45 protein-coding genes and 7 pseudogenes are annotated in these 41,749 nt (G+C 40.3%); 30 read left to right on the top strand and 22 right to left on the bottom strand.

The window, feature by feature from the left end; genetic code table 11:
* Positions 1-59 precede the first annotated feature (59 nt).
* The 4 genes and pseudogenes from PGQ38_RS20850 to PGQ38_RS15285 all read left to right on the top strand — a co-directional run.
* Positions 60-248: pseudogene (locus PGQ38_RS20850) on the top strand (hypothetical protein); the annotation flags it as partial.
* Positions 249-260: 12 nt separating this feature from the next.
* Positions 261-641 (top strand): hypothetical protein, encoded by a 381-nt coding sequence (locus PGQ38_RS15275; RefSeq protein ID WP_243243719.1) that lies wholly within the window; start codon positions 261-263, stop codon positions 639-641.
* Positions 631-1,332 carry a transglutaminase-like domain-containing protein gene (locus PGQ38_RS15280; RefSeq protein ID WP_148462463.1) on the top strand — a complete coding sequence of 234 codons (702 nt, stop codon included), beginning with the start codon at positions 631-633 and terminating at the stop codon, positions 1,330-1,332. The genes PGQ38_RS15275 and PGQ38_RS15280 overlap by 11 nt, the downstream gene beginning before the upstream one ends.
* A 40-nt stretch (positions 1,333-1,372) precedes the next feature.
* Positions 1,373-1,729: a class I SAM-dependent methyltransferase gene (locus tag PGQ38_RS15285; RefSeq protein WP_270432520.1), complete on the top strand. Its 357-nt coding sequence runs from the start codon at positions 1,373-1,375 to the stop codon at positions 1,727-1,729.
* Positions 1,730-2,309: 580 nt separating this feature from the next.
* Here PGQ38_RS15285 and PGQ38_RS15290 read toward each other — a convergent pair.
* Genes PGQ38_RS15290 through PGQ38_RS15315 form a run of 6 tightly spaced genes read right to left on the bottom strand, consistent with a single transcriptional unit; the run spans position 2,310 to position 6,933 of the window.
* A complete protein-coding gene (locus PGQ38_RS15290) occupies positions 2,310-3,674 on the bottom strand; it encodes a sensor histidine kinase (RefSeq protein ID WP_270432522.1) in 1,365 nt (454 codons plus the stop codon).
* Positions 3,665-4,327, bottom strand: coding sequence for a response regulator transcription factor (locus PGQ38_RS15295; RefSeq protein WP_270432524.1), 663 nt, complete (start codon positions 4,325-4,327; stop codon positions 3,665-3,667). The genes PGQ38_RS15290 and PGQ38_RS15295 overlap by 10 nt, the downstream gene beginning before the upstream one ends.
* Before the next feature lie 38 nt (positions 4,328-4,365).
* Positions 4,366-4,743 (bottom strand): NisI/SpaI family lantibiotic immunity lipoprotein, encoded by a 378-nt coding sequence (locus PGQ38_RS15300; RefSeq protein WP_025580194.1) that lies wholly within the window; start codon positions 4,741-4,743, stop codon positions 4,366-4,368.
* Positions 4,736-5,479 carry a lantibiotic immunity ABC transporter MutG family permease subunit gene (locus PGQ38_RS15305; RefSeq protein ID WP_025580193.1) on the bottom strand — a complete coding sequence of 248 codons (744 nt, stop codon included), beginning with the start codon at positions 5,477-5,479 and terminating at the stop codon, positions 4,736-4,738. Before PGQ38_RS15305 ends, PGQ38_RS15300 begins: the two co-directional genes overlap by 8 nt.
* Before the next feature lie 2 nt (positions 5,480-5,481).
* The gene (locus tag PGQ38_RS15310; protein WP_117753809.1) at positions 5,482-6,228 is read right to left on the bottom strand and encodes a lantibiotic immunity ABC transporter MutE/EpiE family permease subunit; all 747 of its coding nucleotides are present in this window, start codon (positions 6,226-6,228) and stop codon (positions 5,482-5,484) included.
* Entirely contained in the window at positions 6,229-6,933 is a 705-nt protein-coding gene (locus PGQ38_RS15315) for a lantibiotic protection ABC transporter ATP-binding protein (protein WP_025580190.1), read from the bottom strand.
* A 331-nt stretch (positions 6,934-7,264) separates the two neighbouring features.
* Here PGQ38_RS15315 and PGQ38_RS15320 point away from each other — a divergent pair, with 331 nt between their 5' ends.
* Positions 7,265-7,501, top strand: a complete 237-nt coding sequence (locus tag PGQ38_RS15320; RefSeq protein WP_118064609.1) for a helix-turn-helix domain-containing protein — start codon at positions 7,265-7,267, stop codon at positions 7,499-7,501.
* Between the two features lie 215 nt (positions 7,502-7,716).
* Here the strand turns inward: PGQ38_RS15320 and PGQ38_RS15325 are convergent, their stop codons facing one another.
* Positions 7,717-7,881 carry a transposon-transfer assisting family protein gene (locus PGQ38_RS15325; protein WP_118582575.1) on the bottom strand — a complete coding sequence of 55 codons (165 nt, stop codon included), beginning with the start codon at positions 7,879-7,881 and terminating at the stop codon, positions 7,717-7,719.
* Positions 7,882-7,884: 3 nt separating this feature from the next.
* Positions 7,885-8,025, bottom strand: a complete 141-nt coding sequence (locus PGQ38_RS15330; RefSeq protein ID WP_021651320.1) for a hypothetical protein — start codon at positions 8,023-8,025, stop codon at positions 7,885-7,887.
* Positions 8,026-8,232: 207 nt separating this feature from the next.
* On the opposite strand from PGQ38_RS15330, the pseudogene PGQ38_RS15335 reads away from it, so the two are divergent.
* The 7 genes and pseudogenes from PGQ38_RS15335 to PGQ38_RS15370 all read left to right on the top strand — a co-directional run.
* Positions 8,233-8,858: pseudogene (locus PGQ38_RS15335) on the top strand (carboxymuconolactone decarboxylase family protein); the annotation flags it as partial.
* 16 nt (positions 8,859-8,874) lie between these two features.
* Positions 8,875-9,054 carry an aldo/keto reductase gene (locus PGQ38_RS15340; protein ID WP_330382701.1) on the top strand — a complete coding sequence of 60 codons (180 nt, stop codon included), beginning with the start codon at positions 8,875-8,877 and terminating at the stop codon, positions 9,052-9,054.
* Between the two features lie 492 nt (positions 9,055-9,546).
* Positions 9,547-10,437: a Fic family protein gene (locus PGQ38_RS15350; protein WP_204453880.1), complete on the top strand. Its 891-nt coding sequence runs from the start codon at positions 9,547-9,549 to the stop codon at positions 10,435-10,437.
* Positions 10,438-10,501: 64 nt separating this feature from the next.
* Positions 10,502-10,924 carry a DUF262 domain-containing protein gene (locus tag PGQ38_RS15355; protein ID WP_243243717.1) on the top strand — a complete coding sequence of 141 codons (423 nt, stop codon included), beginning with the start codon at positions 10,502-10,504 and terminating at the stop codon, positions 10,922-10,924.
* Positions 10,925-11,245: 321 nt separating this feature from the next.
* The gene (locus PGQ38_RS15360) at positions 11,246-13,348 is read left to right on the top strand and encodes a penicillin-binding transpeptidase domain-containing protein (RefSeq protein ID WP_062807811.1); all 2,103 of its coding nucleotides are present in this window, start codon (positions 11,246-11,248) and stop codon (positions 13,346-13,348) included.
* 40 nt (positions 13,349-13,388) lie between these two features.
* Positions 13,389-14,546 (top strand): DUF6070 family protein, encoded by a 1,158-nt coding sequence (locus PGQ38_RS15365; RefSeq protein ID WP_062807810.1) that lies wholly within the window; start codon positions 13,389-13,391, stop codon positions 14,544-14,546.
* On the top strand, positions 14,533-15,780 hold the full coding sequence (locus PGQ38_RS15370; RefSeq protein WP_204453879.1) for a DUF6070 family protein: 1,248 nt from the start codon (positions 14,533-14,535) through the stop codon (positions 15,778-15,780). The genes PGQ38_RS15365 and PGQ38_RS15370 overlap by 14 nt, the downstream gene beginning before the upstream one ends.
* Positions 15,781-15,807: 27 nt before the next feature.
* On the opposite strand, the gene PGQ38_RS15375 is transcribed toward PGQ38_RS15370, so the two are convergent.
* Together PGQ38_RS15375 and PGQ38_RS15380 are read right to left on the bottom strand one after the other, a co-directional pair.
* Positions 15,808-17,604, bottom strand: coding sequence for a BlaR1 family beta-lactam sensor/signal transducer (locus tag PGQ38_RS15375; RefSeq protein WP_117628248.1), 1,797 nt, complete (start codon positions 17,602-17,604; stop codon positions 15,808-15,810).
* A 10-nt stretch (positions 17,605-17,614) separates the two neighbouring features.
* The gene (locus PGQ38_RS15380; RefSeq protein ID WP_204453956.1) at positions 17,615-17,989 is read right to left on the bottom strand and encodes a BlaI/MecI/CopY family transcriptional regulator; all 375 of its coding nucleotides are present in this window, start codon (positions 17,987-17,989) and stop codon (positions 17,615-17,617) included.
* Between the two features lie 118 nt (positions 17,990-18,107).
* Here PGQ38_RS15380 and PGQ38_RS15385 point away from each other — a divergent pair, with 118 nt between their 5' ends.
* On the top strand, positions 18,108-18,521 hold the full coding sequence (locus PGQ38_RS15385) for a winged helix-turn-helix domain-containing protein (protein ID WP_005426519.1): 414 nt from the start codon (positions 18,108-18,110) through the stop codon (positions 18,519-18,521).
* Between the two features lie 23 nt (positions 18,522-18,544).
* Here the strand turns inward: PGQ38_RS15385 and PGQ38_RS15390 are convergent, their stop codons facing one another.
* Both PGQ38_RS15390 and PGQ38_RS15395 read right to left on the bottom strand, forming a co-directional pair.
* Positions 18,545-19,924: a relaxase/mobilization nuclease domain-containing protein gene (locus PGQ38_RS15390; RefSeq protein ID WP_204453877.1), complete on the bottom strand. Its 1,380-nt coding sequence runs from the start codon at positions 19,922-19,924 to the stop codon at positions 18,545-18,547.
* On the bottom strand, positions 19,873-20,214 hold the full coding sequence (locus PGQ38_RS15395; RefSeq protein WP_005426517.1) for a plasmid mobilization protein: 342 nt from the start codon (positions 20,212-20,214) through the stop codon (positions 19,873-19,875). The genes PGQ38_RS15390 and PGQ38_RS15395 overlap by 52 nt, the downstream gene beginning before the upstream one ends.
* 399 nt (positions 20,215-20,613) lie before the next feature.
* Here PGQ38_RS15395 and PGQ38_RS15400 point away from each other — a divergent pair, with 399 nt between their 5' ends.
* Positions 20,614-20,973, top strand: a complete 360-nt coding sequence (locus tag PGQ38_RS15400; RefSeq protein ID WP_118576224.1) for an MmcQ/YjbR family DNA-binding protein — start codon at positions 20,614-20,616, stop codon at positions 20,971-20,973.
* Positions 20,974-21,020: 47 nt separating this feature from the next.
* On the opposite strand, the gene PGQ38_RS15405 is transcribed toward PGQ38_RS15400, so the two are convergent.
* The 3 genes from PGQ38_RS15405 to PGQ38_RS15415 all read right to left on the bottom strand — a co-directional run bounded on the left by PGQ38_RS15405 (position 21,021) and on the right by PGQ38_RS15415 (position 21,877).
* Complete coding sequence (locus tag PGQ38_RS15405; RefSeq protein ID WP_019162149.1) at positions 21,021-21,359, bottom strand: type II toxin-antitoxin system RelE/ParE family toxin; 339 nt, start codon at positions 21,357-21,359, stop codon at positions 21,021-21,023.
* Positions 21,346-21,519 carry a hypothetical protein gene (locus tag PGQ38_RS15410; protein ID WP_005426514.1) on the bottom strand — a complete coding sequence of 58 codons (174 nt, stop codon included), beginning with the start codon at positions 21,517-21,519 and terminating at the stop codon, positions 21,346-21,348. The genes PGQ38_RS15405 and PGQ38_RS15410 overlap by 14 nt, the downstream gene beginning before the upstream one ends.
* 94 nt (positions 21,520-21,613) lie before the next feature.
* Positions 21,614-21,877, bottom strand: a complete 264-nt coding sequence (locus tag PGQ38_RS15415; RefSeq protein ID WP_015541275.1) for a helix-turn-helix domain-containing protein — start codon at positions 21,875-21,877, stop codon at positions 21,614-21,616.
* A 171-nt stretch (positions 21,878-22,048) separates the two neighbouring features.
* Here PGQ38_RS15415 and PGQ38_RS15420 point away from each other — a divergent pair, with 171 nt between their 5' ends.
* The 3 genes from PGQ38_RS15420 to PGQ38_RS15430 all read left to right on the top strand — a co-directional run bounded on the left by PGQ38_RS15420 (position 22,049) and on the right by PGQ38_RS15430 (position 23,400).
* Positions 22,049-22,384, top strand: a complete 336-nt coding sequence (locus PGQ38_RS15420; RefSeq protein WP_005426510.1) for a hypothetical protein — start codon at positions 22,049-22,051, stop codon at positions 22,382-22,384.
* A gap of 97 nt (positions 22,385-22,481) precedes the next feature.
* The gene (locus PGQ38_RS15425; protein ID WP_015541278.1) at positions 22,482-22,754 is read left to right on the top strand and encodes a helix-turn-helix domain-containing protein; all 273 of its coding nucleotides are present in this window, start codon (positions 22,482-22,484) and stop codon (positions 22,752-22,754) included.
* Positions 22,755-23,178: 424 nt separating this feature from the next.
* Positions 23,179-23,400 (top strand): excisionase, encoded by a 222-nt coding sequence (locus PGQ38_RS15430; RefSeq protein ID WP_021650362.1) that lies wholly within the window; start codon positions 23,179-23,181, stop codon positions 23,398-23,400.
* 61 nt (positions 23,401-23,461) lie between these two features.
* Here the strand turns inward: PGQ38_RS15430 and PGQ38_RS20130 are convergent.
* Positions 23,462-23,566 (bottom strand): annotated as a pseudogene (locus PGQ38_RS20130) (DUF6783 domain-containing protein); the annotation flags it as partial.
* Between PGQ38_RS20130 and PGQ38_RS20135 the strand changes: the two are divergent.
* From PGQ38_RS20135 to PGQ38_RS15445, 4 genes and pseudogenes are all read left to right on the top strand, one after another.
* Positions 23,543-23,647: pseudogene (locus tag PGQ38_RS20135) on the top strand (DUF6783 domain-containing protein); the annotation flags it as partial. The pseudogenes PGQ38_RS20130 and PGQ38_RS20135 sit on opposite strands and share 24 nt — an antisense overlap.
* Positions 23,648-23,883: 236 nt before the next feature.
* Complete coding sequence (locus PGQ38_RS15435) at positions 23,884-24,360, top strand: low molecular weight protein-tyrosine-phosphatase (RefSeq protein WP_118578492.1); 477 nt, start codon at positions 23,884-23,886, stop codon at positions 24,358-24,360.
* A gap of 475 nt (positions 24,361-24,835) precedes the next feature.
* Positions 24,836-26,440, top strand: a complete 1,605-nt coding sequence (gene pckA, locus PGQ38_RS15440; protein ID WP_148461930.1) for a phosphoenolpyruvate carboxykinase (ATP) — start codon at positions 24,836-24,838, stop codon at positions 26,438-26,440.
* Between the two features lie 473 nt (positions 26,441-26,913).
* The gene (locus PGQ38_RS15445; RefSeq protein WP_204453873.1) at positions 26,914-27,900 is read left to right on the top strand and encodes a DUF5688 family protein; all 987 of its coding nucleotides are present in this window, start codon (positions 26,914-26,916) and stop codon (positions 27,898-27,900) included.
* A gap of 143 nt (positions 27,901-28,043) precedes the next feature.
* Here the strand turns inward: PGQ38_RS15445 and PGQ38_RS15450 are convergent, their stop codons facing one another.
* The 3 genes and pseudogenes from PGQ38_RS15450 to PGQ38_RS20140 form a co-directional block, all read right to left on the bottom strand.
* On the bottom strand, positions 28,044-28,838 hold the full coding sequence (locus tag PGQ38_RS15450) for an ABC transporter ATP-binding protein (RefSeq protein WP_118578495.1): 795 nt from the start codon (positions 28,836-28,838) through the stop codon (positions 28,044-28,046).
* Entirely contained in the window at positions 28,831-29,757 is a 927-nt protein-coding gene (locus PGQ38_RS15455) for an ABC transporter permease (protein WP_118578496.1), read from the bottom strand. Before PGQ38_RS15455 ends, PGQ38_RS15450 begins: the two co-directional genes overlap by 8 nt.
* Before the next feature lie 4 nt (positions 29,758-29,761).
* Positions 29,762-29,926 (bottom strand): annotated as a pseudogene (locus PGQ38_RS20140) (DUF6783 domain-containing protein); the annotation flags it as partial.
* Here PGQ38_RS20140 and PGQ38_RS20145 point away from each other — a divergent pair.
* A complete protein-coding gene (locus PGQ38_RS20145) occupies positions 29,852-30,199 on the top strand; it encodes a DUF6783 domain-containing protein (RefSeq protein ID WP_334304078.1) in 348 nt (115 codons plus the stop codon). The pseudogene PGQ38_RS20140 and the gene PGQ38_RS20145 overlap by 75 nt on opposite strands.
* A 112-nt stretch (positions 30,200-30,311) precedes the next feature.
* On the opposite strand, the gene PGQ38_RS15460 is transcribed toward PGQ38_RS20145, so the two are convergent.
* Positions 30,312-31,289: an ABC transporter substrate-binding protein gene (locus PGQ38_RS15460; RefSeq protein WP_173715881.1), complete on the bottom strand. Its 978-nt coding sequence runs from the start codon at positions 31,287-31,289 to the stop codon at positions 30,312-30,314.
* A 166-nt stretch (positions 31,290-31,455) separates the two neighbouring features.
* Between PGQ38_RS15460 and PGQ38_RS15465 the strand changes: the two genes are divergently transcribed.
* Positions 31,456-32,220, top strand: coding sequence for an N-acetylmuramoyl-L-alanine amidase (locus tag PGQ38_RS15465; protein ID WP_270432536.1), 765 nt, complete (start codon positions 31,456-31,458; stop codon positions 32,218-32,220).
* A 90-nt stretch (positions 32,221-32,310) separates the two neighbouring features.
* Complete coding sequence (locus PGQ38_RS15470) at positions 32,311-32,907, top strand: YdcF family protein (RefSeq protein WP_330386275.1); 597 nt, start codon at positions 32,311-32,313, stop codon at positions 32,905-32,907.
* A gap of 123 nt (positions 32,908-33,030) precedes the next feature.
* Here the strand turns inward: PGQ38_RS15470 and PGQ38_RS15475 are convergent, their stop codons facing one another.
* Positions 33,031-34,317 carry an HlyC/CorC family transporter gene (locus PGQ38_RS15475; protein WP_173715882.1) on the bottom strand — a complete coding sequence of 429 codons (1,287 nt, stop codon included), beginning with the start codon at positions 34,315-34,317 and terminating at the stop codon, positions 33,031-33,033.
* Between the two features lie 218 nt (positions 34,318-34,535).
* A pseudogene (locus tag PGQ38_RS20150) lies at positions 34,536-34,757 on the bottom strand (DUF6783 domain-containing protein); the annotation flags it as partial.
* Here PGQ38_RS20150 and PGQ38_RS20155 point away from each other — a divergent pair.
* The 6 genes and pseudogenes from PGQ38_RS20155 (at position 34,695) to secD (ending at position 41,657) form a co-directional block, all read left to right on the top strand.
* Positions 34,695-34,850, top strand: a pseudogene (locus PGQ38_RS20155) (DUF6783 domain-containing protein). The pseudogenes PGQ38_RS20150 and PGQ38_RS20155 sit on opposite strands and share 63 nt — an antisense overlap.
* A gap of 27 nt (positions 34,851-34,877) precedes the next feature.
* Positions 34,878-36,995 (top strand): prolipoprotein diacylglyceryl transferase, encoded by a 2,118-nt coding sequence (locus PGQ38_RS15480; RefSeq protein WP_270432538.1) that lies wholly within the window; start codon positions 34,878-34,880, stop codon positions 36,993-36,995.
* An 88-nt stretch (positions 36,996-37,083) separates the two neighbouring features.
* On the top strand, positions 37,084-37,434 hold the full coding sequence (locus PGQ38_RS15485; RefSeq protein ID WP_118584282.1) for a TIGR04086 family membrane protein: 351 nt from the start codon (positions 37,084-37,086) through the stop codon (positions 37,432-37,434).
* A 128-nt stretch (positions 37,435-37,562) separates the two neighbouring features.
* Positions 37,563-37,703: a six-cysteine ranthipeptide SCIFF gene (gene scfA / locus PGQ38_RS15490; RefSeq protein WP_021926839.1), complete on the top strand. Its 141-nt coding sequence runs from the start codon at positions 37,563-37,565 to the stop codon at positions 37,701-37,703.
* An 86-nt stretch (positions 37,704-37,789) separates the two neighbouring features.
* The gene (scfB, locus tag PGQ38_RS15495; protein ID WP_173715884.1) at positions 37,790-39,157 is read left to right on the top strand and encodes a thioether cross-link-forming SCIFF peptide maturase; all 1,368 of its coding nucleotides are present in this window, start codon (positions 37,790-37,792) and stop codon (positions 39,155-39,157) included.
* A gap of 73 nt (positions 39,158-39,230) precedes the next feature.
* On the top strand, positions 39,231-41,657 hold the full coding sequence (gene secD / locus PGQ38_RS15500; protein WP_173771913.1) for a protein translocase subunit SecD: 2,427 nt from the start codon (positions 39,231-39,233) through the stop codon (positions 41,655-41,657).
* Positions 41,658-41,749 lie beyond the last annotated feature (92 nt).

Genomic DNA, 41,749 nt, shown 5'->3' on the forward strand with positions numbered 1-41,749 from the left:
GGATTTAGTTTGATGATGATCCTAGATGTGGCATTAGGGTAAGAGGCGAGAAATGATTCTTAGCGATTATGCTGGCAGTTACATTTGAAAGCAGTTTTGGAGATAAATTTATGTATCAACATGCTATGAAGGCACCAGATGAAATGAGGGAATTGCATAAGCAGTTTTATGCTTATATGAAAAGAATGAAGAAATGCGGATGCAAGGCGAAAAGGTACAGTGATTGGAGAAAAAAGCATGAAAAATGAAGAATATAAAAAATGTCAATTAAAGAATTTACAAAAGCAGCAGGAAGATATGAAAGTAGCCATGCTGGTATTTATGAAATGTGCAAGAAAGATTATCCGGATCCACAGGCATTTTTTGACAGTGTGAAGAGATGTCTTCGCCAAAATGGAAGGTTGGTTCTTAGAGATGTGAACAGTGACAACAAAGTATTGGTATGGCTAATGAATACATTGGAAATGCCGTTGGCAAATATATGCGGACATGGAGATGTCCAGGTGCCAACAAAAGATGTGGTCATAAAATGTTGCAAAAAAGCAGGATTAAAAGTAGAAAAATTTGAAATTCGTAAAGGTATGCGAATGCATTGTGTTGTGAGAAAACCTATGGGAAAGGCGATAGGAAATGAAAGATAAGTATCTTAGGGAAACACGAATGGTTGATTTTTCTAATCCGGCAATTCAAAAACTTATTCAAAATATGAAATGGAAGGAAATGGGTGAATTTGAAAGGATTAAGGCAATCTACAACTATGTAAGAGATGATGTTTTATTTGGATATAATATTGATGACGGAATTTCAGCTTCAAAAGTACTTGCAGATGGTTATGGACAATGTAATACAAAAGGAACTTTATTTATGGCACTTTTACGTGCCTGCAATATTCCATGCAGAGTACATGGTTTTACGATTGATAAAGGACTGCAGAAAGGAGCTATGACCGGGTTTGTTTACCGTAATGCTCCAAAAAATATTTTCCATAGCTGGGTAGAAATTAATTTTGAAAATCAGTGGTACGAACTGGAAGCTTTCATTTTGGATAAAACCTATATAAAGAAGTTACAGGAACGAAATCCGGAATGTAGAGGTGCATTTTGTGGTTATGGAGTAGCAGTCAAGGATTTCAGAAATCTCAGTATTGAATTTGATAGGAACAATACTTATATTCAGAGCGAGGGAATTAATCAGGATTTTGGTGTTTATGATTGTCCAGATGAACTATTGAAGGAACATCATCAAGAAATTTCAGCTTTTAAAGCATTTGCTTATAGACATATTGGAAGACACCTCATGAATCGTAATATCAGGAAGATCAGAGAACGATAGTTTTGAACTTTTAGAATTAAAATTAAATTTGGAGGGTAATTTGGCAGACAAAATACAAAATGCTTATGAAACATCAAAAAATATATATGACGATGTTCTTACTCAAAGAAATATTTTCAGTAAACTGTATATTAAGTTATTTTGGAGTGGCACTGATGATAATGATATAGCACGAAAAGTTTTAGCATATGTTCCTGATGACTTTTCAGGAAATCTTCTTGATGTTCCGGTTGGAACTGCTGTATTTACGGAAAACAAATGGAGTTCCTTGAAAAATGCACATATTACTTGCCTTGATTACAGCATAGATATGCTTGACCAAGCCAGAAAAAGAATTGGTAGTCATGCACATATCAAATGTATTCAGCGGAAAAGATACTGGCAGCGCCTCCCGTAATCATCAGGGGTAACTTTCATCTTCTCACCCCCTTTCCGTGGGGAGTGAGCAGGATGATCCTGTCCGTTGTCAGGGGCCTATGCTGGCCCTGGTCTGCTGACCGCCTCCTTTTCCATCTGATTTTTTGCCGGAAATGACAATCCGCGAAAATCGACAAAAATCGCCCGGCAGGTCGTAAACCTACCGGGCGACGATTTGAAGCGTTTTGTTGTTTTCTTACATGGTATAGTTCATACTCATAGCCGGAATATTCCCGTGGCGGGGCAAGGCTTTTTTTAAGCGGTAGAAGTGGATTAGATTATAATGATAGTAAAACAGCATGGCGGCGTCCTCCCGTGGGCCGCCATGCCTTTAACTGCTGGGAATGACAGAAAGAAAGCAGCGGCCTTGATTTCTCAAAACCGCCACCAGTGAATATAAATTAAGCGTGAAAATGGGTCTGCCCAGCAGCGGTTTTTTTCTTTTCTGCCGCTGGGCAGATGTTTTTTCTTTAGATACATGATAAGAGGAATTTTTGAAGATTCCATAAAGATTTGAAAAATGGACGGACATAAAAGACGTCCATTACACTATCGGAAAATCAGCAAGGAAGTTTCATAGTAACCTTTGCGCCGCCGGTTTCTTTTGAATTTTCTAAAATAAGCTGACCATTATGTTGTTCCATAATCGAATTTGTAATATATAGACCCATACCAAAGTGTAACTTTGAATTGCGGCTTTGATCGCCCATATAGAACCGTTCCTGTGCGTGGCATAATGCCTCTTTAGAAAACCCCGTTCCCTCGTCTGTGACTGAAATTTCCACGAAACCGTTGTTACTCTGAACATCCACATAAAGCGTTCCGCCTTGCGGGGAGTAGTCCAGCCCATTACTGATAACATTCATAATAGCACGTTCTATCAGCACCCTATCAAATTTCAGCATTTGAGGGAGTGAAACAGTATTCATTTGCAGCCGGATTTCTTTTGTCCGGCATAGTGATTCCATATAACCGAACAAGTGCTGCATGAACGCTGGCAAGTCTATACTTTCAATATGGAGCTGATAACCAACCGCCGCCCGTGATATATCAATCAGGGTTTGAATATATGACTGCATCTGGCCGGAGCTTTCCACGACGTAACCAGCGTATAATCGTTGCTCATCATCAAGATTTGTTTCTGTGAGTAAATCAGCATTTCCTTGAATAACCGTCAGAGGCGTTTTCAAATCATGGGCAAGCGCGGCGATTTGCTCTTTCTGTGTCTGTTCGGTTTTCCATTGCCGTTCTAACGAAATTTTCAGATTATCTTTCATATCTGAAAAAGATGCAAGGACATCTTCAAACTCTTTGATTTTGGCGTGTCCTACTTCAAAATCAAGGTTTTGCTTTGAAACCTCCGCAGTTGCTTCAAAAAGCGGGGTCAGTTGTGTACGCAGGTTCTTAGCAAATCTGGCGGTCAGTATGATAATGACCAGCAGCGAATTTACAGCCATCAGGATAAGCGCAAGCGTGTCAGGAGATGGAAAATATTCCGGTAGCCATGACACTGTAAATTGAGAACCAATATAATACCTTAAAACGCAAAATTCGTTTTCCCGGACAACAAGTGCAAACTCCCTCCCCGTAGCATATTCAATATATTCTCCCTTTGCGTACAGCAGGGCAATTTCTTTTTCATCATCGTCCATATTGCTGTAAAGCTCATTAAAGTTCTTGTCAAGAATTAAGTAGCCGCATCCCTGTGGAATCACAACCTTTGTAATATCCGGGGCAATCGTCAGCGTTGGAATGATCTCTTTTACCTGCAATTCACTTAGATTTGCTCTTGTAGCTAATCCAGCATTTACAGCAAGTCCCTCCAAACCAGAAGGGACAATAATTGCCGCTACCAGCATGACAATGAGGGAGATAGCAAACTGGCGAAACAATATTTTCAATGTAGGTTTCTTTTTCACTCCCATTTATATCCTATCCCCCATACGGTGCTGATCGGACTTATTTTGAAATGCTCCAATTTCGCACGAATATTTTTTATATGCGTTGAGATCGTAGAGTTATCGCCTATTCCATCAAACCCGAAAACGGCTTCATAGATTTGTTCTTTTGTAAAAACCTGTCCCCGGTTTTTCACAAGGTATTCACAGATTGAATACTCGCTTTTGGTAAGGGGAACCGGCTGTTCTGAAACATACAGTACCTTTGCGGAAAGGTCAAATCTTATATCAGGCTCAAATGAAAGTATGCTGTGATGCTCCCTTTTTTCTCTGCGTAAATGTGCCGCGACACGGGCGCGAAGCTCCTGAATACGAAAAGGTTTCGTAATATAATCATCCGCACCGATGCCCAATCCAAACAATATATCTTCCTCTAATGTCTTTGCGGTCAGAAAGAGAATCGGGCAGTCTACCATATTCCTGATCTGTTTGCAAAACTCAAACCCGTCTGTGCCAGGCATCATCACATCCAAAAGAATGAGGTCATAGAAATGCAGCTTTTTGATGTCTACATCATCCGCATTTTGACAGACTGTTATCAAATATCCATCTTTCCCCAAACTGTTCTTAATCAATTCCAAGATAGAAACTTCATCGTCAACTACAAGTAAGTGGGTCAAAAAATCACCTCCCGCCCCATTATACCACATTGTCGAGGTTACTCATCATTATTTTTAATGTCAGCTTTCCGATATTCATTGTTGATATTTACAGCTACGGCATTGCTTATATCCACATCCACAATACTGTAAACGTAGCCGAAACTGAAATCTTCCCCCGCCACATTTTTGAAGCGTTTCGATACCTGCCCGATTTCTTCTTGCAGTTCTGACATTTCAAGACATTCATCCGTTATGGTATATGTCAGGCCGTTATATGAAATTTCATCATAGTTTGCGGCGTTCAGCTCATAATACGGCAGAGATTCATTTAACGCCTTATTTTTATCGGCGGTATCGCGGAGCGCACCGCAGGCCGATAAGCATATAAGACTTACAAGCACAATTACCACGGCAAACAGGCACTTTTTATTCACTGTTTTTACCTCCCTCCCAACCATGAAACCAAACCAAACTGGCAATCAGCAGACAAACAGTGCAGCATACAGAAATAATCATACCGCTGAAAAAATCGGTTTTTACCTGTGCATACAGTTGGGGGCTATCCCATGCAAGCACAGTGTAATCCATAGCACGAACGCCCCAGGCCCAGGGAATATATTTCCATGTAGCGTCACCAAGCCCTGTTATCATAAGGGCAGCTATTAAACTCCCTGCAATTCCCAATCCCATAGATGCACCTTTTCCGAAGCTCATTCCCACAAACAAATGAATCAGGTAAATGGGAAGCATGGTAATCAACAATAGAATCCCTGCTTTCAGGTAAAGGCTTGCCGGAGCATCCCTATATAGTGCAGCGAATGTTCCTAACGCTAAAAATGTTGCGCCAAAAGCACAGATCATCAGAAAACCAAGTTTACCAATATACGTTGCCATGCGAGATGGGATTGTTCCCAACAAAAGCTGATAATGCCCGGCCTGATTTTCGATCTGAACAACCAGGCCCACAATAATGCCGATCAGAAACGGGAACGCAACGGCCAGCACTTCCAGATAGGCACTGATTTTGGTTGCCAGTTCCCATCTGGATATATGATAGTAACCCGCAAAAATCGCCGCACATATAATCGGAATCATGCTGTGCATATAGAGCAAAATGCTATGTTTACACTTCTGATATTCTGCTTTCCAGCAGCGAACCACAGATACCATAGTTACCCCACCTCCTTTTTCTCAAACCATCTTGCAGTTAAAAATGACAGCGCCGCAAACCAGGCCAGCGAAATGACCAATACAAGTATAATCATCCAAAATGCCATTGCCGTACTCTGATCTGCAACCGGCTCACCATTAGGCAAAATACCTAACACGGAAATCATAAGATGCGGCACCCAGCTATACGGGCAGATCATCCACAAAGAGGTTGTAGCCGTGAAAATCCCTAAAACGCTTCCAAGTCCGGCATTAAGAATAACCGTGACAAAGATACCAACTTTTTTTGATAACCATAAGCACAGCGGAACTTCCCATAGGCTTGCAATGACAATACAAGCTGTTCCGGCCGCAGCCTGCCAAATTCCGATTGTCAGGGGAATTTCGTTGATAACTAATATTGTAAAACCGCCCAACAGATTTAGCGCCAGGAAAATGAAATTCCCCACACAGGAGTAAATACCGGCCACTCCAATTTTTGCTTTCCAGACTTTGTTCTGCGAAACAGGCAATGAAGCAACGGCACGATATTTTAGTTTGCCATTATCCCGCTGTTCAATCAAGGCACAGGTGAGCGTAAGGAATCCAGGATAAAGCAGGATATACCACCAATTATAAGAATTGAGCTGGAACCAAAGAGGGGCAAAAAAGTTCATAAGCGCAGTTACAAACGGGGCCAGAACGATCAGCGTTTTTGTGAAAGTTCTCTTATGCTTTAGGTTCTCTGCCTGAATATATGCCATCTCCATTTAATATCCCTCCTTACCATTTCTGCGAATAACATCCATAAAGAGTTGTTCCAAATCTTCACCGGCGCGAAGCTCTCCCTCATATCCAAGGACGCCGCCAGCAATGATACCCACATGATCTGCAATCTGCTGGACTTCTGACAGAATATGGCTGGACAAAATAACTGTAATCCCTTTGCAGGGAAAAGAGCGAATTAACTCTCGAAGTTCCTCAATCCCTAAAGGGTCAAGGCCGTTAGTCGGTTCATCCAGAATCAAAAGCTGGGGACTGTTCAGCAATGCAATAGCAATACCAAGCCGCTGCTTCATACCAAGAGAAAACTGCCCGGCCCGTTTCTTGCCGGTATTCGTGAGCTGGACAATTTGCAATACCTCGTTAATTCGTGCATCGTCCAGGCCGAGCAATGTAGTTCTGACTTTGAGATTTTCGTATGCAGTCAGATTTTCGTAAAGCGGGGGCATCTCAATCAAAGCACCGATATGCTCCAGATCATTCCGCTTCCACGGGTGGCCGTCAAACTCGATGCTTCCCGATGTGGGGCGCAAAATGCCGGTGAGCATTTTTAAGATCGTGGATTTGCCAGCCCCATTCGGCCCCAGCAGACCATAAACCGAGTTGCGCCGGATGTTCAGTGACACATTGTTTACCGCCATTTGCCCCTTGAAATTTTTGCAGAGGTCAGTCGTTTTCAAAATCATATCCATATAATCAAGTCCTTTCTTTGATTTTACGGATAGCATACCGGGCAATTTTGAAGATTTCATAAAGATTCCCGAAAACAGAATATGAACAATACACCGTAACCGTGGAGCATATCGCAACAAAGCACCAACCTACGCATTTAGGGCCTTAAAAAGCCCTATATTTCAAGGTTTTTCCCGCATAGTCGGCGGGGTATGTGAGTGTTTTATCCTATCCCCGCCATAGTGCCGCTCTAAATGCGTAGAATTTACCAGCAGAAAATCGCCGGTTTCTCTGGCTCCATACTCCCAGATATGGTATCATGGAAAAAATCAATCTGACGGGGGTATCAGGATGGACGGACAAGAAAAGCTGCTGGACTATGAAACAATCAAAGCCGCCGTTGCCGGTGAGAAGTGGGCCACAGAAAAGGTGCTGGCCCACTATGCGGACTACATCGACGAGCTTTCCACGGTGGAGATCAGGCAGCCGGGCGGCAAAGTGAAAAAAGTCATTGACGAGGATATGCGGCAGCACATTTCCTTAAAGCTGCTGGAAGCGTTGCCGAGCTTCCCGCTGGAACAAGAATAACGATCAAGAGGGCTGCACCCTCTTACGCCGCTTTGCGGCTATCACCTGCACACCCCCGAAACAGATACACCCGCTGCGCGTCTGTACCTGTTTCGGGGGCTAATAATGACTGTAACCTACGCCTTTCGGGGCTGATAACCGCCAGTTTCAAGGCTTCTCCCGCACGTTTGCAGAGGTGGGCGAATACTTTATCCTATCCCCGTCAATACTGGGTTCTAAATGCGTAGGAACAGGCAAAAAGAAAAGACGCCGGACGCCAGCGTCCACATATCCCCGTCCATACCCGGCATGGCTGCGGTGATCTTGCCTATCGTCCTGCGTCGGTCTGCGTTGTGGTACATACAGATCAAATTTTCTTCTTCCACGGTAAAGTGCATCATTCCTCATACCTCCAATTCATTTTTCTTGGTTCTGGCCGCCGCCTTTTTCGGGCTGGTGGCCTGTTTGCTGTCGGCAAGCTGCTTGCGGATAGATGGCCGGGGCTTGCGAATACTCACATCACGGCGCTCATCTTTGTTAATCATGGCATATACCCCGTAGCGGACATATGAAAACAATGTTGAATCGAATGTTTTCTAAATTCCAAACTTGCAGGAACCGTATTTGGCGGAGGTGCAGATGCTGTTGGCGCAATACAGGGCAATCCGGCATTAAAAGAGGCTTATGGGATGGGAAAAAAGTTTAAGGGGATGTATATGCAGAAGTGCGGCTTGAGGGACGGATCACTGGTCCCGGTAACTGCATTGCTTGCGCAGGAATTACGGATTCTTCTTTAAAATATCATCTTCAAAATGCAAAAAATCATGGTGTGACACAAAAAGAGATTGCGGCAGTGATCACACATGCCGCATTCTATGCAGGTTGGCCAAAAGCATGGGCTGTTTTCAATCTTGCAAAGGAAGTGTGGGAAACAGGCGAAGGAGATTTGCCATACGAAGAGGAGGGGATGCGTGCGCATGCAAAAGAGATGGTATTTCCAATTGGTGCACCAAATGATAGTTTTGCACAGTATTTTTCCGGCAGAAGTTTTCTTGCACCGATTTCTACTTCTCAGGTTGGAATTTTCAATGTGACATTCGAACCTGGATGCAGAAATAACTGGCATATCCATCATGCAAAAAGTGGAGGTGGACAGATTCTGGTATGCGTTGCCGGAAGAGGATATTATCAAGAAGAAGGCAAAGAAGCTGTAGAAATGAAGCCAGGCGACTGCATCAATATTCCGGCAGAAGTGAAACACTGGCATGGCGCCGCACCAGATGAATGGTTTAGCCATCTTGCAATAGAGGTTCCGGGCGAAAATGGTTCTAATGAACGGCTTGAACCAGTAAGTGATGAAGAATATGGGAAATTATAATAGGAAGGTGAATGAAATGTTTGATAGAAATATTGAATTGAATAATGGAGTAAAAATTCCACAGCTTGGTCTTGGAACCTGGTTTATTGATGATGATAAGGTTGCTGACGCTGTAAAAGCAGCGGTAGAGATTGGATATAGACATATTGATACTGCACAGGCATATGGTAATGAGCGTGGCGTGGGCAAAGGTTAATCAGTGCGAAGACAGATATGTAGAGGGAAATCGAGCATCATGGAAAGCTCTTGAGGATGTAACGGACGAATTGAAAGAATAGAATCAGATGGCGTGGATACAAGCTATGAACAACATTTACAATCGGGCGGAAGAGATTGTGATTCATTAGTTGGTTCTGTAATAAAAAGTAAAATAAGCAAGACTGGATGTTATTTATACATTATGTGAATTGGAACCAGCTCGGAAACGGGCTGGTTTCTTTATCGGCAAAATTGCCGCTAAAACTTATAACAAGGTTTTGCTTAAAAATGAGCAAAAAAGGAAAAGTATGCCTTGTAAAACAGATTTTTGATTTACAAGGATAGTTTGGTATTTAATTAAAGATAAATGATGCCGAAAACGGCAAAAACATAAGGCGTAAGCAAAGATGAATGTTTGATAATTTGCCGATAATGTGATATACTATATAAAAGTGTAAATTTTGATTTGAATTATAACGGAGGAGAACAGATGCGATACCTTTCAGTTACTGAAATAGCAAAAAAGTGGAATGTTTCAGAGCGCAGCGTCAGAAATTATTGTGCACAGGGACGTGTACCAGGTGCATTTCTTACCGGTAAGACTTGGAATATTCCTGAAAATGCAGAAAAACCGGAGCGCTCAAACAAAAAGAAAGAGCAGCCAGTTACTTTGCTGGATATTCTGCAGGAGCAGAAAGCAAGTAAGTATTCTGGCGGCATTTACCATAAAACACAGATTGATTTAACATACAACTCCAATCATATTGAGGGCAGCCGTCTGACCTATGATCAGACCAGATACATCTTTGAAACCAACACCATAGGCGTAGAAAACGAAGTGCTGAATGTGGATGATGTGATTGAAACAGCAAATCACTTCCGTTGCATTGATATGATTATTGATAATGCAAAAGCGGCTTTAACAGAAAAGTTTATTAAAGAACTACATTTGATTCTGAAAAATGGAACCAGTGATTCCAGAAAAGATTGGTTTGTTATTGGTGATTACAAGAAATTGCCGAACGAAGTTGGCGGAATGGAAACAGCACTTCCAGAAGAAGTTGCCGATAAAATGAAAGCTCTGTTGACTGAGTACAACGGAAAAGAAGAAAAGACTTTTGAGGATATTTTGGATTTTCATGTGAAGTTTGAACAGATCCATCCATTCCAGGACGGCAACGGTCGTGTAGGACGTCTGATTATGTTTAAAGAATGTTTGAAATACAATATTGTGCCGTTTATTATCGAAGATAATCTGAAAATGTTCTATTATCGTGGACTGAAAGAATGGAACAATGAAAAAGGTTATCTGACAGATACCTGTCTGACCGCACAGGATAAATATAAAGCATATTTGGATTATTTTAGAATTGTTTATTAAAAGCGATTTCTATAAGTCCTTTTCAAAGTGTCATCTCACACTTTGGTTTGAGGAAAATCATTAGATGAGAGGTACAGCAATGACTGGTGAAAAATTTACATTAATGCAGTATTCGGTTCACGCAATTCTTGGACTGATTGATGCAGAAGATTTTGTTATTCCTGAAATTCAGCGTCCATTTGTATGGAAGCGCAGTCAGGTTAGAGATTTAATAGATTCTTTATATAATGGCTATCCTACTGGCTACATTATTACTTGGAAGAATCCAGATGTAAAAACTAAAGATGGCGGTAAAGCGAATGGTAAAAAAGTGCTGATAGATGGTCAGCAACGAGTAACCGCTTTAATGGCCGCTATATCTGGGAGAGAAGTTCTGGATGATGATTTTAATAAGGAACGTATTAAAATTGCATTTAATCCTTTGGCAGAAGATGAAACAAAAAGATTTGCGGTACAAGATGCTTCTCATCTGAAAGATAAAAAATGATTTCCTGTTTGTGATTGTAAGAAACGAGCAGGGTTATTTCAAAGATCAGCAGATTTAGAGTAGTTCTTTTTTTTCTGAGAGAAAATTAAAAATCGTTTTTGGTTCTTCTGGAGAGTGATTATAGCGTTTGGGAAACATCCGGAGAAACTATTACCTCAGAGTGTCGTAAAGTCCTTTATCAAAGAAGGCTTTGAGATGCCCTTTCTTTTTTATGCAAATCTTTTCTCTTGTCTACATATATAAACCTAAGAAAAAGCTTGACGTTTAAATATTACAAGTGTAATATTTAAGAAAATATGAAAAAAGGAGAAATAAAACTATATGAGAAAAAAGAAAAGAAAAAAACACACGAAGATTATTACAAAAATAGTTTTATTTAGCGGTATATTGATTGGTGGTGGAATCGGTATTGTAACAATAATGAATTGTAATGTTCCTGAAAAAAGACTAATGGAATATATGAAATATATTGAAAAAGGGGAATATGAGCAAATGTATGCCATGCTGGATCAGAAAAAAAGCAGCATGAACAGTAAGGAAGAATTTATAGAACGAAATTCTAAAATATATGAAGGCATTGAGATGTCTGATCTGTCCATAACCGATATTACAGTAAAAAGACAAGAAAACGGAAATGCGGCAGTTTCCTATACAACAAATATGCAGACTGCTGCAGGAAATGTAGAATTTACCAACGATGCGGTATTTTCACATGATTGGACAGGATATCATTTAATCTGGCAGGATCAGTTGATTTTTCCAGAGTTATCTGCAACGGATAAAGTTCAGGTAACGTCAGAAGAGGCAAAGAGAGGAGATATTTTAGACAGAAATGGTCGTCAGTTGGCTGGAGAAGGAACTGCATCTTCGGTAGGAATTGTTCCGGGCAGGATGGAGAACAGAGAAGATACAATAAAAAAACTGGCAGAGTATCTTGGAATTGGAGCAGACGAAATTGAGGATAAGTTAAAAGCCGGTTGGGTAAAAGCAGATTCTTTTGTACCAGTAGCAACAATTCCTAAAATACAAGAGGTCGATCTTTTGACAGTGAATCCGGATAAAACTGTTCTGGAAGAAAAAGAAAAGCAGGACACATTATTGAAGATTCCAGGTATTATGTTATCTGATGTAAAAGTACGAACTTATTATCTAAAAGAAGCTGCCTCTCATCTGGTAGGGTATGTACAGGCGGTTACAGCCGAAGATTTGCAGGAACATAAAGGGGAAGGGTATCGTACAAACAGTGTGATTGGAAAGACTGGACTGGAAACGCTTTATGAAAAAGAACTAAAAGGAACAGATGGGTGTGAAATCTGTATTGTAGATGCAAATGGAAATAAAAAAAGTGTTATTGCATATGAGCCTAGAAAAGATGGAGAAGATATCCATACTACGATTGATGGTGATCTTCAAAGTACTCTTTATGAACAATTTAAAGAAGACAGAGGATGTTCTGTAGCTTTGAATCCTTATACAGGGGAAGTATTGGCGTTGGTAAGTACGCCATCTTATGATAATAATGATTTTGTACGTGGAATGGACAACAGCCAGTGGAGTGCATTAAATGAAAATGAAGACAGGCCTTTATACAACCGCTTTCGCCAGACATGGTGTCCTGGCTCAACTTTTAAACCTGTAATTGCTGCAATTGGATTAAAAGTGGGGGCATTTACTGCAAATGACGATTTTGGAAATGAGGGTCTGGCGTGGCAGAAAGATTCCTCGTGGGGAGATTATACAGTGACTACACTTCATGATTATGAACCTGTGATCTTGAAAAATGCGCTTATTTATTCAGATAATATTTATTTTGCAAAAGCAGCATTAAAAATTGGTGCGGATCAACTGATGCAGTCTCTAAATCAAATAGGATTTAATCAGGAACTTCCATTTGATATTAAAATGTCAGAGTCCCAATATTCTAATATGGACAAGATAGAAACAGAAATCCAGCTTGCTGACAGTGGGTATGGACAGGGACAGATTCTGGTAAATCCTTTGCATCTTGCAAGCATTTATACGGCTTTTCTAAATGATGGAAATATGATAAAGCCATATCTTCACGCGGATGGTGGAAGCACTTCCAGTGAAATCTGGATAAAAGATGCTTTTTCACCACAAATTGTTTCGGAGGTTATGGAGGGGTTAGAGGGTGTAGTGAATAACCCGGAAGGAACTGGTTATGGAGCATGCCGGGAAGACATTAGATTAGCAGGAAAAACCGGAACAGCGGAACTGAAAGCTACAAAAGAAGATACATCTGGAACAGAAATTGGCTGGTTTACAGTTTTTACTACAGATAGAGATACAAAGAATCCTATTTTGCTCATCAGTATGGTAGAGAATGTGAAAGATATTGGAGGAAGCGGTTATGTGGTGGAAAAGGATAAGGCGATACTGGATGAATATCTTGGTAATGAATAATTTTTACCTTTAAATATTACAAATGTAAGAGGAAAATGATATGAAAAAAATTTGGAAAATATTTGTGGGAGTTATTTTTCTTGCTGTCTGTAGTGGATGTGGCATAAAGAAAGAGCAGAAAAAGACAATTGAAGATACGAAAGAAAAAATTTACAGAGAGTGTGAAATGCTAGCAGAAGGCTATCGGAACATATATGAGAATGCTGTGAAAGAAAATGCACTATATGAGCTGAGTACAATACAAAAAAGTATGGATTATTTTGGAAAATATGGATATGCAGTAATTGATTCCTACAATCAGCTGGATATGGTTCAAAGTATTAAAGTAGATGATTTTTTGAAAAAAGCAGAAAAAGAGAAGAATGGAAAAACTACTATATTTCAAGTTATAGCAGGGGATCATTTTATCCGGTATGATCTGAAAACCAAACAGGGGAAAATAGACGTTGAAGTAAGCTCCTTTAAATGGAAAGAGGACACTTGGCAGGAAACATATTATCATGAGTTTAGAGCTAATTCATGGAAATATACAGAAAACGGGCATTTCTTTATAGAAGAATATCATCCGGCAGGATATGATGGACCGTCTGGATATCGGGACTTTCGGGTAGCACCGTTAAATAAAAAATGTCGGGAGTTGAATCGAAAATATATACTTCCTTTTGGATATACACTTAATAAATTGTTTACTTCTAATTGGAGTGAAAAAAATTATGATGGAATAAATTTTTATGATGTTTTTGATCGTTTACTTTCAATGGAAGAAAAAACTGATGAATTTAAGGAAGGAAAGACTTATGAAATCCCAAAAGAATCATTTGAAACGATATTTCAAAAATATTTTAATATAAGCGCAGAGATACTGCAGACAGGAACGGTATTTCACACAGAAATACAGACATATCGGTATCGAACCAGAGGAATCGTATATGATTTTGCTCCCACACCATATATTCCATATCCGGAAGTTGTTTCCTACATAGAAAATCAAGATGGAACAATAACACTGGAAGTAAATGCGGTATGGCCACAAAAAGAATTAGATCAGGCGTTTTGTCATAGCGTAACCATTCGGCTGTTAGATAAAGATAGATTTCAATATGTATCCAATTATGTATCAAGGTCAGAAATAGAGGTTACCTGGTATACGGAAAGATTATCAGACGAAAAGTGGGAGGAATGTTATGGAGATAATTGATATGAGTACAAAAAGAAAACTGAAAAAGATGGTGAGTGTTTTATTCATTTTGGGATGCTTTTTCATAGGAAATACAAAATGTAAAGGGGCTGATTTAGAATATATTTCACAGGAAACTGCGAATTATGCTGTACAAGAAAGAGGATATGATTTGCCAGTAGATGAAGTCGTGAAAGAAGAAGCTATTGAAGATTGTAAGAATGTTATGAATCAGATGAAAGCCATTTATCAAAAGGCGGATAAAGGAACTTCATCGAATGTAGTAGTTTCTGAGACAGTAATGGAAGAAATGCAGGAAGTATTAAAGGAAAAAAATGTCCCTGTTATTACATCAGCGCCGTATTCAAATATGGCTAATTATTCTAAAATGGAAGAATTTCTTTTCAAGGCAGAACAGGATCTGCCAGGAGATATCGTCTTATATAGGATTAACAGGGATGGTGGGATAGAAAGACTCAAATTCAATTATGATGGGACAGATATGTATTTGTTGGCTGTGAAAGTTGTTTGGGGTATGAACGACAATCCATCTATTGTATATGTTTCGTATACAAGGATAGAAGAATGGAAATATACAGAAAAAGGCTGGTTTGGTTATACGCTATGTGTTCCAAAATATCCGGAAGTATCAGAAGCGGTTGATGGCAGTTCTATGATAAGAATTAAACCTTTAAGTGATGAATGCAGGGAAGTTTCAAAGAGGTGTGTGTATTTGCTTGGATATCAGGGGAATAATCTTTTATGTTCTGATTGGGATAGATCTGATATGGAAGGGTTAGATTATAATGGTTTATATGAATATTTATATCGAATGAAATACGGGGAGAGATATGAGTTTTCAGGTAACTCAAGTGGAATTCCGGCAGAAGAGTTTGAAAATCTGATAATGGAGTTTTTGCCGATAACAGCGGAGCAAATTAAAAAATGGGCAGTATTTGATTCGGAACATCAAACTTATGACTGGGAACGATTAGGTTGTTTAAATTATAGCCCTACTCATTTTGGAACATCTTTACCGGAGGTCGTTGAAATAAGAGATAGCGGAGAGGGAAACAATGTGCTGGTTGTTGATGCTGTATGTGATACATTTATATGTAATGATGCCGTTATTACAAGTGAGCTGACTGTTAAGTTCAACGATGATAAGAGTTTTAAATATATGGGGAATAAAATTCTGAATAATGGTACGAAAGAAGTTCCCAAATATCAATATAGAATAAAAAGAAAGAACTGATAACAACTATCAGCCCTTTCATATTTGTTAATTCCATATATGTAATTTTTTTAAGATATTAGAAGTGATTTCAAATGCTTTTTTTCCAGTTGCATTAGAATCACTTTGGATATTGGTTGCAAAATAATAGCTGTTATCGGAAGTTTCTACATATCCGATAAACCAGCCGTTGATATCCTGTCCGTTGACACGACCGGTTCCAGTTTTTCCGTAGAAATTACCATTAGGTGTACTGGCAATTTTTATAGCATTTTTAACAGAAAATACATTTTGGGAATTTAGATGGAATTCATTTGTGTTAAATTTTTTCAATAATGTTACTTGCTCTAAAGGCGAGATTTTTAATGAAAAATCGGACCAGTATAAATCCAGATTTGAACTGGTTGTCTGGTTTCCATATTCTATTTTATTCAAAAATTCCTGGACTCTGTTAATTCCGAGCTGCGAATCAATTGCCTGGAAATACCAGTTAACGGAATTTTGCATAGCAGAGTTTAAATCCTGATCAGCTTCCCAGGATGGAAAAGGAAAGGCATCACCATTCCATGTCATGGAAGAGTGTTCTGGTGTGATGATTCCGGATTCCAACCCTAATAATGCATCGTATATTTTGTAGGTAGACTCTGGCGGAATACGTTTGGTGGCTTCTTCAAGATCGTATATTTTCCAGGAATCCAAATTATTGTCATACAAAACAAATGATCCATCATATGTTCCAAATGTTTCGGATATATCTAACAGGGAGATATTTTTGTCTGTATCACTAAAATGATATACGCTTTGAGTAGAGGCATCAATGGATAAAATGGGTGTACATCCAATAAAAACAGCACTAATGACCAGATAAATTATCAATGCTCTCATTTTTTGATAAAGAGTTTCTTTCCTAAAAACGGCGATGTTGAGAATACGTCGTTTCATCTGCCTGAAATTTCCGGACATTCCAACTGCCAGTGGAGAGGAAAAAGAGGATATTTTTTCTGCAAAATTAATCAGTGTAGTTCCATAAGCTTGGTATTCATCAGCAGAAATCATCTGCAATACAGCAGAATCACAGGCTATTTCACGGTCACAGAGAATTTCTTTTAAAGTGTACCACACAAAAGGGTTAAACCAGTAGAGTATATTACTTATGACCATGAGGAAGCCAATAAATGTATCTTTGTGACGGTAATGCTGTAATTCGTGTAGCAGCATAAAACGCATATCATCAGGATTCAGTTCGGAAATTAAATGGATGGGAATGTAAATTCTGGGATGTATTATTCCGATTAAAACTGGTGATTTTAAAAATGCAGTACTGTAGACTGATACTGGGTGAGAGATTTTAAGTTCCTTTAAACAATTGTAATAAATAGTTTTTACCTGCTGATTTTGAAGCGGGAGAGCAGATCTTTTTATGGAACGTACATAGTTTAATGAATGAAGGGTGAGGACTGACATAATCATAACACCCGTTATCCATATTAGAAAGAGTATGGTATTCAAGCCTCCAGAAAATTGACTACTGATGGAAACTGAAAAATCATTCACCTGGTTTAACAAAATATTTTGTGTATTACTGGTAAGTTCGGATAGCGTGTCGGTACCAGAGTTAAGTCCTGAGTCAGTTTGAAAAAAATGTAACCATGAAAAAAGTTGTGAGCCATGAATCTGTACAGGAAAAAATGGCACGGCAAGTAGTAAAAATAAAAGAAAACAGAGATGGTACTGTGTAGCCGCAGATAAATATTTTTTCAGAAGTTTTTTTGTTCCGATTATTACAAGTGTAAAAATACATATGAAGATATTACTGATTAAAAAGTGGATAATCCAGTTGCTCATTCAAAACCTCCTATTTCTGATGTTTTGATAATAAATGGCGTAAGTTATCAATTTCTGTTGAAGAGAGCTTATCGTCTTCAAGGTAAGAAGCCAGCATAGAAGAAAGATTTCCATTATAATATCGCTTTAAAAAAGAATTGATTTCCTGGCGTATATATTCATCTTCTTGGACTAATGGAGTATAGACAAATACCCGGCTTTGTTTTTCGTAGGAAAGAGCTTTTTTGGAAACAAGTCTCTTGATAAGAGTTTGAATTGTTTTTGGACTCCAGCTGGTAGTTAGAGTAAGTTTTTCTGTAATTTCATTTGTATTGATGGGAGCATATTTCCATACAATTTTCATAACTTCAAATTCGGCTTCTGAAATTTGGGGTAGTGACATAATAAAATCCTCCTGCTAAATCCTACATATGTAATAAATATATTATATTACTTGTAGAAGAAAAAAGTCAAATGGCAGATGATATATAGAATATAAAATTAATAATGTAGAGGCAATAAAGGTGAAAAAGATAGAAATTATTGAGAGAATCACAGATGCTAATGGAAGCATAAGTGAAAACATATTGACTAGCTGGGAACATAAAAACCAATTCATACCGGAAATTATAAGGTTTGGAGAATTAAAAATATATCTACAGGAACGAATTGTTAAAAAGAATGATAGTGATGTTCATCTTTCAAAATATGAATATGATATTTTACTTCTTTTAGCGAAAAGTCCAGGTAGAATATTTGGAAAAGAAATGGTTTATGATCTGGTATGGAATGAACCTTATTCCGGTGATTATAATGTGGTTATGCGACATATCTGCAATATCAGAGAAAAAATAGAAGATGATCCTGGACAACCATTATATATACAAACAGTACGAGGTGTAGGATATCGGTTTAACGGGAATTTAGGCAGCGAGTGAAATCGCTGCCTATTATTATGGTTTTACAAAGAAGGAAGTTTGTTATGGGAAGATTTTTCTATTTCAGGATCATCCGGTTTTAGATACTTGGACAAGTTTTGATGTATCAATTCCAACTCTTTCATTTCTTTCCGAAAGGAAACATATTGAGTATTTATTGACTTCTTTCTGGAAATAAGCTCTGAAATTTGAGCTTGTAACTTATTGGTATTGAGCTGTTTCAGGTCTATACCATTTTCCTGTAAAATATGCTCGGCACCAGCGAAAAGGATAATTTGAGATTCATATTTACGGAAATAACGATCTGGATCTTTGGAACTTTTATAATGGTCGTCATAAATTTTATTTTTTTGATATTGTTCGGCATATTTTAGCATTTCTCGAAGATGGTGTATCTGAGACTCGAGAGAAACAACAGAGGTATTTACCTCTTTTTGCTGCATATGTAACAAGGCTATGCGGTCTTCAAGTTCTGAAAAATTATGTAGGTTATGTGTGAGCATCTTGTTATATTCAGCAGAGACAATTTTTAAATTTTCTTTATTTGCCCATTTCTGAAGCCCAATGTTTCCTGCTATATTGGGAGCATTGGTATCTATTAATTTGTTATGAACAGAAGGAAAAATAGCTTTTTGACGTTTATTTTCAATGCGTTCTTTGATACGTTCTTTAGTAAAATTTTTTCCTAAAGATTTAGCACTTCCACGCACTGGACGGGACATATCGGGAGAACGAAAGGTAATGTATTTTCTGCTGTTTTCCCCAAATTCTGCGTTTTTTATTTCATATCCTTTAGCTTCCATAAATGCAAGAAATTCTGAGTAAGTGGAAACGATTCGGATTGTCTGGTTGATATCTTTTCGCAGCTGCGCTTTTTTACTGGATTCAGATTTATTTGCAGCCCATTCATTGTATTTCATTCCTTTTTTACCATCTGGCATAATTGTGGACAGGTTATGTTCCTGGCATAAAGTGTCGCTGAGATTTCGTATTTTCCAGTAATTCTTTTTACAGTCATGATAATGAGAAAAAGTGATATTATCTGCAGAACAGAAAATTAAATGGTTATGTACATGACCTTTATCAATATGTGTTGTCAGGACATAGGAGTATTTTCCATCCAGTAAGCGATCCGCAAGTTCTTTGCCTATTTGATGGGCTTCCTCATAGGAAACTTCATCAGGGGAAAATGCCTGAATCAGATGAAATGCCTTATTTGTATTGTGCGGATCTCTGCAATCATGTGTATGATCCAAAGTGTATTTAAAATCAAGAGCGGCTGTTTCGGGAGAGCAGGCAAAGGAAGAAATATATAGATTCTGGTCTGTTTTATCTGGATTACAGATGTATTCTATTGCTTTATCAACGGTTGTTTTGATACCATGGATTTTTGTAACTGCCATATTTTTTCCATTAACTCCTTTATATCGTCCAGGTCCTTTGGGTAAACTGTATTGGTACTGTTTATACGATGGGTGATCTGATTCAAATTGCTGCTGATATTGCCCAGCAGGGTATTCATTTTTCGGATATGAGAGTAGTCTACTTCATATACAAATCCATATAAGATCATTTTCCGTAGAAAGGCAGATTTGCTTTTCATCCTGGAAAGACGATATTTTTCTTCTAAAATGTATTGTTCGTCATCATTCAAATAAAATTGTACGGGATGAATTCTGGTACGTTTGCTCATTGAAATCCTCCAATTCGTTTTTTCTATAAAAAAGAGTACAAAAAAACTGTCTAACCAGTTCGGCTATGACAGTTATGGTACTTGGTTTTTTGTTGGTTTGGACAGATGTATCTGTAAGTTATTTTAACAGGACTGGGTAAAAGCGTCAAATTAAGAAATTATAAAATATGAGAGGGCCAGGGATACTCCCTGATACATTTTGGTAGAATGAACCGGAAAGGGAATTTGACAAAATGAGCCAGTTGTCATGACACTGGCAGTGCTTGCTTCTTTTGGGGTGTAGCCTGCAAAGCAGGCTATGCAAAAGCTATAAAACATAAATGGAACTGTGAGAAGTGGTTGAGAATATAATCCTGATAGCGTATAATCAGAGCAAGAAATCGTAAGTGAGGGATAAATTTGAAACGTGAGGAAATTTTTCAATATGTGAAAGAGCAATATGGAACGGAACCGGAATATTTATGGAAAAAAGATCCTGATTCTGCGGTGCTTCGACATAAAAATGGAAAATGGTATGCTATAATTATGGCAGTGGAAAAGAAAATACTGGGATTAGAAGAAGATGGAAACATTGACATCCTGGATGTAAAATGTGATCCTGATCTGGTTGGGATGATTATTCAAACGTATGGATTTTTACCGGGGTATCATATGAATAAGCAACACTGGATTACGATTCTTTTGGATGAATCTGTTAGTGAAGCTAAGACGCTAGATTTTCTGGATATGAGTTATGATTTAATTGACAGTGGGAAGTAATAAAAAAGGAAGCCTTTCAGAAAAATCTCTGATCGGCTCCCAGGTACTTATTCTGGATATGTATAAGTTGATCTTTGCAACAGGATATTTTCCCAATCTCGTTCATGGCGCAACACTCGGAGAATATGAATCTCTTTTGTTTCTTCCATTATAATATAAAAAATAATAGATGGCGGAAAAGATCTTTTATGTATGGAATATCCTCTGTACAGAATTTGAGTTCGGGGAAAGGCAGTACTGAACTGGCCTAAATTCTGCATTTGTTCTTTCAGATCAGATTGAAAACGGTCAGCACGTTGCTGGCCGAATTCTTCTTCAATATAATCTGCAATGTCTGTGACATCGTAAATTGCTTCCCAGGTTAAAATAATTTTATATTCTTGCATTTCTTCGTGCATCCCTTAATTCTGTGATTTTGCGAAAAGCATCTTCCAGTGGCAATTCACGACCAGCTTCCATATCATCAATTCCCCGGTCTAACATGCGGAGAAGATGATTGTTTTCCTGGTTTTTATCGGTTGTAGGGACTTTTTTTGTTAATTCCATGAAATCACTCCAATCATACGGTTTATAAATAGTGTATGTTGTTCAGAAGTATCTATCCATAGTTTAGCATAGAATGGGCAGCAATACAATTGAATTATTTTGCAGGAGCGTCCGTCAGACCAAGAAGATATTCGCAGGAAACATTAAATACTTCGGCCAGTGCGACAACTTCGTAGTCGGGAACGAAACGTGTGCCTTGTTCAATTCGCAGGATTGCCAGATCATTAAAATCATATCCTGCAAGTTGTAATTTGGCAGCGAGTGTTTTCTGAGTAAGATTATGAGCCTTTCGTAATTCTTTTACCCGTTGTCCTATTCTGTTTTTACTGTTCGTTTTTTTATCCCAATAAATAATCATTCTGATCCTCAAAAGTTTCTAAAGATGAAGTATTATTATTGATTTTAAGGAAAAATATTGTTATTATACTTCTAAAGATGAAGTTTTTGGAAAGTTTATTTGATTTTTGAAATAAGAAAATGATAATGCTGCCTGTAATGAGAAATAATTCTAATGAGAGGTGGAAAGAAGATGAATGAATTTTATGAAGCAGTATCGAATTTATTTGAGGAATTGCGCTGTGACTCCGGAGAAAGAGAATATACAGTACAGCCGGAAGAATGGAAAGAAGCAGAGAAGAATTTGAAACAAATACAAAAGAAGCTGCCACTACATCTGGAAAAAATCCCAGAGCGTGAGCAGAATTTCTGGAATAAATATCTGGATCAGTTAGAACATTTCCATTATGAGGAGGAGCAGCGGGCTTATTATCAGGGAATGATGGACGTAGTTGAGTTTCTTATTAACATAGGGGCAATAAAGAAATCCACAAATGTTAAGAGAATGATAGAAAAATATGCACGTTAAGAGTGGCGGTATGGGAAACCATACCGCTTCTTCAGAATAATTCAGATAGAATTCAAATGAATTTCAGGGATGAGAAAAAATATGGAGGAATCTGCAAATGAAAAAAAGTAAAAAACAGAAATGCGCATTTGATTTGCTGCCATTCCATGTTATTGAGGCAGCATCAACTGGTGATACTGAGGCAATCCAGGCAGTGTTGAAGCATTATGAAGGGTACATAACAGTTTTGGCTACCAGAAAAATGTTTGACGAATTTGGACAGGTGCATTACTGTGTAGATGAAACTCTGCGTCAACGCCTGGAAGCAAAACTGATTACTAAGACCTTGGGATTTGATACGAAATCATATGTAAGGAAAAGTAATCAGTAAAGGGAGTATTTAATATAGATTCCTTTTCCCCTTCAGGAATTTTTGTACCTTGAAAATTGTATATTGTTTTACATACAGGACGTGAAGATATGTAGAGCCACTAGGTAAATCCGCCATGATATATCTGCTCTGTTAATGGAGTAAATACGAGGAAATGCTGAAATATAACATTGAAGTAAAGGTATGGAGCGAGAAGAATTTGACAAAATGTGCAGCAGCTGCACAGGGCGACGAAGCATATCTGTGATAATGATACTTCCAGAAAAAATCTGGTCATATTTAATGACGGTGCAAAACCGATGTGGGCAGAGTACTGAACTGCCACCTGTATTGTAATTTTATCTGCCGATGACAGTGTATAAAATTGTAAATTGTCATGGGCAGATAAAAATGTTTTGTCCAAAGAGAAAAGGAGGAGAGAAGAGTGGCGATTAAAATTGAAAAAGGTAAGATTCCAATTTGGGAAAAATATATGCTTACGGTGGATGAAGCAGTGCAATATTTTGGAATAGGTGAAAAGAAAATAAGGATGCTTATTTCGGAACATCTAAATTCAGAATGTTGCTTTACAGTCCAGGTGGGGTGTAAGTCATTGATTAACCGTAAGAAATTTGAGGCCTTTCTGGATCAGACTACGTCTTTGTAAAAAATATACGAACAATTTAGCGCTTTAAAGTGGAAATGTTAGCCCTGGTATGATATAATTCCTATATCGTGCTAGAGCCTGTTTGAAAAATCATTCCCGCAATCTGCACGCCCCACTTTGCGGGAGATTTCACCCGAATTCGGTTGCCGTACCCCGCTACGGCGCCCTCATCCGAGCGAAATCTCCCACAAATTGTGACGCACATCTTGCAGAAAGCCTTTTTCAAACACGCTCTAGGAAGAGATGAATAGGATTGCAAAACCGGCATAGTATGATAAAATAATAGAAAAAAATTAAAAATAATCTGATTATAAGGTTCTTAGGAAGCCTGTTTTCCAGGCTGGTTATTACTAAGAAGTTACTAAATTTGGATAAGAAAATATACGAATTTATGCTGTGATATACAGGAAAATGACAGGATTGAAGATTATCGGAAAATGCCTGTAAACAGCGTGAATACAGCATTTCAAGGAGTTTTAAGCAATGATAAGAGTGTTATTTGTCTGCCACGGCAATATCTGCCGCAGCCCAATTTCTGAATTCGTTATGAAGGATATGGTTACGAAACGAGGCATCAAGGCTAAATTTTACATTGCGTCTGCAGCCACTAGTACAGAGGAAATCTGGAATGGAATCGGGAATCCGGTTTATCCGCCGGCAAAGCGGGAATTGGCAAAGCATGGGATTTCCTGCGAGGGGAAAAGAGCGGTACAGATCACCAAAGCAGATTATGGAAAATATGATTATATTCTGGGAATGGAAGAGAGAAACATTCGGAATATCTTGCGAATTGTAGGAAAGGATCCGGAAGGGAAAGTGAAGCTCTTACTGGATTATTCAGATAATCCCAGAGATATTGCTGATCCGTGGTATACGGGGGATTTTGAATCTACTTATAGAGATGTAGTAGAAGGCTGCGAAGGATTTCTTGCGTATCTGGAGAAAAATGAGAAGATATAGGTTGGAAGAGTATACGCAATATGATAAACGTAATGATGAAATAAAAATAGTAAAAACAAAAAAACAATGCAAAAATGTGCATTTTGAACATTTTCTATTCCCTATTCTAGTGACAATTTTATTCAACAGGGCTACAATAACCTCAATCTAAGAATTTCGCAATGACGCTCTAATGCAATAAAAATATCATTAGAAAACACGTCTCATAAAATGTCAGAGGCGTGTTTTCTATATGATAAAACTTTAACAAAAATACAAAAAAACGGAAAATTGTGTTGATTTTATCCCTCAGATATGTATAATATAGGATAAGGAAAAAGGGAATCAATCCGGTTCCATTCCTTTGGTTTTGTACCATAGAGGCTGTGACCGCAGATAATATTCTTTGATATGTATTACGGTGAGATGCGGACTGAAGCTATAAATCTGCATTCGCAGATGAATTCCATTTTAGAGAAAAGAGGTTAAGTGTAAGATGGCAAAAATCGATTTAACAAAGTATGGTATTACCGGAACTACAGAAATTGTTTACAACCCCTCTTATGAAATGTTATTTGAAGAGGAGACCAAACCAGGTCTTGAGGGCTTTGAAAAAGGACGGGTCAGCGAGCTTGGCGCTGTTAACGTTATGACAGGTATTTATACCGGACGTTCTCCTAAAGACAAATATATCGTAATGGATGAGAATTCTAAAGACACCGTATGGTGGACATCTGACGAATATAAGAATGATAACCATCCTGCATCACAGGAAGCATGGGAAGCAGTGAAAGAGATCGCTAAGAAAGAGCTCTCCGACAAGAGACTTTTCGTAGTTGATGCATTCTGCGGTGCTAACAAAGATACCCGTATGGCAATCCGTTTCATCGTTGAGGTTGCTTGGCAGGCACACTTTGTAACAAACATGTTCATCCAGCCTACAGAAGAAGAACTGAAAGACTTCGAGCCAGATTTCGTTGTTTACAACGCTTCCAAGGCTAAAGTAGAGAACTACAAAGAATTAGGTCTTAACTCTGAGACAGCTGTAATGTTCAACATTACAAGCCGCGAGCAGGTTATTGTCAATACATGGTATGGCGGAGAGATGAAGAAAGGTATGTTCTCCATGATGAACTACTATCTGCCGCTTAAGGGCATCGCTTCCATGCACTGCTCTGCAAATACAGATATGAACGGTGAGAACACCGCTATCTTCTTCGGCCTTTCAGGAACAGGTAAGACTACACTTTCCACAGATCCTAAGAGACTCCTTATCGGTGATGATGAGCACGGCTGGGACGACAACGGAGTGTTCAACTTCGAGGGCGGCTGCTATGCTAAGGTTATCAACCTTGACAAGGATTCTGAGCCGGATATTTACAATGCAATCAAGAGAAATGCTCTTCTTGAGAACGTTACACTTGACGCAGAAGGAAAGATTGATTTCGCTGATAAGAGCGTTACAGAGAACACTCGTGTATCTTATCCGATCAACCACATTGAGAAAATCGTTCGCCCGATTTCTTCCGCACCGGCTGCTAAGAATGTTATCTTCCTTTCCGCAGATGCATTCGGAGTACTTCCTCCAGTATCTATCCTGACACCAGAGCAGACTCAGTACTACTTCCTGTCTGGATTCACAGCTAAACTTGCTGGTACAGAGCGTGGAATCACAGAGCCTACACCTACATTCTCAGCTTGTTTCGGACAGGCATTCCTTGAACTGCATCCGACAAAATACGCTGAAGAGCTGGTTAAGAAAATGGAGAAGAGCGGAGCAAAAGCATACCTGGTTAATACAGGATGGAATGGAACAGGAAAACGTATCTCCATCAAAGATACTCGTGGTATTATCGATGCAATCCTCAGCGGCGCTATCTTAACAGCACCGACTAAGAAGATTCCATTCTTTAACTTTGAGGTTCCTACAGAGCTTACAGGCGTTGACACAGGTATCCTTGATCCTCGTGACACATACGCTGATGCTTCTGAGTGGGAAGTTAAAGCAAAAGATCTTGCAGATCGTTTCGTTAAGAACTTCAAGAAATATGAAGGAAATGCAGCTGGTAAAGCACTTGTTGCAGCTGGTCCTCAGGCATAATCATTTAAGATTATTTATGGGTCTGCCGTATTTACGGCAGGCCCTTTGTTGTTTATACTGGCAATATTTATAAAATGTTTTCTATGAATAAAGAAAACAACCATCACAGCTTGTTGCTATTCACTGTTAACGTCTCGCGAGGAGTTTTTTTGGTGAACAAAGTTTAAAGCAAATACGAGAATTACAGCGCGAAATCATGTGAACATGATTTCTGTGCATCGCGAAGCGTGCTGCTGTGAAGGTCGTGAACAGTAATAACAGCTTTTATTGCAAGGGAAAATTGTCGATAGAAAATCCTTTACAAACACATTCATATCTTATATACTATCCATACAGCAACTCAAATGGAAGCCTTATCTATTTCTAAATATCTGCTTCCATCTTTTATTTCAAATACGGATCATTTGCAGTGCACAGCAAGGTCAGTATTCGTTAGGGCATTTCGCCCGTTTTTATCAAGAAAGGAATTATATATGAGCAGAGAGTATGAGGTATTTGTGGAGAGTCTGCGCCAATCTCTAATGGAACGGCTTGGACTTAATGAGAAACAGATTTACTTTGAAGAACGGGACGAAAATGGCATGACACCAAACGGCGACCGGCTGTTTGTAGAGTGCAATGCGTCTTCAGTGGGAAAAGAAGTCTGCGGAATTCACACGGAAGAGCTTTTTGAGGATTATGAGGATGGTGTTTCACTGGAACAGATTGCAAAAACAGTGGAAAGTGAAATACGTAAATTAAAAACAGCTGGATTTTTTGAGAAAACCAAAAATCTGAATAACTATGAAAAGGTGAAAAATGATCTTTTTATCCGAGCACTTAATGTAGAACGCCATGAACGGGAACTGTCGAAGGCAGTATACCGTGTAGTGGGCGATATTGCACTTGTGCTATACATGCAGGTGGGAAATTTGGATGGCCGGATCAGCAGCATGAAAATACGCATGGATAACATAAAAGAATGGGGAAAGGATGAAAAGACAGTTTTTGACGCAGCTCTTCTAAACACGTATTTTATTTCGCCGCCTAGAATTTTTTATTGGGAAAAACTGGTCTACAATCCAGATTATGATGGAGAATGCTTCATGGATCTGAACCATGAATTCTATCTGACAAGGGACAGCATCGGAAGCTGTCTGAGCACTGCCAGAAGGACAAACGGAGCCGTTGCAATATTCTTGCCAGGCGTGGCCAAAAGGCTTGCAGATCTGATGGATGCAGATTTCTATATGGTTTTTACGAGCATTCATGAGGTGATGATCCACAACGCTGATCATTCCTATCCGGAGGATCTTGAAAATGTTTTGAGAGAAACTTTGCGGGAGGCAACTCCGAAAGAAGATTTTCTCACGGACAAAATATACAGATATTGTAGAGAGACCGGAGATTTTCTGATGTATAAAGGCACCGTATTTATTGATTTAAACAAGTTGAAATCTGACAGTGAAGAGAACGGATAAACAGATAGAAACAAGTGTAGTTACGTCATTTTCGGACTTTTTGTACAATGGGTGTTTTCGGCAGAAATTTTGATTGCAAAAAAGAACTGCAGTCAGATTGTAAACCAATCTGCTGCAGTTTCTAAAAACCAAATTATGAATTTCTATCCGAGAATTGCGGAATCGTTGGAGAACTCTTCTCCGCTGGCTTCCTCAAATTTATCAAGAAGCTGTTTTACGGTAAGCTTTTTCTTTTCTTCTCCTTGGATATCAAGAATGATTTTTCCGTTCATCATCATGATCAGGCGGTTGCCGTGAGCAATGGCGTCCTTCATGTTATGTGTGATCATCAGTGTAGTAAGGTGATCGCGGTTGACAATCCTGTCTGTGATATCCAGCACCTTGGCAGCTGTTTTGGGGTCAAGGGCTGCGGTATGCTCATCAAGAAGGAGAAGCTTTGGCTTCTGAAGGGTTGCCATGAGAAGCGTAAGTGCCTGTCTCTGACCTCCGGAAAGAAGACCTACCTTAGAGGTAAGACGATCCTCAAGACCAAGATTCAGGATCTTCAGAAGCTCTTTGTACTCTTCACGTTCGGCTTTTGTAATACCAGAACGAAGAAATCTTGTTTTTCCGCGGCGTTTTGCAAGAGCAAGGTTTTCTTCAATACCCATGGTAGCAGCAGTTCCGGTCATGGGATCCTGGAATACACGTCCCAGATAAGCTGCTCGCTTGTACTCGGAAAGTTTGGTGACATCTGTTCCGTCAATGATGATCTGTCCCTCGTCTACTGGCCATACACCGGCAACTGCGTTCAGCATTGTGGATTTTCCGGCACCATTGCCGCCGATGACAGTAACAAAGTCGCCTTCATTTAATTTCAGGGAAAGCCCGTTCAGAGCCACCTTTTCGTTGATGGTTCCTGGATTAAAGGTTTTATATATGTTTTTGATCTCAAGCATTGTTCTTACCTCCGCGTTTTGCTGGTTTTGCGAAATATTTTCCCTTCCAGTAAGGCACTGCCAGGAAGACAGCAACTACAAGTGCAGACAGCATTTTCAGAAGGTCAGTGTCGATACCCATCCAGATAACAGTCTGGAGAACCAGATAGTAGAGAATGGAACCAAATGCTACGGCCAGAAGACGGAGCGCGAAATTGCGGAAAATACGGCTGAAAATCGCTTCGCCGATAATAACAGCAGCAAGTCCGATTACGATAGCACCACGTCCCATATTGACGTCTGCAAATCCCTGATACTGTGCAAGCAAGGCGCTGGAAAGAGCAACAAGTCCGTTGGAAATCATAAGTCCAAGTACTTTGCAAAAATCAGTGTTGATACCCTGTGCACGGGACATGTTTGGATTGCATCCGGTAGCACGGAGGGAACATCCAAGCTCTGTTCCGAAAAACCAGTAAAGAACTGCGATGATCACAACAATAAATAAAGCGACGATAAGAATTGTGTTCTGAGTGATCGGTACATTTTTTATACGGCGTAAGGAAATCAGGATCGGGTATTTATCAACGTTGATAGCCTGGTTTGCTTTTCCCATGATTTTCAGGTTAACAGAGTACAGGGAAAGCTGTGTCAGGATTCCGGCAAGGATGGCCGGGATTCCCATAAAGGTATGGAAAATACCGGTAACAAGACCAGCTGTCATACCAGCCAAAGTGGCAACTAAAAGAGATACCCATACGTTATGTCCGCTGGTCATCATCATGACGCAGACAGCACCTCCGGTACACATGGTACCGTCTACGGTCAGATCGGCGATGTCAAGGACACGGAATGTAAGATATACGCCAATAGCCATAATACCCCAGATCAGACCCTGGGCAGCGGCACCCGGAAGTGCCATGATTAAGTTTGCAATTTGCATGTCTTTATCCTCCTGCATGCGTGATTTGTTTGCTGGAGCGTGTTTGAAAAAACATTTTCGCAATTTGTACGCCCCACTGTGCGGTATATTTTGCCTGAATTCGGTTGTCGTAGCCCGTTACGACGACCTCACCCGGACAAAATCTTCCACAAATTGTGACACACATCTTGCAGAAAGCCTTTTACAAATACACTCTGGTGTTCACTGTGTGAACATCAACATTTGTTTTGTGGACAAATGTTTGAAAAAGACAGTTACTGGAATCTTTATAGTGTTTTGTATGTGGAGTAACTGGCTTTTTGTTATTTGCGTAAACAGAAATATTCATTTTGGAAGAAATGCTATTTTATGCATAATTATGCATAAAATATACTTAAAAATACATTCCTTCAGAAACGACACAAACAGCGAGAGAGGCTTCCCTTCCCGCTGTCTGTGTTGATTACTGTCAGAGTCTTTTGACAAGCTCTAAAAGCAACTGAATGTCTAAATTAACTGTCAAACAAATATGAAAATTTTTATTGTGCATTACTGCATATGTTATAAACCAGTAATTATTCTGCGTCAGCACCGATTGCAACATAGTCATCCGGAACTTCAATTCCCAGCTCAGCACAGATGTCTGCATTGTATTCTTTTGTGAAGTTTGGTGCATATTCGATTGGCATTGTAGAGATATCTTCACCATCTTTCAGAATTTTAACTGCCATTTCACCAGTTGCTTTTCCAAGATCATAGTAGCTGATGGAAAGTGTAGCAACACCGCATCCGGAGCAGATTCCTTCTTCACCTGCGATTACCGGAACCTTTGCCGGAAGGCAGATGTTGTTGATCAGCTCTGTGTTGGAAGCTGCTGTGTTATCGGTAGGAACATAGATAACGTCACTGTCTGCAACTGCATTTGTTACAACAGAAGAAATATCGTTGGAGTCAGAGAATGCGTAGTATTCGCAAGTGTATCCAAGATCTTCAAGAGCTGCCTTCACCGTATCAACCTGATACTGGGAGTTTGGTTCTGCGGAGCAGTACAGAAGTCCTACAGTCTTAGCATCCGGGAAAAGTTCATTCAGCATTGCTGCCTGCTGGTCGAGAGGAGCAAGGTCTGAGGTACCGGAAATATTGCCGCCTACAGTACCATCAAAATCTGTAAGGTCAAGAGCTACGCCATACTCTGTAACTGCAGTTCCAAGAATCGGGATATCGCTTGTTCCGGCAGCAGCTGCCTGAAGAGAAGCAGTAGCATTTGCAAGGATAAGGTCTACGTTACTGGATACGAAGTTGTTGATGATCGTACTACATGTTGCGGAATCACCCTGTGCATTCTGCTCATCAAATGTTACGTTTTCTTCGCCAAGACCTTCTTTTACTGCATCTTCAAATCCCTGTGTTGCTGCATCCAGTGCTTCGTGCTGAACTAACTGGCAGATACCAATATTGTACGTTTTCTGCTCTTCAGCGTGTACGGTTACTGTACCTGCAAGACCTGCTACCATAGCTCCGGTCAGAATTACTGACAAAACCTTTCTTTTCATATTTTATTTCCTCCTTAAAAGTGTTTTCGTGTTTTAAAGTGCTTTTTCTGCTTTAAAGTATTGCCTGCACAAAATAATACCGCTTTAAAGCGTAAAAGTCAAGTCGCTTTTGTAATTTTTTCACATATCCTAATAGAGAAATAGTATTTGAAAAGGAAATTTTGACATGCCATATTCTATTATGATTGACGCCGGGCATGGCGGCAACGATCCGGGAGCGGTATATAAAGGGCGCAGGGAGAAAGATGACAATCTTGCTCTTGCTATGGAGGTTGGAAGAATTCTGTCTGAAAACGGAGTTGATGTTTTATATACAAGAACTACAGATGATTACATTTCTCCTTTTGAGCGGGCAAGGCTGGCAAATGAGGCAAAAGTGGATTTTTTTATCTCTTTTCACAGGAACAGCAGCCCTGAGATGAATCAGTATAATGGTGTAGAAGTGCTGGTTTATGATAAAAACGGAATTAAGTATGAAATGGCACAGAATATTGTAGGTGCTCTGGGCGAATTGGGATTCCGTGAAATTGGAGTCCAGGCAAGACCGGGCCTTGTTGTGCTGCGAAAAACAAAAATGCCGGCGTTGCTTATTGAAACCGGATTTTTAAATTCTGACAAAGATAATCAGCTTTATGATGAAAAAAATGCTGAGATCGCGCAGGCTATTGCCGGGGCGATTCTTGGAACTCTGGATCAGCAGCAGGGTGAAGAACCTTTGTATTACCGTGTACAGACTGGAGCTTTTCGCAAACGGGAAAATGCGGATCGAATGCTTTACTTGCTTCAGGAAAAAGGTTATCCGGCATATATTTTGCAGGATGGAGAACTTTATAAGGTTCAGGTAGGTGCATTTTTACAGCTGGATAATGCTATCCGTATGGAACAGAAATTGCGGGAGGATGGGTACTGTACGTTGATTGTGACGAAGTGAAAAGAAAGTAGAAAAAAGCAGGAAAAAAAGTTATAATGGAAAATCATAAGTGCAGGGGAAAGTCCTCTGGCAGAAAGAAGGAACAAAAGCGTGAATTATAATGAATTTATGAAAAATGTGGAGGAGTTTGTTTTTGCCGAGAGCCAGCCGGAAAAAGCAGATATCATTTTCGTGCCGGGAAATGGTTTCCCGGATATGGCAGAAAAAGCAGCTTCTTTATATAGAGAAGGATATGCCCCCTATATTTTGCCAAGCGGAAGATACAGTATTACACTTGGCAAATTTGCAGGTGTGCAGTCAAAAAAAGAAATATATGGTGGAGATTATGAGACGGAATGGGAATTCCTGAAAAATGTACTTTTGAAAAACGGAGTTCCGGAAGAGGCTATTCTGAGAGAGGATCAGGCTACCTTTACCTATGAAAATGCAATTTTTTCCAGGCAGGTGACAGACCTTCACAAAATTCAGGTGAAAAAAGCGATTCTGTGCTGCAAAACTTACCATGCCAGAAGATCATTGATGTATTATCAGCTTTTATATCCGGAGACGGTAATTATGGTATGTCCGGCCTGCCCGGATGGAATTACCAGGGAGAACTGGAGAGAAACAGAAACTGGTGTGGAGGCTGTTACCGGCGAAATAGACAGGATTGTCAAGCAGTTTTGTTTAATGCTGGGAAATCGGTGAGATAAGAAAAATCCGAATGATCCGTTTTGGAAACATTCGGATTTTTACAATTGAAATCTACCGGAAATACCGGCATTTGCAGGCTTGCAGATTATGAAAAAATCAGCAGTATGACAGATTCATTTATGCGTCAGCAGCTTCTGGATTTTCTTTATGCTCTGGCAGCCAGATATGCACCAGTTCAATACGGTTCTTATCCAGTTCATCTACAACAAGATGCATGCCGTCTTCCAAAGTGACAGATTCACCCTCGCGTGGGAGGCAGTCAAGCTGTTCAATAATATATCCGCCTACAGAATCGTAGTCCTCTGATTCAAGTTTGGTACCCAGTGCTTCGTTGACATCATCCAGTTTGGCAGAACCAAGAACTTCATACTCCCGGCCAGGCTGAATCTCACGGATCGGTTCTTCCTCATCTTCGTCATATTCATCACGGATTTCACCTACGATTTCCTCCAGAAGATCCTCAAGAGTGACAAGACCGGCAGTGGAGCCGTATTCGTCGAGAACGATTGCAAGGTTTACGGAAGCTTTTCTCATTTCCATCATAAGATCTGTGGTACGCTTATATTCATAAGTGAAATAAGGCTCACGGAGAATCTTACGGATAGAAAACGGTTCATTTTCCGGATAGAGAAGAAGATCCTTAATATTGATAATTCCAATCACATTGTCTGTGTTATCCTCATAAACAGGAAAACGGGTGTGCATATCTTCTTTGAAAATATCCATAAGTTCCTGATAAGTGGAATCCACGTCAATAAAAGTCATGTCAATTCTGGGAATCATTACATCTTTGGCAGCAGAATCACCGAAATCAAACACATTGTAGATCATCTGCTTTTCTTCCCGCTCAATAACACCGTTTTCCTGCCCTACATTTACCATAGAACGAAGCTCATGTTCTGTGATGGTGTCTTTCTTCGCATTGGGGTCAACACGAAGGAGAAAAAGAATGCCGTTAGCCAGTTTTCCCACAATGTAAATAACCGGGGTCAGTACTGTCATAAGCGCATATATAGGTCTGGCATAGGTGAGCGCCAGATCATCCGCTTTCAGTGTGGCAATGGTCTTCGGGGTGATCTCGCCAAACAGAAGTACCAGCAATGTCATAACGCCGGTAGCCACGCCGATATACATGCTTCCAAATACTTTCATGGTAAAAGTGGTAGCAAGGGAAGAGGCTGCAATGTTTACAATGTTGTTTCCGATTAAAATTGTACTGAGCATTTTTCCAGAATTGGAAATTATTTTCTCCAGGATAATGGCTCGCTTGTTTCCCTGTTCAGCCAGGGAATGGATCCGAATGCGGTTGGCAGCCGTCATGGATGTCTCCGCAGAGGAAAAGAAGGCGGACAACAGCACCAGAATCAGTATGGTGACCGCCTGTATAGGGACACTTGAATCCAAACTATATTCACTCCTTTTTTTATGTATTAAAAAGAATATACATGATTCAGGCTTAAAATGCAAGGAAAAAGTATTTGAGTTTATGGATTGCGAAAAGTAACGAAAAAAGTGGAATTGGGGGTGTCGAAAAAGAAAGAACTGTGTTATAATTCAGTTCGGTAAAAAAATAAATTATTACAAAATGTTTACAAAAGAGTAAAGATTTGATATAGTGTAGATTAAGGGCTGAATAAATAGCTACTGTGAATCACAGTGTGAAAATTCACCTGTTTATAATTTGAGATTGATTTTGGACAGTTGTACTGCCTTTGGATTATATAGATTTTATGATTGATGTGGATTTGGCTAGAGTGTGTTTGAAAAAGGCTTTCTGCAAGATGTGCGTCACAATTTGTGGGAGATTTCGCTCGAATGAGGGCGCCGTAGCGGGCTACGGCAACTGAATTCGGGTGAAATCTCCCGCAAAGTGGGGCGTGCAGATTGCGGGAATGATTTTTCAAACAGGCTCTAGGGATGTGGGCAGTTACATTTAATATACATATTATGACAGAGGTGCCAGGATGAAAAAGAAGAAAAACGTTATGTACAGAAAAAGCGTATCATTACTTGCGGCAGCTGCGATGACAGCAGTACTTATGACAGGACAGGTTTATCCAGTAGTTGCATGGGGGCAGAATACAGAGACCAGACTTGAGAAATCCAGTCTGATTCCGGATAATATCACAATTGATCAGCCGATTGCTCTTTCGGAGGTGACATTGCCGAAAAGTGATTATGGAACGCTTTCCTGGGCGGATGATTCTTATATACCGGATAAAAGAGTGCAGACCTGCGAAGTAGTATTTAAACCAGCAGCAGACGTGGATCTTTCTTATATTTCCGGATGGGATTCTGAGAAAAAAGTTGTGAAAGGTAAGATCACAGTTGTTGTCAGCAGCATAGAAGAGAGTTCTGAAGATCAGCCTTCTGATACTGCTGCAGATGTGGAAACAGGTGACGAGAGCAGTGAAGCATCTGTCCCGGACGACACAACTTTTGACAATAAAGATACAGATATAAAATCTGATGATGCGGCAGTTCCAGGTGAGAATCAGCAGAATGATTCAGAAACTTCAGGGAAGACAGAAGATCAGACTGAGAATGCGGAAAACAAGCAGAACAGTGAAGCAGATAAGAAAGAAGAAACTATCGAGAGCACTCCGGCTTCTAATGAAGCAAAATCTGAAGACAACACCGAAGCTGCTGCGGGAATTACAACCCCGGCAGAAAAAACAGAAGCAGCGGCTCCTGCAATGGAAGAAACTGTAGATTCTGAAGATATTCAGGAGGAAGCTGCAGAAGAGTCAAAAGCTGATACAGGTTCAGATACAGCCGCAGATAGCATAGAGAGTACAAATTCTGATAATGGTGAGGATGCAGCATCTGACAATGTGCAGACCGCAGATTCCTCAGATGATACTGGAAAACTGAACGAAACTTTTGGTGAGATGATGCCTGGTGCTACCATTCTTGATGGTACAGGGGATTCTGGAAAAAATGAGAACACAGAAGAGAAAAAAGATACCACAGATACAACAGACACCACGGATGTAAAAGACACAACAGACCCTACAGAGGATGACCAGAAAAATATATTTGATAATCCTCTTGACTTTACCACAGCGGATACAAGACCGGCAACTGCTGAGGACGATCTCACAGAAGAAGAGCAGGCTGCAAGGGCTGCTCAGAATCATAGTTGTGAGGGAATTTCTGTATCAGGCATAGATCTTCCCTGGTATGTCCAGTTCCAGGTGACCAGTGGTGAAAATTACGAATTTAAAAATGAAGATAATGCTACGATCTTCCAATCCTATGAATTTAAATTATGGGATCTGAAGAATAATACAGAGTATGAAATTCCGGATGGACAGTATGTAAGCGTAACGATTCCTGTCAAAGAAGGATATAAATATTCGATTGAGCATCTTCTTGATAATGGTGCGACAGAGACCATTATTCCCAGTGTAAACGGAAGCACCATGGTATTCAGCACACATTCTTTCAGCCCGTTTGGAATTGCAGGTTTTCGTCCAATCGTAGGAGAGGACATTGCAAATGGAGCGTATGGCGATGGAAGTACACCAACTCCTACACCTACTGTGACGATCAGTGGAACACCTACCCCGTCTCCATCTGTGACCGGAGCTGGTACGAATGGAACAAATGGATCCGGAACGGGTAAAACGGATAGCAATAGCGGAAATGAAACTGGTGGAAATACAGGTGATTCAAATGGAATCAGCAATGGAAATACAAATGGCTCTTCCAATGGGACTTCAGGAACCGGAAATGGTGGTTCTTCATCTGGTACCGGAAGCTCTGACGGCAGTGACAATTCCGGAACCAGCAATACACCAGGTGTGGCATCTGATGGAACTATAAATTCTGGCACAACAGATGGCAGTTCTTCAAATGGAACAGGTTCCAGTACAAATGCGGGACAGACTGCAGGAAACACTACAGGCAACACTGCAGGAAATACGGCTGCTACCTCAAACGGAAATAACGGTCAGAGTCAGACCTCAAATGCAGTAAAAACTGGTGACAACACCATGATCCTTCCCTTTGTGATCCTTGTGATCGCTGCAGCCGCTGTGATCATTATTGTGATTATTGTCCGCAAAAAGAAAAGATAAAGCAGACAGGATAATTAAAACGGACATTCATAATCCATGAATAACGAAGCCAGCCCTTCCATATATTACATATGGGAGGGCTGTTTTTATGAAAGTAAAAGTCATTTTAAAATCTTTACTTTTTTCCTATGCAGTTACCGGAGCGTTTCTTTTGCTTCTGGCATTCCTTTTATTCCAGTTTGACCTGGGAGAAAAGCCTGTGTCAGCAGGAATTGTAGCTGTGTATATTTTGTCCTGTTTTTCAGGAGGCTTCATGTCAGGAAAAATTCTGCGCAAAGATAAGTATTTATGGGGAATTCTGGTAGGGGCTTTTTACTATTTGCTTTTGATTACAGTATCTTTTGTAGTGCAGGGAAAATGGGAAATGAGTCTGGTACATGCAGTAACTACTTTTTTTATGTGTCTGGGTGGTGGTGCTCTTGGTGGGATGTTGTCTTAGAGCGTGTTTGAGAAATCATTCCCGCATTTTTTGAAAAGATTCGCACTCTGTCCAATAAAAAATGCTTTAAAAATAAAAAAAAATATGATATACTAGGCAAAGATTATATACATAAGGAGGCTAATACTATGCAGCATATCAAAACATTAAATACAAAGAACCTGCAGAACACTGTAAAGAAAGGCGGCTGCGGCGAGTGCCAGACATCATGTCAGTCCGCATGCAAGACATCCTGTACAGTAGGAAACCAGAGCTGCGAGAACAAATAAGTCGGGCAACTGGAAACGTATGTAAGCAGCGGTGTAAAAGCCGCTGCTTATTCATGCAATAGGAAAGAATGAAAGGATATACTAACATGAGTCTGATTCACCGTTATCAGAACAATGGCTACAACATCGTGCTGGACATCAACAGCGGATGTATCCATGTTGTGGATGAAGTGACCTACGAAGTACTTCCTTATATGGAAGAAGGTCTGGACACAGCTGCCATTGTAGGAAAACTGGGAGATCAGTTTTCAGAAGAAGATATTAAGACATCAGTGGCAGAGTGTGAGAAGCTGAAAGCCGATGGTATGCTTTTCACCAGAGATGTATATGAGAATGCTATTGATACATTTACCAAGAACCGTCAGACAGTGGTAAAAGCGCTCTGTCTGCACATCGCCCACGATTGTAACCTTGCCTGTCGCTACTGCTTTGCAGAAGAAGGAGAGTACCACGGAAGACGAGCTCTCATGTCTTTTGAGGTAGGGAAAAAGGCACTGGATTTCCTGATCGCTAATTCAGGCTCCAGACACAATCTGGAGGTGGATTTCTTTGGCGGCGAGCCGCTTATGAACTGGCAGGTTGTTAAGGACCTGGTAGCATACGGCCGTGAGCAGGAGAAAATCCACAATAAAAAATTCCGTTTTACCCTTACTACCAACGGTGTTCTGCTGAACGATGAGGTAATGGAATTCTGCAACAAAGAGATGGGAAATGTGGTCCTCAGTATTGATGGCCGTAAGGAAGTTCACGATTTTATGCGCCCATTCCGCAAAGGGGCAGGAAGCTATGATCTGATTCTTCCGAAGTTTCAGAAATTTGCAGAGTCCCGTAACCAGGACAAGTATTATGTAAGAGGAACCTTCACTCATCATAATCTTGATTTCTCCCAGGATGTTCTTCATCTTGCAGACCTTGGATTCAAGCAGATTTCTGTAGAGCCTGTAGTGGCAGATCCATCTGAGGAGTACGCACTTCGGGAGGAAGACCTGCCGAAGATCATGGAAGAATACGACCTTCTTGCGAAAGAGATGATAAAACGCGAGAAAGAAGGCAAAGGTTTTAATTTCTTCCATTTCATGATCGACCTTACCGGTGGCCCTTGTGTATACAAGAGACTTTCCGGATGCGGAAGCGGCACAGAATATCTTGCCGTAACTCCATGGGGGGATTTCTACCCATGCCACCAGTTTGTTGGGGAAGAAGAATATCTGATGGGAAATGTGGATGAAGGGATTACGAGACCTGACATCCAGAAGGATTTCGGATGCTGCAATGTTTACACCAAGCCAGCCTGCAAGGATTGTTTTGCAAGATTCTACTGCAGTGGCGGATGCGCAGCAAACGGATATCATGCCCATAAGGATATCAGAAGCAATTATGAAATCGGATGCGAGCTCCAGAGGAAGCGTGTGGAGTGCGCCATCATGATAAAAGCTGCACTGGCAGAAGACTGATAGCACTTCGCCAGCTGCGAAGATTTCTGTCAGTCCCTGCTTTTGCGAAAAACAAAAAAGAAGGGACAGAACAATGAAAAAATCAAGAGGTATCTTAGTCCTGATCCTGACTGCCATCGTTACCGTATTCTTTTGCTATACGGCTGCTGTAGGTATTGGTCCTACAGGAACCGGTGCCATGAAGAATATCAAGACCGGACTTGATCTGGCTGGTGGTGTCAGCATTACATATCAGGCAAAGGACAGTAACCCAAGCAGTGAAGACATGAGCGATACTGTGTACAAGCTGCAGAAACGTGTTGAGCAGTACAGTACAGAAGCTCAGGTATATCAGGAAGGCTCTGACCGTATCAATGTAGAGATTCCTGGTGTAACAGATGCAAATGCTATTCTGGAAGAACTTGGCCAGCCAGGTTCCCTGTGCTTTATCACACAGCAGGATGAGGATGGAAACGCAAATTTCCAGGCAGATTCCAGCAGCGAGACCGGATACTCTCTGGCAAGAAGTCTTGACGAGATCCGTGCAGCCGGCTCTGTGGTTTTGGAAGGTACAGATGTGGCAGATGCTACAGGCGGTGCAATCCAGCAGCAGAATTCCAGCAGCAGAGAGTACGTGGTAGATCTGACTCTTACAGACGAGGGAAAAACAAAATTCGCAGAGGCAACTCAGAACAATGTTGGAAAACAGATCGCGATTATCTATGACAACGGCGTATTAAGCGCTCCAAGAGTAAATGAAGCCATCACAGGCGGTAAGGCACAGATCAGTGGTATGGAAAGTGTTGAGAGAGCACAGGAGCTTGCTTCCTATATCCGTATCGGATCCCTGAGCCTTGAACTGACAGAGCTTCGTTCCAGCGTTGTAGCTGCACAGCTCGGTGAAGAAGCAATCTCCACCAGCCTTATTGCAGGTCTGATCGGTCTGATCATCGTAATTCTGTTTATGATCATCGCTTACCGTGTACCTGGTGCAGTTGCAGGCCTTTCCCTGATTTTCTACACAGCGACCATTCTGCTTACCTTAAATGCGTTTGACATTACCCTTACGCTTCCGGGTATTGCAGGTATCATCCTTGGCATTGGTATGGCAGTAGATGCGAATGTTATTATTTATGCACGTATCCGTGAGGAAATCGGTGCAGGCTCTACCGTAAGATCCGCGATCAAAGCTGGTTTCTCCAAGGCTTTTTCCGCAATCTTTGACGGAAACATCACAACCCTGATCGCAGCATTCGTTCTGATGTGGCTGGGTACTGGTTCTGTTAAAGGATTTGCATATACACTGGCACTTGGTATTGTGATTTCCATGTTTACAGCTCTGGTATTTTCCAGACTTGTGATCAATGCATTATATGCAGTTGGCGTTCGCGATGAGAAATTCTATGGAAAGACTGAAGAGAAGAAAGTCATTAACTTTGTTGGAAAGAGAAGATTATGCTTCACCCTTTCCATTATCCTGATCCTTGCCGGACCAGCCACTATGCTGATCCACAAGGCTACAGGCGGAAAAGCCCTGAACTACAGCCTTGAGTTTTCAGGTGGTACTTCTACCAATGTCACCTTTAACGAAGATATGGACATTAAGACCATTGATTCTGAGGTTACACCTGTAGTGGAAGAGGTTACAGGAGATAAGAATGTACAGCCTACTAAGGTTGTTGGAACAAATCAGGTTATCATCAAGACACGTTCCCTGAATCTTGACGAACGTGAGGCACTGAATAAGGCACTTGTTGACAAGTTTGGTGTAGATGAATCCCTGATCCAGGCAGAGAGTATTTCCTCCACTGTCAGCAACGAAATGAGAAGAGATGCTGTAGTAGCCGTTTTTGTTGCCACTATTTTCATGCTTCTTTACATCTGGTTCCGTTTCAAGGATATCCGTTTTGCAGGCAGCGCAGTACTTGCACTTCTTCATGATGTTCTGGTTGTCCTTACATTCTATGCGATTTCCAGAATTTCCGTAGGAAATACTTTTATCGCTTGTATGTTGACTATCGTTGGTTATTCTATCAACGCCACGATCGTTATCTTCGACCGTATCCGTGAGAATCTTCACGGAAGCAAGCGCGTAGATGAGCTCGAAGAAGTGGTAAATAAGAGTATTACACAGACACTTACCAGAAGTATTTATACTTCCCTTACTACCTTTATCATGGTAGCTGTTCTTTATATCATGGGTGTATCTTCCATCCGTGAGTTCGCAGCTCCGCTGATGGTTGGTATTATCTGCGGTGCTTATTCTTCTGTATGCATTACCGGAGCCCTCTGGCTGGTAATGAAAAAGAAAATTGGCGGCGGACAGGCTCAGACTGTAAAAGCTACAGCTGGTGCTGCTCCGGTTAAACAGTCTGTTTCAAGTGCAAAGGCACCAAGTGCTCCAGCTGCAAATGGACAGACCCAGCCGAAGAAGAAAAATCGTAAGAGAGTTCAGGAGCGTCTTGCAGCCCAGGAGGCGGCTAAGAATGCTGAGAATGGTTCTTCTGAGGAAGACAGATAACTAAATGAATTTAAGCCAGGACAGGTGGAAACATCTGTCCTGGCTTGCTTTTTATGTAAAATTCTATTACTATTTAGTGGGTTGAAAAGTTC

Origin of the sequence: Blautia faecis (assembly GCF_027662325.1) — a bacterium.
Lineage (GTDB): Bacteria > Bacillota > Clostridia > Lachnospirales > Lachnospiraceae > Blautia_A > Blautia_A faecis.

Bases quoted from the DNA above. Each gene is read 5' to 3' on its own strand.
- PGQ38_RS15275 (WP_243243719.1), top strand. From the start codon at position 261: ATGTCAATTAAAGAATTTACAAAAGCAGCAGGAAGATATGAAAGTAGC.
- PGQ38_RS15280 (WP_148462463.1), top strand. From the start codon at position 631: ATGAAAGATAAGTATCTTAGGGAAACACGAATGGTTGATTTTTCTAAT.
- PGQ38_RS15290 (WP_270432522.1), bottom strand. From the start codon at position 3,674: ATGGGAGTGAAAAAGAAACCTACATTGAAAATATTGTTTCGCCAGTTT.
- PGQ38_RS15305 (WP_025580193.1), bottom strand. From the start codon at position 5,479: ATGGTATCTGTGGTTCGCTGCTGGAAAGCAGAATATCAGAAGTGTAAA.
- PGQ38_RS15310 (WP_117753809.1), bottom strand. From the start codon at position 6,228: ATGGAGATGGCATATATTCAGGCAGAGAACCTAAAGCATAAGAGAACT.
- PGQ38_RS15315 (WP_025580190.1), bottom strand. From the start codon at position 6,933: ATGGATATGATTTTGAAAACGACTGACCTCTGCAAAAATTTCAAGGGG.
- PGQ38_RS15320 (WP_118064609.1), top strand. From the start codon at position 7,265: ATGGACGGACAAGAAAAGCTGCTGGACTATGAAACAATCAAAGCCGCC.
- PGQ38_RS15325 (WP_118582575.1), bottom strand. From the start codon at position 7,881: ATGATGCACTTTACCGTGGAAGAAGAAAATTTGATCTGTATGTACCAC.
- PGQ38_RS15330 (WP_021651320.1), bottom strand. From the start codon at position 8,025: ATGATTAACAAAGATGAGCGCCGTGATGTGAGTATTCGCAAGCCCCGG.
- PGQ38_RS15340 (WP_330382701.1), top strand. From the start codon at position 8,875: ATGTTTGATAGAAATATTGAATTGAATAATGGAGTAAAAATTCCACAG.
- PGQ38_RS15350 (WP_204453880.1), top strand. From the start codon at position 9,547: ATGCGATACCTTTCAGTTACTGAAATAGCAAAAAAGTGGAATGTTTCA.
- PGQ38_RS15355 (WP_243243717.1), top strand. From the start codon at position 10,502: ATGAGAGGTACAGCAATGACTGGTGAAAAATTTACATTAATGCAGTAT.
- PGQ38_RS15360 (WP_062807811.1), top strand. From the start codon at position 11,246: ATGAGAAAAAAGAAAAGAAAAAAACACACGAAGATTATTACAAAAATA.
- PGQ38_RS15365 (WP_062807810.1), top strand. From the start codon at position 13,389: ATGAAAAAAATTTGGAAAATATTTGTGGGAGTTATTTTTCTTGCTGTC.
- PGQ38_RS15370 (WP_204453879.1), top strand. From the start codon at position 14,533: ATGGAGATAATTGATATGAGTACAAAAAGAAAACTGAAAAAGATGGTG.
- PGQ38_RS15375 (WP_117628248.1), bottom strand. From the start codon at position 17,604: ATGAGCAACTGGATTATCCACTTTTTAATCAGTAATATCTTCATATGT.
- PGQ38_RS15390 (WP_204453877.1), bottom strand. From the start codon at position 19,924: ATGGCAGTTACAAAAATCCATGGTATCAAAACAACCGTTGATAAAGCA.
- PGQ38_RS15395 (WP_005426517.1), bottom strand. From the start codon at position 20,214: ATGAGCAAACGTACCAGAATTCATCCCGTACAATTTTATTTGAATGAT.
- PGQ38_RS15405 (WP_019162149.1), bottom strand. From the start codon at position 21,359: ATGCAAGAATATAAAATTATTTTAACCTGGGAAGCAATTTACGATGTC.
- PGQ38_RS15410 (WP_005426514.1), bottom strand. From the start codon at position 21,519: ATGGAATTAACAAAAAAAGTCCCTACAACCGATAAAAACCAGGAAAAC.
- PGQ38_RS15415 (WP_015541275.1), bottom strand. From the start codon at position 21,877: ATGATTATTTATTGGGATAAAAAAACGAACAGTAAAAACAGAATAGGA.
- PGQ38_RS15420 (WP_005426510.1), top strand. From the start codon at position 22,049: ATGAATGAATTTTATGAAGCAGTATCGAATTTATTTGAGGAATTGCGC.
- PGQ38_RS15425 (WP_015541278.1), top strand. From the start codon at position 22,482: ATGAAAAAAAGTAAAAAACAGAAATGCGCATTTGATTTGCTGCCATTC.
- PGQ38_RS15435 (WP_118578492.1), top strand. From the start codon at position 23,884: ATGATAAGAGTGTTATTTGTCTGCCACGGCAATATCTGCCGCAGCCCA.
- pckA (WP_148461930.1), top strand. From the start codon at position 24,836: ATGGCAAAAATCGATTTAACAAAGTATGGTATTACCGGAACTACAGAA.
- PGQ38_RS15445 (WP_204453873.1), top strand. From the start codon at position 26,914: ATGAGCAGAGAGTATGAGGTATTTGTGGAGAGTCTGCGCCAATCTCTA.
- PGQ38_RS15450 (WP_118578495.1), bottom strand. From the start codon at position 28,838: ATGCTTGAGATCAAAAACATATATAAAACCTTTAATCCAGGAACCATC.
- PGQ38_RS15455 (WP_118578496.1), bottom strand. From the start codon at position 29,757: ATGCAAATTGCAAACTTAATCATGGCACTTCCGGGTGCCGCTGCCCAG.
- PGQ38_RS15460 (WP_173715881.1), bottom strand. From the start codon at position 31,289: ATGAAAAGAAAGGTTTTGTCAGTAATTCTGACCGGAGCTATGGTAGCA.
- PGQ38_RS15465 (WP_270432536.1), top strand. From the start codon at position 31,456: ATGCCATATTCTATTATGATTGACGCCGGGCATGGCGGCAACGATCCG.
- PGQ38_RS15480 (WP_270432538.1), top strand. From the start codon at position 34,878: ATGAAAAAGAAGAAAAACGTTATGTACAGAAAAAGCGTATCATTACTT.
- PGQ38_RS15485 (WP_118584282.1), top strand. From the start codon at position 37,084: ATGAAAGTAAAAGTCATTTTAAAATCTTTACTTTTTTCCTATGCAGTT.
- scfA (WP_021926839.1), top strand. From the start codon at position 37,563: ATGCAGCATATCAAAACATTAAATACAAAGAACCTGCAGAACACTGTA.
- scfB (WP_173715884.1), top strand. From the start codon at position 37,790: ATGAGTCTGATTCACCGTTATCAGAACAATGGCTACAACATCGTGCTG.
- secD (WP_173771913.1), top strand. From the start codon at position 39,231: ATGAAAAAATCAAGAGGTATCTTAGTCCTGATCCTGACTGCCATCGTT.